Source organism: Streptomyces sp. CA-146814, assembly GCF_050942385.1.
In the GTDB taxonomy this organism is placed as follows: Bacteria; Actinomycetota; Actinomycetes; order Streptomycetales; family Streptomycetaceae; genus Streptomyces.
This window is the reverse complement of record NZ_CP192068.1, coordinates 2,844,330-2,902,000: the sequence shown is the minus strand read 5'-3', so window position 1 is coordinate 2,902,000 and position 57,671 is coordinate 2,844,330. Positions and strand designations below refer to the sequence as shown.

46 protein-coding genes and 5 pseudogenes (2 of these 51 cut by a window edge) are annotated in these 57,671 nt (G+C 69.8%); 26 read left to right on the top strand and 25 right to left on the bottom strand.

Annotated features, from left to right (window positions below; all coding sequences use genetic code 11):
* On the top strand, positions 1-710 hold the 3' portion of the coding sequence (locus ACQP09_RS12770) for a trans-aconitate 2-methyltransferase (RefSeq protein ID WP_433398517.1). The gene continues 97 nt to the left of window position 1, outside the view; the window shows 710 of its 807 coding nt (coding positions 98-807); its start codon lies off the left edge, out of view; it ends in the stop codon at positions 708-710.
* 36 nt (positions 711-746) lie between these two features.
* Entirely contained in the window at positions 747-1,130 is a 384-nt protein-coding gene (locus ACQP09_RS12765) for a VOC family protein (RefSeq protein WP_433398515.1), read from the top strand.
* A gap of 17 nt (positions 1,131-1,147) precedes the next feature.
* Here ACQP09_RS12765 and ACQP09_RS12760 read toward each other — a convergent pair whose 3' ends face one another.
* The 3 genes from ACQP09_RS12760 to ACQP09_RS12750 form a co-directional block, all read right to left on the bottom strand.
* The gene (locus ACQP09_RS12760) at positions 1,148-1,750 is read right to left on the bottom strand and encodes a Uma2 family endonuclease (RefSeq protein ID WP_433406576.1); all 603 of its coding nucleotides are present in this window, start codon (positions 1,748-1,750) and stop codon (positions 1,148-1,150) included.
* Positions 1,751-1,853: 103 nt separating this feature from the next.
* Positions 1,854-2,534, bottom strand: coding sequence for a TetR family transcriptional regulator (locus tag ACQP09_RS12755; RefSeq protein WP_432151547.1), 681 nt, complete (start codon positions 2,532-2,534; stop codon positions 1,854-1,856).
* Positions 2,531-3,523, bottom strand: coding sequence for an acyl-CoA desaturase (locus ACQP09_RS12750; protein ID WP_433398513.1), 993 nt, complete (start codon positions 3,521-3,523; stop codon positions 2,531-2,533). The genes ACQP09_RS12755 and ACQP09_RS12750 overlap by 4 nt, the downstream gene beginning before the upstream one ends.
* A 396-nt stretch (positions 3,524-3,919) precedes the next feature.
* Between ACQP09_RS12750 and ppc the strand changes: the two genes are divergently transcribed.
* Complete coding sequence (ppc, locus tag ACQP09_RS12745) at positions 3,920-6,649, top strand: phosphoenolpyruvate carboxylase (RefSeq protein ID WP_433398511.1); 2,730 nt, start codon at positions 3,920-3,922, stop codon at positions 6,647-6,649.
* Between the two features lie 28 nt (positions 6,650-6,677).
* On the opposite strand, the gene ACQP09_RS12740 is transcribed toward ppc, so the two are convergent.
* The 6 genes from ACQP09_RS12740 to ACQP09_RS12715 form a co-directional block, all read right to left on the bottom strand.
* Positions 6,678-7,169, bottom strand: coding sequence for a hypothetical protein (locus ACQP09_RS12740; RefSeq protein WP_432151544.1), 492 nt, complete (start codon positions 7,167-7,169; stop codon positions 6,678-6,680).
* 113 nt (positions 7,170-7,282) lie between these two features.
* A complete protein-coding gene (pth, locus tag ACQP09_RS12735) occupies positions 7,283-7,876 on the bottom strand; it encodes an aminoacyl-tRNA hydrolase (protein WP_433398509.1) in 594 nt (197 codons plus the stop codon).
* A gap of 133 nt (positions 7,877-8,009) precedes the next feature.
* Positions 8,010-8,603: a 50S ribosomal protein L25/general stress protein Ctc gene (locus tag ACQP09_RS12730; RefSeq protein ID WP_433398507.1), complete on the bottom strand. Its 594-nt coding sequence runs from the start codon at positions 8,601-8,603 to the stop codon at positions 8,010-8,012.
* Positions 8,604-8,808: 205 nt separating this feature from the next.
* Complete coding sequence (locus ACQP09_RS12725; protein WP_356746408.1) at positions 8,809-9,786, bottom strand: ribose-phosphate diphosphokinase; 978 nt, start codon at positions 9,784-9,786, stop codon at positions 8,809-8,811.
* 120 nt (positions 9,787-9,906) lie between these two features.
* A complete protein-coding gene (gene glmU, locus ACQP09_RS12720) occupies positions 9,907-11,355 on the bottom strand; it encodes a bifunctional UDP-N-acetylglucosamine diphosphorylase/glucosamine-1-phosphate N-acetyltransferase GlmU (protein WP_433398504.1) in 1,449 nt (482 codons plus the stop codon).
* A gap of 182 nt (positions 11,356-11,537) precedes the next feature.
* Entirely contained in the window at positions 11,538-12,422 is an 885-nt protein-coding gene (locus ACQP09_RS12715) for a hypothetical protein (protein WP_433398502.1), read from the bottom strand.
* Positions 12,423-12,578: 156 nt separating this feature from the next.
* Here ACQP09_RS12715 and ACQP09_RS12710 point away from each other — a divergent pair, with 156 nt between their 5' ends.
* On the top strand, positions 12,579-13,913 hold the full coding sequence (locus ACQP09_RS12710; protein ID WP_433398500.1) for a sensor histidine kinase: 1,335 nt from the start codon (positions 12,579-12,581) through the stop codon (positions 13,911-13,913).
* 103 nt (positions 13,914-14,016) lie between these two features.
* On the opposite strand, the gene ACQP09_RS12705 is transcribed toward ACQP09_RS12710, so the two are convergent.
* Together ACQP09_RS12705 and ACQP09_RS12700 are read right to left on the bottom strand one after the other, a co-directional pair.
* Complete coding sequence (locus tag ACQP09_RS12705; RefSeq protein ID WP_433398498.1) at positions 14,017-14,547, bottom strand: SUKH-3 domain-containing protein; 531 nt, start codon at positions 14,545-14,547, stop codon at positions 14,017-14,019.
* Between the two features lie 10 nt (positions 14,548-14,557).
* Positions 14,558-15,091: a YwqJ-related putative deaminase gene (locus ACQP09_RS12700; RefSeq protein ID WP_433398496.1), complete on the bottom strand. Its 534-nt coding sequence runs from the start codon at positions 15,089-15,091 to the stop codon at positions 14,558-14,560.
* A gap of 236 nt (positions 15,092-15,327) precedes the next feature.
* Here ACQP09_RS12700 and ACQP09_RS12695 point away from each other — a divergent pair, with 236 nt between their 5' ends.
* From ACQP09_RS12695 to ACQP09_RS12685, 3 genes are all read left to right on the top strand, one after another.
* Complete coding sequence (locus ACQP09_RS12695; RefSeq protein WP_356746402.1) at positions 15,328-16,305, top strand: SMI1/KNR4 family protein; 978 nt, start codon at positions 15,328-15,330, stop codon at positions 16,303-16,305.
* A gap of 5 nt (positions 16,306-16,310) precedes the next feature.
* The gene (locus tag ACQP09_RS12690; protein WP_433398494.1) at positions 16,311-18,851 is read left to right on the top strand and encodes an SUKH-4 family immunity protein; all 2,541 of its coding nucleotides are present in this window, start codon (positions 16,311-16,313) and stop codon (positions 18,849-18,851) included.
* Positions 18,852-19,067: 216 nt separating this feature from the next.
* Positions 19,068-19,964 (top strand): cellulose-binding protein, encoded by an 897-nt coding sequence (locus ACQP09_RS12685; RefSeq protein ID WP_433398492.1) that lies wholly within the window; start codon positions 19,068-19,070, stop codon positions 19,962-19,964.
* A 43-nt stretch (positions 19,965-20,007) separates the two neighbouring features.
* On the opposite strand, the gene ACQP09_RS12680 is transcribed toward ACQP09_RS12685, so the two are convergent.
* The 4 genes from ACQP09_RS12680 to ACQP09_RS12665 all read right to left on the bottom strand — a co-directional run bounded on the left by ACQP09_RS12680 (position 20,008) and on the right by ACQP09_RS12665 (position 22,139).
* Positions 20,008-20,394: a toxin-antitoxin system, toxin component, PIN family protein gene (locus ACQP09_RS12680; RefSeq protein ID WP_433398490.1), complete on the bottom strand. Its 387-nt coding sequence runs from the start codon at positions 20,392-20,394 to the stop codon at positions 20,008-20,010.
* Entirely contained in the window at positions 20,384-21,040 is a 657-nt protein-coding gene (locus tag ACQP09_RS12675) for a DUF433 domain-containing protein (protein WP_433398488.1), read from the bottom strand. The genes ACQP09_RS12680 and ACQP09_RS12675 overlap by 11 nt, the downstream gene beginning before the upstream one ends.
* Positions 21,041-21,142: 102 nt before the next feature.
* Positions 21,143-21,262 (bottom strand): DUF397 domain-containing protein, encoded by a 120-nt coding sequence (locus ACQP09_RS12670; protein ID WP_433406574.1) that lies wholly within the window; start codon positions 21,260-21,262, stop codon positions 21,143-21,145.
* The gene (locus ACQP09_RS12665) at positions 21,225-22,139 is read right to left on the bottom strand and encodes a helix-turn-helix domain-containing protein (RefSeq protein WP_433398486.1); all 915 of its coding nucleotides are present in this window, start codon (positions 22,137-22,139) and stop codon (positions 21,225-21,227) included. Before ACQP09_RS12665 ends, ACQP09_RS12670 begins: the two co-directional genes overlap by 38 nt.
* A 167-nt stretch (positions 22,140-22,306) precedes the next feature.
* Here ACQP09_RS12665 and ACQP09_RS12660 point away from each other — a divergent pair, with 167 nt between their 5' ends.
* Both ACQP09_RS12660 and ACQP09_RS12655 read left to right on the top strand, forming a co-directional pair.
* The gene (locus ACQP09_RS12660) at positions 22,307-22,831 is read left to right on the top strand and encodes an ATP-binding protein (RefSeq protein WP_433398484.1); all 525 of its coding nucleotides are present in this window, start codon (positions 22,307-22,309) and stop codon (positions 22,829-22,831) included.
* 165 nt (positions 22,832-22,996) lie between these two features.
* Positions 22,997-23,662, top strand: coding sequence for a DUF4232 domain-containing protein (locus ACQP09_RS12655; protein WP_433398482.1), 666 nt, complete (start codon positions 22,997-22,999; stop codon positions 23,660-23,662).
* 9 nt (positions 23,663-23,671) lie between these two features.
* On the opposite strand, the gene ACQP09_RS12650 is transcribed toward ACQP09_RS12655, so the two are convergent.
* Together ACQP09_RS12650 and ACQP09_RS12645 are read right to left on the bottom strand one after the other, a co-directional pair.
* Positions 23,672-25,549, bottom strand: coding sequence for an MFS transporter (locus ACQP09_RS12650; protein WP_433398480.1), 1,878 nt, complete (start codon positions 25,547-25,549; stop codon positions 23,672-23,674).
* 57 nt (positions 25,550-25,606) lie between these two features.
* A pseudogene (locus ACQP09_RS12645) lies at positions 25,607-26,216 on the bottom strand (histidine phosphatase family protein).
* 405 nt (positions 26,217-26,621) lie between these two features.
* Here ACQP09_RS12645 and ACQP09_RS12640 point away from each other — a divergent pair.
* The 3 genes from ACQP09_RS12640 (at position 26,622) to mfd (ending at position 34,169) form a co-directional block, all read left to right on the top strand.
* Positions 26,622-27,410, top strand: a complete 789-nt coding sequence (locus ACQP09_RS12640) for an ABC transporter ATP-binding protein (protein WP_433398478.1) — start codon at positions 26,622-26,624, stop codon at positions 27,408-27,410.
* Entirely contained in the window at positions 27,407-29,992 is a 2,586-nt protein-coding gene (locus tag ACQP09_RS12635; protein WP_433398476.1) for an ABC transporter permease, read from the top strand. Before ACQP09_RS12640 ends, ACQP09_RS12635 begins: the two co-directional genes overlap by 4 nt.
* A 643-nt stretch (positions 29,993-30,635) precedes the next feature.
* Positions 30,636-34,169, top strand: a complete 3,534-nt coding sequence (gene mfd, locus ACQP09_RS12630) for a transcription-repair coupling factor (protein WP_433398474.1) — start codon at positions 30,636-30,638, stop codon at positions 34,167-34,169.
* Positions 34,170-34,240: 71 nt separating this feature from the next.
* On the opposite strand, the gene ACQP09_RS12625 is transcribed toward mfd, so the two are convergent.
* A complete protein-coding gene (locus tag ACQP09_RS12625) occupies positions 34,241-34,633 on the bottom strand; it encodes an ATP-binding protein (protein ID WP_433398472.1) in 393 nt (130 codons plus the stop codon).
* Between the two features lie 142 nt (positions 34,634-34,775).
* Here ACQP09_RS12625 and ACQP09_RS12620 point away from each other — a divergent pair, with 142 nt between their 5' ends.
* Together ACQP09_RS12620 and ACQP09_RS12615 are read left to right on the top strand one after the other, a co-directional pair.
* Positions 34,776-35,315 (top strand): GntR family transcriptional regulator, encoded by a 540-nt coding sequence (locus ACQP09_RS12620; protein WP_433398470.1) that lies wholly within the window; start codon positions 34,776-34,778, stop codon positions 35,313-35,315.
* Positions 35,312-36,097, top strand: coding sequence for a GntR family transcriptional regulator (locus ACQP09_RS12615; protein WP_433398468.1), 786 nt, complete (start codon positions 35,312-35,314; stop codon positions 36,095-36,097). The genes ACQP09_RS12620 and ACQP09_RS12615 overlap by 4 nt, the downstream gene beginning before the upstream one ends.
* Before the next feature lie 2 nt (positions 36,098-36,099).
* Here the strand turns inward: ACQP09_RS12615 and ACQP09_RS12610 are convergent, their stop codons facing one another.
* Together ACQP09_RS12610 and ACQP09_RS12605 are read right to left on the bottom strand one after the other, a co-directional pair.
* Positions 36,100-36,441, bottom strand: coding sequence for a hypothetical protein (locus ACQP09_RS12610; protein ID WP_433398467.1), 342 nt, complete (start codon positions 36,439-36,441; stop codon positions 36,100-36,102).
* On the bottom strand, positions 36,441-36,959 hold the full coding sequence (locus ACQP09_RS12605; RefSeq protein WP_433398465.1) for a hypothetical protein: 519 nt from the start codon (positions 36,957-36,959) through the stop codon (positions 36,441-36,443). The genes ACQP09_RS12610 and ACQP09_RS12605 overlap by 1 nt, the downstream gene beginning before the upstream one ends.
* A 289-nt stretch (positions 36,960-37,248) precedes the next feature.
* Here ACQP09_RS12605 and ACQP09_RS12600 point away from each other — a divergent pair, with 289 nt between their 5' ends.
* On the top strand, positions 37,249-38,040 hold the full coding sequence (locus tag ACQP09_RS12600) for an HNH endonuclease family protein (protein ID WP_433398463.1): 792 nt from the start codon (positions 37,249-37,251) through the stop codon (positions 38,038-38,040).
* 64 nt (positions 38,041-38,104) lie between these two features.
* On the opposite strand, the gene ACQP09_RS12595 is transcribed toward ACQP09_RS12600, so the two are convergent.
* Positions 38,105-38,770 carry a hypothetical protein gene (locus tag ACQP09_RS12595; protein ID WP_433398462.1) on the bottom strand — a complete coding sequence of 222 codons (666 nt, stop codon included), beginning with the start codon at positions 38,768-38,770 and terminating at the stop codon, positions 38,105-38,107.
* 180 nt (positions 38,771-38,950) lie between these two features.
* On the opposite strand from ACQP09_RS12595, the gene ACQP09_RS12590 reads away from it, so the two are divergent.
* The 4 genes from ACQP09_RS12590 to ACQP09_RS12575 all read left to right on the top strand — a co-directional run bounded on the left by ACQP09_RS12590 (position 38,951) and on the right by ACQP09_RS12575 (position 51,798).
* A complete protein-coding gene (locus tag ACQP09_RS12590; protein ID WP_433398460.1) occupies positions 38,951-39,697 on the top strand; it encodes an N-acetyltransferase in 747 nt (248 codons plus the stop codon).
* Between the two features lie 191 nt (positions 39,698-39,888).
* Positions 39,889-40,539 (top strand): BMP family ABC transporter substrate-binding protein, encoded by a 651-nt coding sequence (locus ACQP09_RS12585; protein WP_433398458.1) that lies wholly within the window; start codon positions 39,889-39,891, stop codon positions 40,537-40,539.
* 291 nt (positions 40,540-40,830) lie between these two features.
* A complete protein-coding gene (locus ACQP09_RS12580; protein WP_433398456.1) occupies positions 40,831-51,432 on the top strand; it encodes a LamG-like jellyroll fold domain-containing protein in 10,602 nt (3,533 codons plus the stop codon).
* A 108-nt stretch (positions 51,433-51,540) separates the two neighbouring features.
* Positions 51,541-51,798 (top strand): hypothetical protein, encoded by a 258-nt coding sequence (locus ACQP09_RS12575; protein WP_433398454.1) that lies wholly within the window; start codon positions 51,541-51,543, stop codon positions 51,796-51,798.
* A 163-nt stretch (positions 51,799-51,961) separates the two neighbouring features.
* Here ACQP09_RS12575 and ACQP09_RS12570 read toward each other — a convergent pair.
* Positions 51,962-52,084 (bottom strand): annotated as a pseudogene (locus ACQP09_RS12570) (IS5/IS1182 family transposase); the annotation flags it as partial.
* Positions 52,085-52,136: 52 nt separating this feature from the next.
* Between ACQP09_RS12570 and ACQP09_RS12565 the strand changes: the two are divergent.
* The 6 genes and pseudogenes from ACQP09_RS12565 to ACQP09_RS12540 all read left to right on the top strand — a co-directional run bounded on the left by ACQP09_RS12565 (position 52,137) and on the right by ACQP09_RS12540 (position 55,192).
* On the top strand, positions 52,137-52,616 hold the full coding sequence (locus tag ACQP09_RS12565; RefSeq protein ID WP_433398452.1) for a hypothetical protein: 480 nt from the start codon (positions 52,137-52,139) through the stop codon (positions 52,614-52,616).
* A 110-nt stretch (positions 52,617-52,726) separates the two neighbouring features.
* On the top strand, positions 52,727-53,083 hold the full coding sequence (locus ACQP09_RS12560) for a DddA-like double-stranded DNA deaminase toxin (protein WP_433406573.1): 357 nt from the start codon (positions 52,727-52,729) through the stop codon (positions 53,081-53,083).
* A gap of 291 nt (positions 53,084-53,374) precedes the next feature.
* Positions 53,375-53,791, top strand: a complete 417-nt coding sequence (locus tag ACQP09_RS12555; RefSeq protein WP_433406571.1) for an Imm1 family immunity protein — start codon at positions 53,375-53,377, stop codon at positions 53,789-53,791.
* 198 nt (positions 53,792-53,989) lie between these two features.
* Positions 53,990-54,253, top strand: a pseudogene (locus ACQP09_RS12550) (IS5/IS1182 family transposase); the annotation flags it as partial.
* A gap of 58 nt (positions 54,254-54,311) precedes the next feature.
* Positions 54,312-54,755, top strand: coding sequence for a Hint domain-containing protein (locus tag ACQP09_RS12545; RefSeq protein WP_433398450.1), 444 nt, complete (start codon positions 54,312-54,314; stop codon positions 54,753-54,755).
* A 65-nt stretch (positions 54,756-54,820) separates the two neighbouring features.
* Positions 54,821-55,192, top strand: a complete 372-nt coding sequence (locus tag ACQP09_RS12540; RefSeq protein ID WP_433398448.1) for a hypothetical protein — start codon at positions 54,821-54,823, stop codon at positions 55,190-55,192.
* Positions 55,193-55,272: 80 nt separating this feature from the next.
* On the opposite strand, the pseudogene ACQP09_RS12535 reads toward ACQP09_RS12540, so the two are convergent.
* The 3 genes and pseudogenes from ACQP09_RS12535 to ACQP09_RS12525 all read right to left on the bottom strand — a co-directional run.
* Positions 55,273-56,276: pseudogene (locus ACQP09_RS12535) on the bottom strand (IS5 family transposase).
* A 53-nt stretch (positions 56,277-56,329) separates the two neighbouring features.
* Complete coding sequence (locus ACQP09_RS12530; RefSeq protein WP_433398447.1) at positions 56,330-56,584, bottom strand: hypothetical protein; 255 nt, start codon at positions 56,582-56,584, stop codon at positions 56,330-56,332.
* 150 nt (positions 56,585-56,734) lie between these two features.
* Positions 56,735-57,143: pseudogene (locus ACQP09_RS12525) on the bottom strand (transposase family protein); the annotation flags it as partial.
* A 425-nt stretch (positions 57,144-57,568) separates the two neighbouring features.
* On the opposite strand from ACQP09_RS12525, the gene ACQP09_RS12520 reads away from it, so the two are divergent.
* Positions 57,569-57,671, top strand: the 5' end (the start) of a protein-coding gene (locus ACQP09_RS12520) for a SurA N-terminal domain-containing protein (protein ID WP_433398445.1). It continues 554 nt past the right edge of the window; 103 of the gene's 657 nt are visible here — the first part of the coding sequence; the start codon lies at positions 57,569-57,571; its stop codon lies off the right edge, out of view.

Here is a 57,671-nt window from a genome sequence, read left to right as displayed (position 1 = left end):
GCGACCTCCCCGGCCACCCCGCACCCCGGATCGCCGACCTCGGCTGCGGCGCCGGCAACGTCACCGCGCTCCTCGCCGACCGCTGGCCGCAGGCCCGTATCACCGGCTACGACACCTCCCCGCAGATGCTCGCCGAGGCCGCCGCCCACGCCCGCCCGCCGCTGCTCGACTTCGCCGAGGCCGACGCCGCCACCTGGACGCCCACCGAGACGTACGGCCTGATCGTCTCCACCTCCGCGCTCCAGTGGATCCCCGGCCACGCCGCGTACTTCCCCCGCTGGATCGACGCCCTCGCCCCCGGCGGCACCTTCGCCTTCCAGGTCCCCGGCAACTTCACCGCCCCCAGCCACACCCTCCTGGCCCAGCTCCGCGACTCCGACCGCTGGCGCGCCCGCCTCCACGGCACCGGCGACCGCACGGCCTCGGTCCTGGAGCCCACGGACTACCTCACCCGCCTCCGCGACCTGGGCTGCGCGGCGGACGTCTGGGAGACCACCTACCTCCAGACCCTGCACGGCGACGACGCCGTCCTCGACTGGGTCAAGGGCACCGCCCTGCGCCCGGTCCTCACCGCGCTGGCCGACGACCCCGAGGCCCGCGACGCCTTCCTCACCGCCTACCGCGACCTGCTGCGCGAGGCGTACCCGCCGGGCCCGTACGGCACGGTCTTCCCGTTCCGCCGCATCTTCGCCGTCGCCCGCAAGCCGTAGCCCGCAAGCCGTAGACCGAGCCCGCAAGGAGAACCGATGACCGCCCCAGCCTCCGGCCTCGCCGCCGTCGACCACGTCCAGCTCGCCGCCCCGCCCGGCTCCGAGGACGCCCTGCGCGCCTTCTACGCCGACGCGCTCGGCATGACGGAGATCCCGAAGCCTCCGGTGCTCGCCGCCCGCGGCGGCTGCTGGTTCGCCGCCGGCCCCGTCCAGCTCCACCTGGGCATCGAGGAGGACTTCCACCCGGCGAGGAAGGCGCACCCGGGCCTGCGCGTGACGGGGATCGTGGAGTACGCGGCCCGCCTGGAGGCCCACGGCGTGCCCACGGAATGGGACGACAACCTCCCGGGCCACCGCCGCTTCTACGCCCACGACCCGGCGGGCAACCGCCTGGAGTTCCTGGAGCCGGACCCGGCTTGAGGCGCCCCCCGACAGCCCTACAGCTCCTTGAGCGCGTCCGCCGAGATGTCGATGTCCACGGGGAACGGCACGCCAGTCTTCAGCCGGTCGTGATGGATCCCGGTCAGCGCGTACGCCTTCGTCACCGGGTCCAGCTCGTAGACCCGTACGACGGGGTGCTGGTCGGTGCCCGTCATCTCCACCAGCCAGAAGTGCGGAATGCCGGCGGTCGCGTACTTGTGCGGCTTGGCCTCACGGTCGCGGGCCTCGGAGTCGGGAGAGACGACTTCGACGGCGAGGAGGACGTCGGCGGCCTGGTACCGGGTCACGTCCGGCCCGGTGACCGCCTCGGTCCGTACGACTGAGACATCAGGCTCCGGCCCGTTGCGCCGGTCCAGCACCACGGTCATCTCCCGACGGATCTTCACCTCCGGTGGTGCCGTACTGCGGAGTCCCGTCACCAGCAGATCGATCATCGTGCTGTGAAAGTCTCGCTGCGGACTCACGAAAACCAGGCTCCCGTCGATCAGCTCGGTGTGCGGCGGGAGATCGGGCAGCGTGAACAGATCCTCCACGGTGTATCCGTCCTGCGGGGGCACCGGCCAGCGGGAGCTGTGCGCGGTGGTCGGCTCGGCGGTCATGGTTCCTCCCATGGACGGGATTCTGTGCCCTGCCGACCACACTACGGCGGGAAATCCGCACCCGTCATCACAACGGGTTACGCGCCGGGGAAGGGTGACGGAGTCAGCTCTTCCGGTGCCCTATCAACCGAGGCTTCGCCTCCAGGTTCTCCAGCCCGTGCCAGCACAGGTTGACCAGGTGTGCCGCGACCTCCGCCTTCTTCGGCTTGCGGACGTCCAGCCACCACTGGCCGGTCAGCGCCACCATGCCCACCAGCGCCTGCGCGTACAGCGGGGCCAGCTTCGGGTCGAAGCCGCGGGCCTTGAACTCCAGGCCCAGGATGTCCTCCACCTGCGTGGCGATATCGCTGATCAGCGAGGCGAACGTGCCCGTCGACTGCGCGACCGGCGAGTCCCGGACCAGGATCCGGAAACCGTCCGTGTACGCATCGATGTAGTCCAGCAGCGCGAACGCCGCCTGCTCCAGCAGCTCGCGCGGATGGCCCGCCGTGAGCGCCCCCTGCACCATGTCCAGCAGCCGGCGCATCTCGCGGTCGACCACCACCGCGTACAGGCCCTCCTTGCCGCCGAAGTGCTCGTACACCACCGGCTTGGAGACCCCGGCGCGGGCCGCGATCTCCTCCACCGACGTGCCCTCGAACCCCTTGTCGGCGAAGAGGGCCCGGCCGATGTCCAGCAGCTGCTCGCGGCGCTCCTTGCCGGTCATCCGGACCCGCCGGGCCCGCCGGGAGGACGGAGGTCTGCTCTTCTCGCTGCTGGAGTCGGTCGCCACGTCGTCAATCATGCCGGGTCGGCCGGTACGGACGTGCGCCGGGAGTCGATCCGGGCCGCGTCCGGCCACCGCACGTCGTACGCCCAGCCCAGCTTCTCGAACCAGCGGATCAGCCGCGCGCTGGAGTCGACCTGGCCCCGCATCACCCCGTGCCGCGCGCTCGTCGGGTCCGCGTGGTGCAGGTTGTGCCACGACTCGCCGCACGACAGCACCGCCAGCCACCACACGTTCCCCGAACGGTCACGGGACTTGAAGGGACGCTTGCCGACCGCGTGGCAGATCGAGTTGATCGACCACGTCACGTGGTGCAGCAGCGCGACCCGTACCAGCGAACCCCAGAAGAACGCCGTCGCCGCACCCCACCACGACATCGTCACCAGACCGCCCACCAGCGGCGGAATCGCCAGCGAGACGATCGTGAAGGTCAGGAAGTGGCGCGAGATGGACCGGATCGCCGGGTCCTTGATCAGATCGGGGGCGTACTTCTGCTGCGGGGTCTGCTCCTCGTCGAACATCCATGCGATGTGCGCCCACCACAGGCCCTTCATCAAGGCCGGCACCGTCTCCCCGAACCGCCACGGCGAATGCGGGTCACCCTCCGCGTCCGAGAACCGGTGGTGCTTGCGGTGATCGGCCACCCACCGCACCAGCGGCCCCTCCACCGCCAGCGAACCCATCACGGCCAGCGCGATCCGCAGCGGACGCTTCGCCTTGAACGAACCGTGCGTGAAGTACCGGTGGAAACCGATCGTGATGCCGTGGCAGCCGATGAAGTACATCGCCACCATCAGCCCGACGTCCAGCCAGCTCACCCCCCAGCCCCACGCCAGCGGCACCGCCGCCAGCAGCGCCACGAACGGCACCACGATGAACGCCAGCAGCGCGAACTGCTCGATCGACCTCTTCCTGTCCCCGCCGAGCGTCGCGGGCGGAAGGGATGCGGCATCGGCGGGAGCGGAGGGCGGGCCCGTCTCGTCGAGGACATCGGGAGTGGACGGCATGGGGGGAACCTCGGAGGGTGAGGAAGCAGTACCGGACGGCCGTGGCTACGGTTCCGTAACCTACGGCTTGGTAAGTATGACAGTGACGGGCCCCACAACACGAGAGGCCGGTCCAGCCCGTCACCCGCGGTACCCCACGCCCTTCGCGGGGTAGGCCACCCCTGCCGACGGCATTCGTCCACCCCCGCCAGGGCTGCGGACACACCGGAGGCGACGACACCTATCCTGGGAGGGTCGGACAGCGCGGTCCGCACCCGCTCGTCGGGGCGTGGCGACAGCACCGCTGCCTGCCGCAGGGCCCCGTCCCCCGCCAAGCGCTCTCCCACCGCCGTCACACCGTCACCGGGAGACGCCGAAGCGACGCACCTCCTCATTCACTGCAAGGAGCCGCACACTGTGAGCAGTGCCGACCAGACCCCCGCCGCCAGCCCCGAGCTGCGCGCCGACATCCGCCGCCTCGGCGACCTCCTCGGCGAGACCCTCGTACGCCAGGAAGGCCAGGAACTCCTCGACCTCGTCGAGCGGGTACGCGCCCTGACCCGCACCGACGGCGAAGCGGCGGCCGACCTCCTCGGCGACACGGACCTGGAGACCGCCGCACAGCTTGTGCGCGCCTTCTCCACCTACTTCCACCTCGCCAACGTCACCGAGCAGGTCCACCGCGCCCACGAGATGCGCGACCGCCGCGCCGCCGAGGGCGGGCTCCTGGCCCGCACCGCCGACCGGCTCAAGGACGCCGACCCCGAGCACCTGCGCGCCACCGTCAAGAACCTCAACGTCCGGCCGGTCTTCACCGCCCACCCCACCGAGGCCGCCCGCCGCTCGGTCCTCAACAAGCTCCGCCGCATCGCCGAGCTCCTGGAGACCCCGGTCATCGAGGCCGACCGCCGCCGCCACGACCTCCGCCTCGCCGAGAACATCGACCTCATCTGGCAGACCGACGAACTCCGCGTCGTCCGCCCGGAGCCCGCCGACGAGGCCCGCAACGCCATCTACTACCTGGACGAGCTGCACGCCAACGCCGTCGGCGACGTCCTCGAAGACCTCGCCGCCGAACTGGAGCGCGTCGGCGTCGAACTCCCCGCCGGCACCCGCCCCCTCACCTTCGGCACCTGGATCGGCGGCGACCGCGACGGCAACCCCAACGTGACGCCCGCCGTCACCTGGGACGTCCTCATCCTCCAGCACGAGCACGGCATCACCGACGCACTCGAACTCATCGACTACCTGCGCGGCCTGCTCTCCAACTCCATCCGCTACACCGGAGCCACCGACGAGCTCCTCACCTCCCTCCAGGCCGACCTGGAGCGCCTCCCCGAGATCAGCCCCCGCTACAAGCGGCTGAACGCCGAGGAGCCCTACCGCCTCAAGGCCACCTGCATCCGGCAGAAGCTCGTCAACACCCGCGAGCGCCTCGCCAAGGGCACCGCCCACCGCCCCGGCTGCGACTACCTCGGCACCTCCGAGCTCCTCGCCGACCTGGCCCTCATCCAGACCTCCCTGCGCGAGCACCGCGGCGGCCTCTTCGCCGACGGCCGCATGGACCGCACCATCCGCACGCTCGCCGCGTTCGGCCTCCAGCTCGCCACCATGGACGTACGCGAACACGCCGACGCCCACCACCACGCGCTCGGCCAGCTCTTCGACCGCCTCGGCGAGGAGTCCTGGCGCTACGCCGACATGCCCCGCGACTACCGCCAGCGGCTCCTCGCCAAGGAGCTCCGCTCCCGCCGGCCCCTCGCCCCCACCCCGGCCCCGCTCGACGCGGCCGGCGAGAAGACCCTCGGCGTCTTCCACACCATCAAGGAAGCCTTCGAGCGCTTCGGCCCCGAAGTCATCGAGTCCTACATCATCTCCATGTGCCAGGGCGCCGACGACGTCTTCGCCGCCGCCGTCCTCGCCCGCGAGGCCGGACTCATCGACCTCCACGCCGGCTGGGCCAAGATCGGCATCGTCCCGCTCCTGGAGACCACCGACGAGCTCAAGGCCGCCGACGTCATCCTCGACGCGATGCTCGCCGACCCCTCCTACCGCCGCCTCGTCTCCCTCCGCGGCGACGTCCAGGAGGTCATGCTCGGCTACAGCGACTCCTCCAAGTTCGGCGGCATCACCACCAGCCAGTGGGAGATCCACCGCGCCCAGCGCCGCCTCCGCGACGTCGCCCACCGCTACGGCGTACGCCTGCGCCTCTTCCACGGCCGCGGCGGCACCGTCGGCCGCGGCGGCGGCCCCTCCCACGACGCGATCCTCGCCCAGCCGTGGGGCACGCTGGAAGGCGAGATCAAGGTGACCGAGCAGGGCGAGGTCATCTCCGACAAGTACCTCATCCCCGCTCTCGCCCGCGAAAACCTGGAACTGACCGTCGCGGCCACCCTCCAGGCCTCCGCCCTGCACACCGCACCCCGCCAGTCCGACGAGGCCCTCGCCCGCTGGGACGCGGCCATGGACACCGTCTCCGACGCCGCCCACAGCGCCTACCGCAAGCTCGTCGAAGACCCCGACCTGCCCGCCTACTTCCTCGCCTCCACCCCGGTCGACCAGCTCGCCGACCTGCACCTCGGCTCACGGCCCTCCCGCCGCCCCGGCTCCGGCGTCTCGCTCGACGGCCTCCGCGCCATCCCGTGGGTCTTCGGCTGGACCCAGTCCCGCCAGATCGTCCCCGGCTGGTTCGGTGTCGGCTCCGGCCTCAAGGCCCTGCGCGAAGCCGGACTCGACACCGTCCTCGACGAGATGCACGAGCACTGGCACTTCTTCCGGAACTTCCTCTCCAACGTGGAGATGACGCTCGCCAAGACCGACCTGCGCATCGCCCGCCACTACGTCGACACACTCGTCCCCGACGAGCTCAAGCACGTCTTCGACGCCATCGAGGCCGAGCACGCGCTCACCGTCAAGGAAGTCCTCAAGGTCACCGGCTCCACCGAACTCCTCGGCACCAGCCCGGCGCTCCAGCAGACCTTCGCCATCCGCGACGCCTACCTGGACCCGATCTCCTACCTCCAGGTCTCCCTGCTCGCCCGCCAGCGCCAGGCCGTCGAACGCGGCGAAGAACCCGACCCGCTGCTCGCGCGCGCCCTGCTGCTCACCGTCAACGGTGTCGCGGCGGGCCTGCGCAACACCGGCTGACCGTACGGAAAACCCCGGGGCGGCCCTGCTACAGCGCGACGAACGTCGCCACCAGCAGGGCCGCCCCGGCCGTTCCGACCCCCCACGCCGTACGCGGCATCCGCACCCCGCCGCCGATCACGAACCCGGCCAGCACCATCGCCCCGCCGAGCGGCATCCACGCATGCAGAAAGCCCGGCACCCCCGTGCGGACCACCGCATCGGAACCGGGCTTCACCACCACCGGAAAACGGTCGCCCTTCTCCGCCGCGACCGACCTCTCCACCACCACCCGAGCCCGCGCCGGCGACATCGCGTCCGGCTCGTACCGGCCGGTGCAGGTCTCCTCACCGCACTCCGTCACCGTCAACGTGCCGTGCTCACGCCCCTTGGCCAGCACGACATGGTGCGCGGCATCCCACGACGACCACACACCCGCGACCAGCAGCACCAAGGCCACCAGCCCCATCGCGGTCCGACGGCCGACGAGCGCCGTCCGACGGCCCACGACCGCCGCACGCTGGGAAGAGCTCCGCTTCATGGGGGCAGATCCTTGGCCAGAGCACAGCCCCCGGTCAACCTGTGGCCGAGAAACGCCCCACCAGGGACGAGAATGTCAGGAGTTGTACGCGGCGAGGGCGAACAGGCCGTAGCTCAGGAGTTGTACGCGCTCTGCGCCCGCTCCAGCCCCTCCGCCAGCAGACACTCCACCGCATCCGCCGCCCGGTCCACCAGGAACGCCAGCTCCTTGCGCTCCACCGACCCGAAATCCTTCAGCACGAAATCCGCGACCTGCATCCGCCCCGGCGGCCGCCCGATCCCGAACCGCACCCGGTGATAATCCGGACCCATCGACTTCGTCATCGACTTCAGCCCGTTGTGCCCGTTGTCCCCGCCGCCCAGCTTCAGCCGCAACGCCCCGTAATCGACGTCCAACTCGTCATGGACCGCCACGACATGATCTGTCGGCACCTTGTAGAAGTCCCGCAGCGCCGTCACCGGACCACCGGACAGATTCATGTACGACATCGGTTTCACCAGCACCACCCGCCGGCTCCCCGGACCCGGCGGACCGATCCGCCCCTCCACCACCTGCGCCTGCGCCTTCTGCGCCCGCTTGAACTTCCCGCCGATCCGCGTCGCCAGCAGATCGGCCACCATGAACCCGACGTTGTGCCGGTTCGCCGCGTACTCGGGGCCGGGGTTGCCGAGGCCCACGATGAGCCAGGGGTCGGTGGCGTCGGGCATCAGCGCTCGGTCTCCTCGTACAGGCACGGGTGATGGCAGGCGAACGGGGCGGCGGCTCCCCGGAAGGGAACCACCACCCCGTCGGTCAAGCAGGTGGAACAGATGAAGCAGGTGGAACGGTGAGGGGTGAGGCTCAGGCCTCGGCACCCTCGGTCTCGGCGGCGGCCTCGTCGGCGGACGGCTCCTCGGCCTGCGCGGCGACGACCTGGATCACGATGGCGTCCTCGTCACCGGCGAGCACGGAGCCCTTCGGCAGCGGAACGTCCTTGGCGATGATCGAGTCACCGGCGTCCAGGCCCGCGACGGACACCGTCACGGACTCGGGGATGTGGGTGGCCTCGGCCTCGACGAGCAGCGTGTTCTGCACGAACTCCAGCAGGTTGGCGCCCGGCGCCAGGTCGCCCTCGACGTGCACCGCGATCTCGACCTCGACCTTCTCGCCGCGCTTCACGGTCAGCAGGTCGACGTGCTCGATGGTGCCCTTGAGGGGGTGACGCTGCACGGCCTTCGGGATGACCAGCGCGTCCTTGCCGTCGATCTCCAGACCGATCAGCACGTTGGCCGTACGCAGCGCCAGCAGCAGCTCGTGACCCGGCAGCGTGATGTGGACCGACTCGGCGCCGTGGCCGTAGACGACACCGGGAACCTGGTTGGCACGACGGATACGGCGGGCGGCGCCCTTGCCGAACTCGGTACGGACCTCGGTGGCGAGCTTGATCTCAGCCATGGTTGCACTCCTCGTCAGATGGGTGAGCCGTCAGGAGACGGAACACGAACGGTCACCCGGCCCACGACAGGCCTGCTACGAAGAGCGCGCCGATAACGGACCGCCGTACACACAGGTACGGCCTCCCTCGCCGAGCAACTCGCTGAGTCTACCCGGCGGGAAGGCCGTACCCCAAAGTGGATCAACAGGGACCGTCGTGGGACGGTCAGCCCTGCTCCTCGAAGAGGCTCGTCACCGAACCGTCCTCGAACACCTCACGCACCGCACGCGCGATCGTCGGCGCGATCGACAGCACCGTGATCTTGTCCAGCTCCAGCTCACCCGGGGTCGGCAGCGTGTCCGTGAACACGAACTCGCTCACCTTCGAGTTCTTCAGCCGGTCCGCCGCCGGACCCGACAGCACACCGTGCGTCGCCGTCACGATGACGTCCTCCGCACCGTGCGCGAACAGCGCGTCCGCGGCCGCGCAGATCGTGCCACCCGTGTCGATCATGTCGTCGACCAGCACGCAGACCCGGCCCTCGACGTTACCCACGACCTCGTGGACGCTGACCTGGTTCGGCACGTCCTTGTCACGGCGCTTGTGCACGATCGCCAGCGGCGCGTCCAGCCGGTCGCACCAGCGGTCGGCGACCCGAACCCGGCCCGCGTCCGGCGACACGATCGTCAGCTTCGAACGGTCGACCTTCGCACCCACGTAGTCCGCCAGGATCGGCAGCGCGAACAGGTGGTCCACCGGACCGTCGAAGAAGCCCTGGATCTGGTCCGTGTGCAGATCGACCGTGAGAATCCGGTCCGCACCGGCCGTCGCCATCAGATCCGCCACCATGCGCGCCGAGATCGGCTCACGGCCCTTGTGCTTCTTGTCCTGACGGGCGTACCCGTAGAACGGCACGATCACCGTGATGGAACGGGCCGACGCGCGCTTCAGCGCGTCCAGCATGATCAGCTGCTCCATGATCCACTTGTTGATCGGAGCCGTGTGGCTCTGGATCAGGAAGCAGTCCGCGCCACGTGCCGACTCCTGGAAGCGCACGTAGATCTCACCGTTGGCGAAATCGAAGGCCTTCGTCGGCACGAGACCGACACCCAGCTGGTGTGCGACCTCCTCGGCCAGCTCGGGGTGGGCGCGGCCGGAGAAGAGCATCAGCTTCTTCTCGCCGGTCGTCTTGATCCCGGTCACAGCACAGTCTCCTCAGACGTGTATCTGGCGCCGCACGCATAGGTCCCGATGTGCAACGAGCCAGCCGAAATGGGGTGAGCATCTATCACGGTACGCCGTCACCGGCGCACCTGTTTCCGGTCAGCTTTCGCCGTCGGCTCCCGGCGAGGACGCCTGAGCAGCCTGAGCGGCGGCGCTGCCCGGACGCTTCCGGGCCACCCAGCCCTCGATATTCCGCTGCTGGCCCCGCGCCACGGCGAGCGAACCGGAAGGGACGTCCTTCGTGATGACCGACCCGGCGGCGGTGTAGACCCCGTCCCCGACCGTGACCGGTGCCACAAACATATTGTCCGAACCGGTACGGCAGTGAGAACCGATCGTCGTGTGGTGCTTGGCCACCCCGTCGTAGTTCACGAAGACGCTGGCCGCACCGATGTTGGTGTGGTCACCGATCGTCGCGTCACCGACGTAGCTGAGATGCGGGACCTTGGTCCCCTCCCCGATCGTGGCGTTCTTCATCTCGACGTACGTTCCGGCCTTGGCCTTGACCCCCAGCCGCGTCCCGGGCCGCAGATACGCGAACGGCCCCACCAGCGCTCCCGCACCGATCTCGGCCGAGTCCGTCACCGAGTTGTCCACCCGCGCACCGGCGTGCACGACGGTGTCCTTGAGCCGCGAGTTCGGCCCGACCTCGGAGTCCTCCGCGAGGTGGGTGCTACCGAGCAGCTGCGTCCCGGGATGCACGACGGCATCACGCTCGTACGTCACGCTCGCCTCGATCAGCGTCGACGCCGGGTCCACCACCGTCACGCCCGCGAGCATCGCCCGCTCCAGCAGCCGCTCGTTCAGCAGGCGACGGGCCTCGGCGAGCTGGAGCCGGTTGTTGATGCCGAGGATCTCGCGGTGGTCACCCGCCACGGACGCCCCGACCCGGTGGCCGGCCTCACGCAGGATCGAGAGCACATCGGTGAGGTACTCCTCGCCCTGGCTGTTGTCGGTGCGCACCTTGCCCAGCGCGTCGGCCAGCAGCGAGCCGTCGAACGCGAACACCCCGGAGTTGATCTCCAGGATCGCCCGCTGCTCGTCGGTGGCGTCCTTGTGCTCGACGATCTCGGTGACCGCGCCGGAGGCGGCGTCGCGCACGATGCGCCCGTAACCGGTGGAGTCCGGGACCTCGGCGGTCAGGACGGTGACCGCGTTGGCGTCGGCGGCGTGGGTGGCGGCGAGCGCGCCGAGCGTCTCGCCGGAGAGCAGCGGGGTGTCGCCGCAGACGACGATCACGGTGCCGTCGACGGTTCCGCCGAGCTCTTCGAGCCCCATCCGGACGGCGTGCCCGGTCCCGTTCTGCTCGGCCTGGAAGGCGGTGCGCACGGGTTCGTCACCGGCGTTCAGGTGCGCGGTGACCTGCTCACTGGCGTGCCCGACGACCACGACGAGATGCTGGGGATCCAGCTCCCGGGCGGCGGCGACGACATGTCCGACGAGCGAGCGCCCGGAGATCTCGTGCAGGACCTTGGGGGTCTTCGACTTCATACGGGTGCCCTCACCCGCTGCGAGGACGACGACGGCTGCCGGGCTGGTTGCGCTCACGGATGTGCCCTTCGGCTTCAGGTGGTGGTCATCCGCAGGATACCGGGGGCGTTTCGCCGGGGAATGGGGGCGGGCCCCGACCGGTGTGGTCGGGGCCCGCGTGCCGAAGCTCCCCCACCAGGATTTGAACCTGGACATACGAGACCAAAACTCGCAGTGCTGCCTGATTACACCATGGGGGATCAATTCCGACTAAACCGGACATCGTGTCGGCTCGCCGGACTGGCACCCAACACTATGCCGTACCAGGAGCCTTCGATGCGACGGTACAGCTCGGCGCTTTGCAGGACGCGTACGGCAAGGCAGCCGTGGTAGTTCTCGCCGACGTTTTTACGGTTCGTCTTCGGTATGTGCTTCTTGATCGATGTTTTGCCGAACGCCGCGGTTCTGGCGCCGGTGAGGTCGGCCCAGAACCGCTCGGCTCCCGCGACATCCGCCGTCTCGTGGATGAGGACATGGAAGCGGAGGCGGTCGTCGTCCACCCTCAGGAGGCGGAGCCAGTCCAGGAAGACCTCGATCATGCCGGGGTCGCTGTTGACGAAGGTGACGCGCTCCTGGGTGCGGTATGGCTTGGACTTGGTGCCTTCCGCCCAGTAGAGGCCGACGCCCAGCAGGAAGAGCTCGCGGTCGGTCATGGCGCCGACCTCGTCCGAGGCCTTCTGCTTCTGCGCCTGGCGCTCGGCGTCCCGCCGCTGGAGCGTGGCCTCCCAGCCGCGCCGCCCGATGGCGGAGGACTCTTCCCGGGTGCGCCGACGCTCCGGCTTCGGCAGATCCCGTACCCACAGCGAGACCGAACTCGCCGAGCACCCCAGCTCCACCTGGATCTGGTCGTACGTCATGCCCTGGAGACGCAGTTCCCTGGCTTTCGCCCGTACGTCGTCCTTGGCGTTGGGCCGCTTCGTCCACTCGGGGGCGGGCTCTCCCTGCAGGAGGCGGTTGAGGAGGTCGTTGTTGTCGACGTGGAGGCGGTCGCGGATCTGGCGGCGGCTGAGGCCCTCCCGCCGCAGCGCCACCGCCTGGGCACGGAGGCCCTCGAAGTCGGCGTACTTGCTTGTGGTTTCCGTCATACGGTGATCGTCGTCCGGAATGCGAACGTCCGGGTCGAATGCGCGGTCGATTCGCCATTTCGGGCGATCGGCGTGCGTTTCGTGCACGTTCGAACGCGGAACGTGCTGTTGCCGGTCACCGGAAAAGGGGATGCGTCCGCCCGTAGGCTGGATGCCATGACCGCAACGGGGGCAGACCAGGAGGCGGCGGGATCGACCACCCGCGGCTACTGGTGGTGGGAGCGGCGGCGCAGTGTCGCCCTGGACGTGGGACTGGCGCTGGTATCCGCGCTGGAGTGTGGCCTGGAGGGGGTGGAGTTCGCCCGGAACACCGGGGTGCCGGTGCCGGTGGGCTTGGTGTTCGGGCTGTTGGCGGGCTCGGTGCTGCTGGTACGCCGGCGGTGGCCGATCGCCGTGGTGCTCGTGACGATCGCGATGACGCCGGCCGAGATGGGCTTCCTGATGGCCCTGGTGGGCCTGTACACGCTGGCCGCGTCCGAGGTGCCGCGCCGGATCACCGTCGTGCTGGCGGGGATGGCGCTGGTGGGGACGTTCATCGTCACCTACGTGCGGTTGCGGCAGAGCGTGGCGGAGCAGGCGGACTTCGGTCCCGGCGACTGGTACGTACCGCTGGTGTCGGTGTTCATGGCGGTGGGGCTGACGGCACCCGCCGTGCTGTTCGGTCTCTACATAGGGGCGCGGCGCCGTCTGATGGAGAGCCTGCGGGAGCGGGCGGATTCGCTGGAGCGGGAGTTGTCGCTGCTGGCGGACCGGGCGGAGGAGCGGGCCGAGTGGGCGCGTACGGAGGAGCGGACCCGGATCGCGCGGGAGATGCATGACGTGGTGGCCCACCGGGTGAGCCTGATGGTGGTGCACGCCGCGGCGCTTCAGGCCGTTGCCCCGAAGGACCCGGCGAAGGCGGTGCGGAACGCGGCGCTGGTGGGGGAGATGGGGCGGCAGGCGCTGACGGAGCTGCGGGAGATGCTCGGGGTGCTGCGGAGCGGGGACGCGTTGGTGGCGCCGGCCGCCGGGGATGGCGGTGCTGTTCCGTTGGCGTCGGTGGCACAGGCGGCTGCGGCGGTCGCTGCGGCGGCGTCGGAGGACGGGCCCCGGCTGAGCGAGCTGGAGGCGCTGGTGGCGCAGTCGCGGCAGGCGGGAATGGTGGTGGAGCTGTCGGTGGACGGTGAGCTGCGTCCGTACGCGCCGGAGGTCGAGCAGACGGCGTTCCGGGTGGTGCAGGAGGCCCTGACGAACGTGCACAAGCATGCGGCGGGGGCGAAGACGTGGGTGCGGTTGGCGCACCGGGGTTCCGAGGTCGCGATGCAGGTGGAGAACGGTCCGTCGGACGCGGCGGTGGCGGATGCGGGGCTGCCGAGCGGGGGGAACGGGTTGGTGGGGATGCGGGAGCGGGTGCTGGGGCTGGGGGGCGTGTTCGTGTCCGGCCCTACGGACGCGGGCGGCTTCCGGGTGTCGGCGGTGCTCCCGGACACCTCCAGCCCGTCCGGCGTTTGAGGACGGAACCCTTGCTGGGGGGAGCGGCAACCCCTCCGTGTCCGGGGACGTGAAGGCGCTGGTTCGTCCCGAGCGACGGTTCCGTCCTCGAACGCCGGACGGGCTAGACGGGGCTCGACGTCAGGCGCATCGGCTGCGCCCCCGTGATCAGCGTGGCCAGCGCCTCGTCGATGTCCTTGCCCAGGAACCAGTCCCCCGTGTGGTCGATGCTGTACACCCGCCCCTCCGTGTCGATCGCGAGGACCGCCTGCTCCTCGCCCTCCGCCCCCAGCGGCGCCACCTCGGTCTCCAGGGCGCGGCCCAGGTCGCCGAGCGTCCGGGCGAGGTGCAGTCCGTGCAGCGGGTCGACGCGGACGGCGGCGGGCGCGATCTGCCGGCCCGGTGCGGTCGCGGTGATGTGGAGGGCGCCGAACTCCGCCCAGGCCTCCACCGCCGCCGGGAACACCGCGTGCCGGTGCCCGGCGGGCGAGGTGTGGGCGCGCAGGGCGTCGGCCCACTCCTCGGCCTGCCGGATGTCCCAGCGCCCGGGCTGCCACCCGGCTTCGCGGAGGGCGGCGTCGACGGCGACGGGAAAGCGGGTGGAGTTGTGCTGCTGCTGCGGAAGGTGCGCAAGGTGCGGGTGCTGGTCGTGCATGGGTGGGCGGTCAGCCCTTCTCGGCGGTGGTCGCGGCGCCGGTGGTGGTGAGGTCGACGGGGCGTACGCCGAAGTGGGAGAGGAGCGCCGAACAGGATCGGCACGGTGGCGCGTAGCTGCCGTGGAGCGGGTCGCCGTCCTCGCGGATGCGGCGGGCGGTGAGCCGGGAGTGTTTGAGCGCGCGGCGGGCTTCCCCGTTGGTCAGGGGTTTTCGCTGGGCGCGTTTGGAGCGGCCGCTCTCGGCGGCGGTGAGCTGGCGGGAGAGCAGTATGGCCTCGGGGCAGCGGCCGGTGAAGCGTTCGCGCTGGCCGCTGGTGAGGGTGTCGAGGAAGTCCTGGACGAGCGGGTGCAGGACCGGCGGCTGGTCGCCTTTGCCGGCGGTGCAGGTGAGCGTCTCTCCGCGTACGGAAAGGGCGGCGGCCACGGCGGGGAGGATCCCGTCGCGGCGGTGGAGCAGGTGGGGCGTGTGGCTGGTTTCGGTGCTGCTCCAGTTGAGTCGCGGGTCCCCTGAGGTTCCGTTTGTGACTGTTTGTGCTGAATGCATGGTGCGGTCGTCCCTCCCTGCAATCCCCCGAGTTGCGGGGACAGCCTGCCAAATGTGCGGGGTGGTGGGGAAGCTGGGTGGGGGAAACGTGTGCGCGTGTCGCCGGAAGGTGCTAGAACGTCGCCTCACCGTCACGCGGATGTGACCGTTGGTGACGGAACCGGCGGGGCGGGAGCCCCTGTTGCCCCACCGCTTAGGCTGTGCGGAACCACCAGACGCAGCAGGGGGCAACCGCCATGACGACAGGTCGGCTCGGGCAGCAAGCCGCGCCACCGAACGCGGCCTATGCCGGTCAGGTCGTGCACTTCCCGGACCCGGTCCGGGCGTCCCGCCACCCCAGGGGTGTGCGCGTGGACGGCAGCGGCCATCCGGATTTCTCGCCGTACGCGCGGGCCGCCGCCGAGATCGCCGATCCGCCGCAGGGGTTTGGTGTCGACGAGCTGCGGCTGACGGATTACGTGTCGGCGAACGCGGCGATGGCGGCGGCCGGCCATGAGCTGTGGGACACGATTCCCACGGTGGCGACGCCGCACGGCTGGACCTGGCACCACGTGGCGGGCGGCCGGCGGATGGAGCTGGTGCCGGTCGAGGTGAAGGCGCTGCTGCGTCACCACGGCGGTCTGGCGACGACCGAGGTGGACCAGGACCGGCGCGGTACGCGGCCGTTGCAGGAGACGCGTCCGGCGCATTTCCGGCTGCCCAAGGGTGCGGTCGCGGTGAGCGAGCAGCAGATCCAGGGCGTCGAGGAGGATCTCGGTTACCGGCTGCCGGGCGCCTACCGCTCGTTCCTCAAAGCGGCGGGCGGTTCGGCTCCTGTCGGGGCCGCGCTGGACGCCGAGTTGGGGCTGCTGGTGGACCAGCCGTTCTTCACGGTGCGTGACGAGGCGGCCGTCAACGACCTGGTGTACGTGAACAAGTGTCTGCGGGACCACTTCACGAAGGACTACCTGGGTGTCGGTTTCGTCCAGGGCGGGATCCTGGCCGTGAAGGTGCGCGGGCAGGACGTCGGTTCGGTGTGGTTCTGCCCGTACGACGATGCCCGGGACCAGGACGGCTGGAGCGTGCAGGAGCGCGTGGAGCGGCTGTTGCTGCCGTGCGGTGCGGACTTCGACGCCTTCCTCCAGCGGCTCGCGGGCAATCCGCCGGAGCTGGAGACGGTGGCGAACCTGATGGTGGACGGCGGCTTCGCGCGCGCCGTCCCGGTGGAGGGGTGAGCGCGGTGGTGACTTTCGCGCAGGCGCAGGAGCGGGCGGACGAGTGGGTCAACGGTGACGTGCCCGCGTACCAGCACCGAGAGGTCCGGGTCCGTGAGTTCGAGCTGGGTTTCGTGGTGTGGGCCGAGGACCGCGCGGAGGGCCCGGTCTCGGACGGTGGCCGTCAGCGGCTGGTCATCGCCCGGGACAGCGGCGAGGCGACGTTGTGGCCGGGGCTGCCGGTGGGTGAGGTGATCCGGCGGTACGAGGAGGAGTACGGGACTCCGGCGGGCGCGCCGGACCCTGCCCCGGAGCCGCCGCAGCGGGTGGACCTGAACCAGACGTCGTTCCTGCTGACGCCGCCGGAGTGGCTCCAGGAGGCGGCGGACAAGCTGGGCATCCCGGACCACCGGGCGGAGCGCCGGGCGGCTGCGGAGGAGGCGGACGCGGAGGCTTCGGCTGCTGCTTCCGCGCCGGACCAGGCGTCCGGCGAAACGCCCGTACCCACCTCCGTACGCACTCCCGTGGACGAGCCCGCCGACGCCACCCCTTCCTGGCCCGCGGCGGACGGCAGCGCAGGCGGCGGTACGGGTGCGGCGGCCTACGAGCCCACCGCCAACGACGGCGTGCCCGCCGACGCGACCCCGTGGGCCGGTACGGACACCAACTCCTCCGACTCCGACGACGGGGCCGTTCCGCTGCCCGCGACGGTGTTCGCGCCGCCGCTGTCCGGGACGGACGACGAGGAGGCCCCGCCGCCGGTGGTGCCGGCCGAGGCGCCGACCGCGCTGATGTCCGGCGGCAGCCAGCTGCCGCGTACGCAGGTGGCTCCCACGCTCAAGCCCGCCGAGCAGGGCTCCTCGGACGCCGGTGACATCGCGGACGCGGCCACCAGCAAGGCCGTGGTGCCGCCGCGCGGTTCGCGTGGGGCCGGTCCGACGACCCCGCCGCCGCCCGGTGCGCCCGGCATCCCCGGCGTACGCCCCGGCGCGACGCCCCCGCCGTCCGGCCCGGGTGCGCCCGGCGCTCCGGCGGGCGGGTACATCCCGACGCAGCTCGTCTCCCAGCTCGGCCCGCCCGGCGCCACCCCGCCGGGTCCGCCCGGCCCGCCCGGTCCTCCCGGACCTCCGCCGGGTTCCACGCCGCCTCCCGGCGGTGTCCACCACGCGGCGACGATGCTCGCCGACGGCAGCAGCCTCGGTGCGGGCGTCCCGACCCCGGGCGCGCCCCGCCCGCCGGGCCCTCCCGGCACCCCGGGCGCCCCGCTGCCCCCGGGCCCGCCCGGCGTCCCCGGCGCCCCGCAGCCGCCCGGCCCCCCCGGACCTCCGCCCGGCTCCACACCGCCTCCCGGCGGCGTGCACCACGCCGAGACGATGTTCGCGAACTCCGGCCCGATCCCGGTCCCGGGTCCGCCCGGTCCTCCGGGACCTCCGCCCGGCGCTCCGCAGGCCGCCGCGCCCGGTCCCGTACCGCAGGCGCCTCAGCCGGGAGGCCAGGGAGGCCCAGGCGGCCCGGGGGGCCCGGGTGGTCCGGGAGGCCCGCACACTCCGCCGCCGCCCCCGGCGTACGGCTATCCGCAGCAGCCCACCGGTCTGCCGACCGTCGGCCCCGGCTACCAGGCGGTGCTGCGGTTCCGCGCGCCGGACGGCAGTGAGCAGCAGCTGATCCGGCGTTCGGCGCCGGGCACTCCGCACCCGGAGTGGCAGATGCTGCACGAGCTGCGGGCGATGAACGTCGCCCCGCAGCAGGTCATCGAGCTGCACACGGAGCTGGAGTCCTGCGAGCTGCCGGGCGGGTACTGCGCGCGGATGATCCGGGAGACCTGGCCGCAGGTGCGGATCACCAGCGTCGCTCCGTACGGCACCGATCACGCGAGCCGGCAGCAGGGCATGCTCCATCTGCTGACGCACCAGGGTGAGCTGCACCAGGTGGCGGACGGTCCGGCGCGGCCGGCGCCGGTGCGGGCGCCGCTGCCGCAGCTGCCGCCCGCGCCCGCGCTGCCGCCGGAGGCGGTGGCCGAGGAGCTGCTGCAGGCGTTCGGTCCGCAGGGGATCCTGCGGTTCGACCAGCGGGCGGTGTCGCGTCAGGGTGTGCCGGAGATCGTGGCGCGGACCCTCGTGTGGGCCGGTCTGCCGGCCGATTTCGGGCCGTTCTTCTGGGCGCAGCCGGGTCAGCCGGTGGTGCCGACGCTGGGCGAGCTGGCGGCGCAGCGGCAGGTGCAGGCGGCGCCGGACGCGGGGTCGTACCTGGTGATGGGTACGGACTTCGGGCGCGCGATCTGTGTCCAGTACGGGACGGCGAACATCGTGGCCGTGCCGGTGGAGGCGGGTCCGGGCGGTCAGCCGGTTCCGCCGCAGTTCGTCAACACGGGGCTGCCGGAGTTCGTGCGTTCGATGGCGCTGCTGGGCCGGATGTGGCGGCTCCGGTTCGGGCTGACCCCGGAGCAGGCGGGCCGGTGGACCGTCGATTTCCAGGCACAGCTGGTGGCGCTGGATCCGGCGGCGCTGGCGTCGCCGGAGAGCTGGTGGTCGGTGCTGCTGGAGCAGATGTGGGACGGTCTGCTCTGATCCGTACCTTTGGCTGAGACACGTTGTCGACCCACCCGGTCCGGGACGGATCGGGTGGGTCGTGGCGTACCGGGCGTGTGACGCCGGTCGCTTTCCGTCCGGAAAGCACCTGATCGATTCCGACTTCCGGCCCCAATTGCCGCATCCTTGACGTATCGCGGGGAGACCCGTGTGCGTCCGCGTGCCCGTGTGCAGGTTGGAGAGGGGCTTCAGGCTATGAGTGCTGGACCGGTGTCCGCGTTCGACGTCGTCGGCGTGCGGGGGCGTGGTTACCGTCCGGAGCAGGTGGACCGCGCGGTGGCGGAGCGGAGCGCCGAGCGGGACAGGGCGCTCGCGGAGGTCGTACGGCTGGAGCGGCAGGCGCAGGAGCTGGCGGCCGGGACGGCCCGGCTGGCGGAGATCGTGGCGGGGCTGCCCGAGCAGGATTACGCGGAGCTGGGCGAGCGGGCGCAGCACCTGCTGGCGCTCGCCGGGGAGCAGGCCGAGGCGCTGCGGGCGGACGCGGAGGCGGCGGGCCAGGAGCTGGCGGACGCGGCCGACGCCGAGGCCCACGCACTGGCGGACGCGGCACGTGAGGCGGCCGATGCGGTACGGGCCGCTGCCGTGGCGGCGGCGGAGGAGCGGGTCGCGGAGGCGGTCCGGGAGGCGGAGTCCGTGCTCGCGGCGGCCCGCAAGGAGGCCGGCGAGGCGCGCGGCGCGGCCGAGGAGGCGATGGCGCAGACCCGGAACCGCACGGCGAGCGTGCTGGCCCACCAGGACCAGGAGCACACGGAGCGCCACCAGGCCGCCGAGGCCGAGATCGCCACGGCGGAGGCCGCGTCGGAGGCCCGCCACCAGGAGCTGACCGAGCGCGCGGAGACCCTCCTCGCGGAGGCGTCCCGCACCCTGTCGGAGGCCCGGGAGGCGGCCCGCCACGGCCAGGAGGACGCGGAGGCGCGAGCGGCGGAGATCCTCTCGGAGGCCCGGGTGCGCGAGGAGCGGATCGTACGGGAGACGGAGCGCGTGCTGCGCGAGCACGAGGAGGGCCGCGAGGAGGTCCAGGCCCACATGGCCCACGTCCGCAGCTCACTGGCGGCGCTGACGGGGCGGGTGACGGCGGGGCCGGAGGCCTGAGCGGTCCGGAGGCCTGAGTTCGCGTTGCGGGCCGTTCGTGGGCCTACGGCCAGGTGCGTTCGACGTGGTCGTGCCGCACGGCGTAGGCGGACGGGCCGCCCTTGGCGATCGCCTGATGGATCGCTGTGCGGTGGGTGTCGAGCCGTTCGACCATCTGGATGCTGGGCAGCTGCTGGTTGTCGAGGTAGAAGAAGACGGCCTTGTGGTCCAGGACGGGCTGAATCTCGGCGTCACGGGTCTTGATGCGGCCGTCCTTGGACAGGGGGACCCATGCCCGGCGGAGACCGTGGTCGATCCACTCCTCGTCCGCGATGCGCTGTCCGTCCTCCGGAAACGCGTCTCCGATGTGGTGGACGATCCATCCGCGTTCCCGCAGCCCGTCGGCTACGCGGCGCCCGAGGTTGCGGTCGAGGAAGAATTCAGGCGGCAAGCTTCACCACGGCTTCGCAGAGAGCGCCCACCTGCTCCGGGGTCATATCGAAGTCGTACGCGATGTCCTCGACGGTCTCGCCGGCTTCCCACAGGTCCGTGATGGCCTGGACCGGGACACGATTGGCCGCGACCACGGGCAGCCCGCGCCCGAAGCGCGGATCGATCACGACGGGCACGGCCTCCCCGTACTGACTCAGCTGGAGACTGGAGGGGAAGTCGTCGTCCGCCTCCCAGGTCAGGTAGCGGAGGTACTGGGCCACGACCTCCTGGATCGGGGCCTGGCCGTCCCTGGCCCGGCGCAGGTCGCCGAGGCCGTGCTCGACGAAGATGTCCACGCCGTCCGTGGCGATGCGCTTCGAGACGAGACCGTACGGGGTGTCGAAGGCCTTTCGTACGGCTGCTGCCGCCTCCCTGATCTCGCTCATCCGCAGGCCGAGGGTGCGCAGGGAGCGCAGGACGTGGGCTTCGGCCACCGCGATGAAGGGGAGGGACGGCTGCCTCCTGCGCGTGGGTTCGATCGCGTGGACCAACGGGGCTCCGGCGGCCTTTCCGTTCAGCCAGCTCGTGAGCGTCGAGTACGGGATCTCCAGGTAGGAGGAGGTCTCGGTGGGCGTCAGGAGCCCGTCCGTAAATCTGTCGACCATGATCCACCTCCCGTAGACGATTCCGCATCGTTGCACACCAGCCTGCCAGCGCCCGGCTGCGGACACCTCCCCGGGCCGGTGTGCCCCGGCCCGGGGTGATGGTCAGCGGGTGACGATTCCGCCGATGAACGTCGACCAGGCGGCAGTGGTGAGAACGAGGGCCGGACCGCCGGGGTTCTTGCTGTCACGGACGGGGACGACGCCGGAGAAGCCGTCCGCCACCTGCACGCAGTTGCCGCCCTCCTGATTGCTGTAGCTGCTGCTGCGCCAGGCGGCGGCGGTCAGGTCGGGACGGGACGCGGCTTGCACGGTAATCGGCCTCCAGCACGGAACGGATCAGTTCGAGCGACATCAGCGGCGGGAGCGCCATCGCCCTGAGTTGATCGTAGGTCAGAACGAACCGTTCGACCTCGTCCGGTTCCTCGGTCAGCTGACCGCTGTGCGCGCCTTCCGTGTAGGCCACTTCGGAGCCGTCCGGCATGACGAGCACGGTGAGGGAGCCGCCCAGCGAACCGTGCTCGCCCTGGTCGAACGGCAGCACCTGGAGGGTGATGTTGGGCTCCTCGGCCAGCTGGAGCAGCTTCTCCAACTGGCCGCGCATCACCGTCTTTCCACCGACCGGCCGCCGCAGCACGGCCTCGTCGAGGATGATCCACAGATCTGGCCGGTCCGGACCGGTGAGCCGCTTCTGGCGGTCGAGCCGGGCCGTGACACGTTCCTCCAGATGCTCGGCGTCCCGCAGCGAGTAGCCGACGCTCAGCAACGCCCGCGCGTAATCCGGGGTTTGCAGCAGGCCCGGCACGGCGTGTGAGGCGTACTCGCGAATCACCCTGGCGCGCGCCGAGTAGGCGATGAAGGCCTGCGACCAGTCCGGGAACGCCTCGCGGTGCACGAACGGCAACAGGTCGATCAGCAGGTCGTCCGCCACCAGTTCGCGGTCCAGGTTCCGCGTCAGCTCCAGTGTCGGTTTCGCGCCGGTCGCTCGCTCGATCTGGTTGATGCGGCTGCCCACCACGTGCGTGAGGACGCCCACTTCGGTCTGGGTGAGTCCGGCCGCCTCGCGGAGCTTGCGCACGCGAGTGCCGAAGAGGGCGGCCATCGAGGCCTGCGGGTCAATTGCTTTGGCCACGGCGTTACTTCCGTTCCTTACGGCCTGCGAGGTAAGGCGCTGTCACCTTCCGAGGCTAGGGCGGACGCCCGACTCTTGAGTACGGAACGTCACGGAACCCGCTCGTGTGGGTGACGTGAGGAGCGTCGAGCGAGCGGATGACCGGAATGAGCGGCAAGAGGACGACGACGGCGACGGAGACCGACGGGCGACAGGAGGACCCGCTGACCCCGCGCGGCTTCGGGCTGAACGGCAACGGGTACGGCTCGCTGTCCCGGCAGTTCCCGTCCACGCCGCAGGGCGCGCAGGAGGCGCGGCACGCCGCGGTACGGCAGTTGGGGCAGTGGGGGTTCGGGCCGATGGCGGATGTCTCGTGCAACGTGGCGCTGGTGGTGGCGGAGCTGGCCGCCAACGCGGTGCGGCACGGGAGCCTGCCGGGACGGGAGTTCGCGGTGCGGGTGGACTACGAGGGGGCCGCGAGCCGGTTCCGTATCGAGGTCTCGGACGCGCGGCTCGGCCGGACGCCCGAGGAGGCGGTGCTGCCGCCGGCCGACCGGGAGACGGGGCGCGGGCTGTTCCTGGTGGAGTGCCTGGCGTCGCGGTGGGGTTGGGAGCCCCGTGATCCGATCGGGAAGATCGTGTGGGCGGAGGTGGCGGCTCCGGAGCGGCCCAGCGGTCTGTGAGGCGCCGGGCCGTGAAGAAGCGGCGTGCGGCGCGAGCGGTAAGCGGTTTCGGGAACGTGGCGGAGGGCAGGCGCGGTTGAACCGCGGGAGGGCCTGACCACCCACTACCGCCGTACAAGGGGTGAATGGATGGCGGGGCTCCCATGACATTCGAGGAGCGCATTCATGCGAACGAGCAGGATCGCCGTCACTGCCGCAGCCGTCGTCGCGGGACTCTCCCTGTCCGCGTGCGGAGGCGGGGACAGCCCCACGAACGCCTCGTCCTCCTCCAGCTCCACCCCTGCCGGGGAACAGACGGAATCCGCTCCCGCCGGGCAGCCGGAGGGCGAATCCACCGGGACCGGATCGCCGGAGCAGGCGCCGGACGAGGGCTCGGCGGGCCAGGAGTCCACCGGCACCGCTGCGAAGCCGGAGCGGTGCCACACGGACGACCTCACGATCACGGCGAGCGACGCGACCATCGGCGGAGACACGACCAGTACCGTCGCCGTCAAGCTGCTGAACAAGTCCGACCGTGAGTGCTCCATCAAGGGGTTCGCGGGGGTGAACCTGTTGTCGAGCGAGGGCGCGATCCCCGCGACGCGCAGGGACCAGAAGGACGACGGGACCGTGCTGAAGAGCGGTGAACCCACCTACTTCGGCATCTTCTACAAGGCGAACGCATCCGGTGGTTCCGGCGTCAGGATCAAGGGACTTGTGGTCACACCCCCGGACGAGAAGAAGTCCGTGACCCTCAAGTGGCCGGGTGAGCCGTCGCTTCCGGTCACCGACAGCCCGGAGCCCTCAGTGGAGATCGGCCCGATGGGCAGCGTCGGACAGGGCCAGGGGTGACCGCCTGAGTCAGGCGGCGGGGTCCTGCTTGCCGTCCTTCTCGGCGGTCACCGGCTCGGTGCCGTCCTTCTCGTTGGTGACCGGCCCGGTGGTGACCGACTCGGTGGTCACCGTTTCGGTGGTGGCCGTCTCGGCGATGACCGGGAAGCGGCGCGGCGCGAGGACGACGAGGGCGAGCAGGGCCAGGGCCGCCGCACCGGCCGCGCCGATGTAGACGTAGTCCACTGCCGCGTCCACCGCCCGCCGCAGGTGGTCCGTGGCCGCCGCCGACAGCGCGCCGGGATCCTCCAGCGTACGGGCGACCGCGTCCAGGTCGTCGGGGAGGCCGGGTGCGGGGGCGTCGAGGAGGCGGGCGGCCAGCACGCTGTTCGCCACCGCGCCGAAGACCGCCGCGCCGACGCTCTGGCCGACCTGGCGGCAGAAGAGGACGGACGCCGTCGTCGTACCGCGCTCCGCCCACCCCACCGTCGACTGCACGCCCACGATCAGGGGCAGTTGGAAGAGGCCGAGGGCCGCGCCGAGGAGCAGCATGATCAGGGCGGGCTGCCAGGGTTCGCCGGGGTAGGGGAGCAGGGGGAAGGCCAGCAGGATCAGCAGGGCGGCGCTCATGCCGATGATCGCGGTGAGGCGGAAGCCGATGCGGTTGTAGACCCGGTCGGAGAGGGCCGCCGAGACCGGCCAGCTCAGGGTCATGACGGAGAGCACGAACCCGGCGGCGATCGGGCCGAGGCCGAGGACCGACTGCGCGTACGTCGGGAGGAAGACGGTCGGTGCGACCATCAGGAGCCCCATCGCGCCCAGCGCCAGGTTGACCGAGGCGATGGTGCGGCGGCGCCAGACCCAGCCCGGGATGATCGGTTCGGCCGCGCGCCGCTCGATGACGACGGTCAGGGCCGCCAGCGCCGCGCTCGCCGCGAACAGGCCGAGCGAGGGCGCCGAGAGCCACGGCCAGGCGACTCCGCCCTGCACGAGCGCGGTGAGCAGCAGCGCACCGGTCGCGAAGACGGCGAGCGCGCCCGCCCAGTCGATACGGGGGCGGGTCGTCGGGCGCGGACGTGCGGGCTCGTGGAGGTGGCGGACGACCAGCCAGAGGGCGATCGCGCCGACCGGGAGGTTGATGAGGAAGATCCACCGCCAGTCGGCGTACCCGGCGAGCAGCCCGCCGACCACCGGACCGGCCACGGCCGAGGTGGCCCAGACGGTGGACAGCTTGGCCTGGATGCGCGGGCGTTCCTTGAGCGGGTAGAGGTCGGCGGCGATGGTCTGGACGGTGCCCTGGAGAGCGCCGCCGCCGAGGCCCTGGACGATGCGGAAGGCGATGAGCGCGCCCATGTTCCAGGCGGCGGCGCAGAGCAGCGAGCCGACGAGGAAGAGGATGATCCCGGCGATCAGGACCGGCTTGCGACCGAAGGTGTCGGAGAGCTTGCCGTACACCGGGAGCGTGACGGTGACGGCGAGCAGGTAGCCGGAGAAGAGCCAGGAGAAGACGGTGAACCCGCCGAGGTCGCCGACGATCTGCGGTACGGCGGTGGAGACGATGGTGCCGTCGATGGCGGCCAGCGCCATGCCGAGCATGAGGGCCGCGACGACGGGGCGGCGGCCGCGGGGGGTGGTGAGGGCGGCGGGTGCGCCCGGCTCGGGCGTTCCGTGCGTGCTGCGCCTACCGCCCGCGCCGCCCGCGCCGTTTCCGGCCTCCGTGCCGCCTGCCCCGTTCCTGGCCTCCGTGCCACCTATGCCGTCCGTGCCGTCCGCGCCGCTCCTGGCCTCCGTGCCATCTGTGCCGCCCGTGCCGCTCCTGGCCTCGCAACCGTCCGTACCGTCCCTGGCCTCCGTACCGCCCACCGGTTTTCCTTCCCTATGCACGTATCTCCCGGGGCACTGTCTCATCCCGGGCGGTGGCGTGGGGGCGTTCGGGCGGGGTCGTGGCTGTGGGAGCGGCCGGGTTCAGAGGTGCGGCACGGGTGGGAGGCCGGTCCAGCGCAGGTCGGCGGGGAGGTGGCGCATGTCGTTGGCCAGGAGGACGGAGGCGGGGCGGTCGGGCGGGTACCGGATGACGGTCAGGGCCGCGTTGGCGTGGTTGAGGCCGAGCCAGCGCCACTCGGGGGCGTACATGGCGTCCCGTACGAGCCAGGCGACCAGGAAGTTGTGGGTGACGACCAGTTCGTGCCGGTCCTCCTCGCCGTCGACCGGTCCGGTGAACCGCTCCCGTGCCCGGCGGGCCAGCGCGGGGCCGTGCTGCCGCTCCGCCTCGCCGGCTCCTTCGACGAAGCGGAGGAAGAAGTCGGCGTACTCCGGCGGGAGTTCGTCCCGGGTCGGCAGGTGGGGCACGTAGTCGCCGGCGAGTTCGGAGCGGGATGTCCGTCAGCTGGTCGCCGATCAGGCGCGCGGTCTCCTCGGCCCGGGGGAGCGGGCCGTGGTGGACGGCCGTGAAGGGGACGTCCGCGAGGCGGCGGCCGAGCAGGGTGGCCTGGCGGCGGCCGTTCTCCGTCAGTCCGCTCTCGTCGGGTGTCGCCTCGCCGTGGCGGACGAGGTGGAGGTAGCGGGTGGCGGTCATGCCCTGGTCCCTCCGGGTGCGCCGGTGATCTTGTTCTGGGTGGACGCGCCGCCTCCGGTCGTGGTTCCCGGAGGAGGACCCTGACACCGCCTCCCTCCGGAGGACGACTCCCCCTAGGGGACACCCCCTCATAGTGGCCAGGGCCCCTTCCTCCCGGCGGAGGACGTGGACCGTGAGGGCCTTTCCTTAACCTGTTCTTACGTCGCACCTGCGGCCCGCAGCAGGGGGGAAGGTGGGGAAAACCCCACCTCAAGACTGCGCTGGGCACCATCGCGCCGGACAGCTTGCTGAACCCAGACTTGGAACGTACTCGACGACCGACGACGTCCAGTCACCCACCGGCATAGACACCCAGTCATCAACCGGCATAGACACCCAGTCATCAACGGCTATAGGAGACATACCGTGACAACGGCTGTAAGCATTCCCAGGCACGGGGGCACTGGAGGGCGTACGGCCGTCGCGGCGCGAGCGCGGCAGGTCGTCAAGGCGTACGGCAGCGGGGAGACCCGGGTCGTCGCGCTCGACCATGTCGATGTGGACATCGCCCGCGGGCAGTTCACTGCGATCATGGGCCCGTCCGGCTCCGGCAAGTCGACGCTGATGCACTGCCTGGCCGGTCTCGACACGGTGACGTCGGGCGAGATCTTCCTCGACGAGACCGAGATCACCAAGCTCAAGGACAAGAAGCTCACCCAGCTCCGGCGCGACCGGATCGGCTTCATCTTCCAGGCGTTCAACCTGCTCCCGACGCTCAACGCGCTGGAGAACATCACGCTGCCGATGGACATCGCGGGCCGCAAGCCGGACGCCGGCTGGCTCCAGCAGGTCGTGGAGACCGTCGGGCTCGCCGACCGTCTCAAGCACCGCCCCACCCAGCTCTCCGGCGGCCAGCAGCAGCGCGTCGCGGTCGCCAGGGCGCTCGCCGCCCGGCCGGAGATCATCTTCGGTGACGAGCCGACCGGGAACCTGGACTCCCGGGCCGGCGCCGAAGTCCTCTCCTTCCTCCGGAAGTCGGTCGACGAGCTGGGCCAGACCATCGTCATGGTCACCCACGATCCCGTCGCCGCCTCCTACGCGGACCGGGTGCTCTACCTCGCCGACGGCTCCATCGTCGACGAGATGAACAACCCGACCGCCGAACAGGTCCTCGACCGCATGAAGGACTTCGACGCACGCGGGCGGACGTCATGACCGTCTGGAAGACCTCGATGCGCAACTTCTTCGCGCACAAGGGCCGGATGGCCCTCTCCGCGGTGGCGGTGCTGCTCTCCGTGGCGTTCGTCTGCGGCACGCTCGTCTTCACCGACACGATGAACACCACCTTCGACAAGCTCTTCACCGTCTCCTCCCCGGACGTCACGGTCGGCCCGAAGGAGGCCGAGGAGAACGACGAGCAGCCCATCGACGGCAAGCCCGCCTCGCTGCCCGCCTCGCTCGTCCAGCAGGTCGAGAAGGCCGACGGCGTGAAGCGGGCCGAGGGCGCCGCCTTCTCCATGGCGGTCACCGTCGTCGACAGCAAGAACAAGAACATGGGCTCCGAGACCGGCGCCCCCACCATCGCGAGCAACTGGACGCAGAACGACCTGCGGTCGATGGAGATCACCTCCGGACACGCACCCCGTGGCCCCACCGAGGTGATGGTCGACGCCGACACCGCGAAGAAGCACAAGCTCGAGCTCGGCGACGAGCTGCGCACCATCACCGCCACCGGTGACATCAAGGCGAAGATCAGCGGCATCGCGTCCCTCACCGTCACCAACCCGGGCGCGGCCATCGTCTACCTCGACACCGCCACCGCCCAGACCCGCCTGCTCGGCGGCCCCGACGTCTTCACCCAGATCCTGGTGACCGCCGAGGACGGCGTCAGCGACACCCAGCTCAAGAAGAGCGTGGCCGCCGCGCTCGACGGCTCCGCCGCGTACAAGCTCCAGACCCAGGAGGAGGCCGCCGAGGCCAACAAGAACGAGATGGGCGCCTTCCTGGACGTCATGAAGTACGCGATGCTCGGCTTCGCCGGGATCGCCTTGCTCGTCGGCATCTTCCTCATCGTCAACACCTTCTCGATGCTGGTCGCCCAGCGGACCCGCGAGATCGGCCTGATGCGGGCCATCGGCTCCAGCCGCAAGCAGGTCAACCGGTCCGTGCTGCTGGAGGCGGTCCTCCTCGGCATCGTCGGCTCGGTCCTCGGTGTCGCCGCCGGTATCGGGCTCGCCGTCGGGCTGATGAAGCTGATGAGCGCCGTGGGCATGGAGCTCTCCACCAGGGACCTCACCGTCGCCTGGACGACGCCCGCCATCGGCCTCGCGCTCGGTGTCGTGGTCACCGTCCTCGCCGCGTACATCCCGGCCCGCCGGGCCGGCAAGGTCTCCCCGATGGCCGCCCTCCGCGACGCCGGAACCCCTGCCGACGGCAGCTCCGGCTGGGTCAGGGCCGGGATCGGCCTGGTCCTCACCGGGGCCGGCGCCGCCGCTCTGTGGGCAACGACGCAGGCCGACAAGGCCACCGAGGGCTCGGGGCTCCTCGCCGTCGGTGTGCTGCTGACCCTGATCGGCTTCATCGTGATCGGCCCGCTGCTGGCCGGTGTCGTCGTCCGGGCCCTCAGCGTGGTCGTCCTGCGGCTCTTCGGCCCGGTCGGCCGGCTGGCCGAGCGCAACGCGCTGCGCAACCCGCGGCGTACGGGAGCGACCGGCGCGGCCCTGATGATCGGGCTCGCCCTGGTGGCCTGCCTCTCCGTCGTCGGGTCCTCCATGGTGGCCTCGGCCACCGAGGAGCTCGACAAGTCGGTCGGCGCGGACTTCATCGTCCAGGACAGCGGTACGGGCCGGCCGATCGTGCCCCAGGCCGCCGAGGCGCTGCACGCCGTGCCCGGCCTGGAGCACCTGACGGACTACACCTATCTCAAGGCGAAGATCACCGCTCCGAACGGCAGGACGGCCGACGAGGGCATCACCGCCACCGACCCGACGTACCAGCAGGACGTCCGCCGCACAGCCCTCTCCGGCGACCTCGCGAAGGCGTACGACAAGAACGCCATGTCGGTCGGTGAGGACTACGCCGAGAAGCACGGGGTCAAGGTCGGGGACACGCTCACCGTGGCGTTCACGTCCGGCCAGAGCGCGAAGCTGAAGGTCGCGGCCATCACCTCCGACGACACCAACATCGACCGCGGCGCGATGTACACCAACATGACCACGGCCACCTCCTACATCCCCGCCGACCGGATGCCGCAGAACGTGGCGATGTTCGGCAAGGCCGAGGAGGGCAAGGAGAAAGAGGCGTACGCGGCCCTCAAGAGCGCGCTCGTCGAGTACCCGGTCTACAAGGTGCAGAACCAGGCCGACTTCAAGGAGGACCTGAAGAACCAGATCGGTCAGCTCCTCAACATCGTCTACGGTCTGCTCGCCCTCGCGATCATCGTCGCGGTGCTCGGAGTGGTGAACACCCTCGCGCTCTCCGTGGTCGAACGGACCCGGGAGATCGGCCTGATGCGGGCCATCGGCCTCTCCCGCCGCCAGCTCCGCCGCATGATCCGGCTGGAGTCCGTGGTCATCGCCCTCTTCGGTGCGCTGCTCGGCCTGGGGCTCGGGATGGGCTGGGGGACGGCGGCGCAGAAGCTGCTGGCCCTGGAGGGTCTGGAGGTCCTGGAGATCCCGTGGCCGACGATCCTCACGGTGTTCGCCTGCTCGGCGCTGGTCGGACTCTTCGCCGCACTCGTCCCGGCCTTCCGGGCGGGCCGGATGAACGTCCTCAACGCCATCGCGACGGACGGCTGAGGCACCACGCGACGAGCCTCCGGCTCCGGTGCGGGCTCCTGAACACCCCTCTGGGTGACCGGTGTTCACCGCAGGATGACCGGCAGGTCCCGGGGCGTTCCTCCAAACGCCCCGGGGCCGAACCCGTTCTCCACCCCGTTCCCCGACAGGGCCCGCCGGTCACGGCGGGCCCTGTCAGCCTGTTGCACGGGTTGTTGCACGGGCGGCCCCACCCGGAGCCGCGCCGCTCGCCCCGCACCGCCGCCGCCCGCACCGCCGGAACGGCTCTCGCCACCGCCACCTCCTCGCCCGCCCATGTACGCCCCCCGATACCCGATACCTGGCGTCCGTCTGGGGCCGTGCGCCGCCGGGGGGCCTGCGGGGCCGGACGGGTACCACCGGCTACCGCCAGTAACCGCCGCGGTGCCCGAACGGGCACCGCGTAAAAAACTCCCCAGCCGACCGGCCCGGTGCACCGCCACACCCCTCGATCGAGACGCTCCGGGAGTGTCCGTCACCGGCCGGTGCGGAAGCGGCTGTCACCGCCGGGTCGTAGTCTGGAACCCCCGGCTCGTCCCACGTGTCGGGCTCTTCGCGTTGCCCCCTGGCAGCAGCCGGCTGCCGGCAACACCTGAAAAACCTCATGACCCGGACGGATGCCCTTATGAGCCTGCACGGTCTGCTGGATGTCGTGGTCACGGACCCGGCGATCGCCGAGGCGGTGAAGGCCGCCGCCGACGGCCACCGCATGCACGTCGACCTGGTCGGTCCGCCCGGCGCCCGGCCGTTCGCCGTGGCCGCGCTGGCCCGGCAGACCGGCCGGACCGTGCTGGCCGTCACCGCGACGGGCCGGGAGGCCGAGGACCTGGCCGCCGCGCTGCGGACGCTGCTGCCGCCGGACACGGTGGCGGAGTTCCCGTCCTGGGAGACCCTGCCGCACGAGCGCCTCTCGCCGCGCTCGGACACCGTCGGCCGCCGCCTCGCCGTGCTGCGGCGGCTGGTGCACCCGCGCGAGGACGACCCGGAGACGGGCCCGGTCTCGGTGGTCGTCGCGCCGATCCGCTCGGTGCTCCAGCCGCAGGTCAAGGGGCTCGGCGAGCTGGAGCCGGTGGCCCTGACGAGCGGGCAGAGCGCGGACCTGGGGGAGGTGGTGGACGCGCTGGCGGCCGCCGCCTACGCGCGGGTGGAGCTGGTGGAGAAGCGGGGCGAGTTCGCCGTACGCGGAGGGATCCTGGACGTCTTCCCGCCGACCGAGGAGCACCCCCTTCGGGTGGAGTTCTGGGGCGACGACGTGGAGGAGATCCGGTACTTCAAGATCGCCGACCAGCGGTCCCTGGAGGTCGCCGCGCACGGTCTGTGGGCGCCGCCCTGCCGTGAGCTGCTACTGACCGACGAGGTACGGGAGCGGGCGGCTGCCCTCGCCGAGGCGCACCCGGAGCTGGGCGAGCTGCTCGGCAAGATCGCGGAGGGCATCGCGGTCGAGGGCATGGAGTCGCTGGCCCCGGTTCTGGTCGACGACATGGAGCTGCTGATCGACGTGCTGCCGAAGGGGTCGATGGCGCTGGTCTGCGACCCGGAGCGGGTCCGGACCCGGGCGTCCGACCTGGTCGCGACGAGCCAGGAGTTCCTCCAGGCGTCGTGGGCGGCGACGGCGGGCGGCGGCGAGGCCCCGATCGACGTGGGCGCGGCCTCGCTGCGGAGCATCGCGGACGTCCGGGACCGGGCCCGTGAGCTGGGGATGATGTGGTGGTCGACCTCCCCGTTCGCGGCCGACGACGCGGAGCACGACGAGGACACGCTCAAGCTGTCGATGCACGCCCCGGAGGCGTACCGGGGGGACACCGCCCGGGCGCTCGCCGACACCAAGGGGTGGCTGGCCGACGGCTGGCGCACGGTGTACGTCACCGAGGGCCAGGGCCTCGCCACGCGTACGGTCGAGGTGCTGGGCGGCGAAGGCATCGCGGCCCGCTTCGTCCCCGACCTCACCGAGATCGCCCCGTCCGTCGTCCACGTCTCCTGCGGGGCGATCGACCAGGGGTTCGTCGACCCGGCGCTCAAGCTGGCGGTGCTCACCGAGACCGACCTGACCGGCCAGCGCACCGCCACCAAGGACCTGGGCCGGATGCCGGCCCGCCGCAGGAAGACCATCGACCCGCTGACGCTGGAGGCGGGCGACTACATCGTCCACGAGCAGCACGGTGTCGGCCGGTACGTGGAGATGGTGCAGCGCACGGTCCAGGGCGCGACCCGCGAGTACCTGCTCGTCGAGTACGCCCCTGCCAAGCGCGGCCAGCCCGGCGACCGGCTCTACATCCCGACCGACCAGCTGGAGCAGGTCACCAAGTACGTCGGCGGTGAGGCCCCGACCCTGCACCGGCTCGGCGGCGCCGACTGGACGAAGACGAAGCAGCGGGCGAAGAAGGCGGTCAAGGAGATCGCCGCCGACCTGATCAAGCTGTACTCGGCCCGGATGGCCGCCCCCGGCCACTCCTTCGCCCCCGACACCCCGTGGCAGCGGGAGCTGGAGGACGCGTTCCCGTACGCGGAGACGCCGGACCAGCTCTCCACGATCGCCGAGGTCAAGGAGGACATGGAGAAGACGGTCCCGATGGACCGGCTGATCTGCGGTGACGTGGGCTACGGCAAGACGGAGATCGCGGTCCGGGCGGCGTTCAAGGCGGTGCAGGACGGCAAGCAGGTGGCGGTCCTGGTCCCCACGACTCTCCTGGTCCAGCAGCACTACGGCACGTTCACCGAGCGGTACTCCCAATTCCCGGTCAACGTCAAGGCGTTGAGCCGCTTCCAATCGGATGCGGAGTCCAAGGCGACCCTCGCGGGCCTGAAGGACGGCGCGGTCGACCTGGTCATCGGCACGCACCGCCTCTTCTCCTCCGAGACGAAGTTCAAGGACCTCGGCCTGGTCATCGTGGACGAGGAGCAGCGGTTCGGCGTCGAGCACAAGGAGCAGCTGAAGAAGCTCCGCGCCAACGTCGACGTGCTCACCATGTCCGCGACGCCCATCCCCCGTACGCTCGAAATGGCGGTCACCGGCATTCGCGAGATGTCCACGATCACCACCCCGCCGGAGGAGCGCCACCCGGTGCTGACCTTCGTCGGCCCGTACGAGGAGAAGCAGATCGGCGCGGCGATCCGCCGTGAACTCCTGCGTGAGGGACAGGTCTTCTACATCCACAACCGGGTCGAGTCCATCGACCGGGCCGCCGCCCGCCTCCGCGAGATCGTCCCGGAGGCGCGGATCGCCACGGCCCACGGCCAGATGTCCGAACAGGCCCTGGAACAGGTGGTGGTGGACTTCTGGGAGAAGAAGTTCGACGTCCTGGTCTCCACGACGATCGTGGAATCCGGCATCGACATCTCCAACGCCAACACGCTGATCGTGGAGCGCGGCGACAACTTCGGCCTCTCCCAACTCCACCAGCTGCGCGGCCGGGTGGGCCGAGGCCGCGACCGGGGCTACGCCTACTTCCTCTACCCGCCGGAGAAGCCCCTGACCGAGACGGCCCACGAGCGCCTGGCGACGATCGCCCAGCACACGGAGATGGGCGCGGGCATGTACGTGGCGATGAAGGACCTGGAGATCCGCGGCGCGGGCAACCTCCTCGGCGGTGAGCAGTCCGGCCACATCGCGGGCGTCGGCTTCGACCTGTACATCCGCATGGTCGGCGAGGCGGTCGCCGACTACCGGGCCCAGATGGACGGCGCGGTGGAGGAGGAGCCCCCGCTGGAGGTCAAGATCGAGCTCCCGGTCGACGCGCACGTCCCGCACGACTACGCCCCCGGCGAGCGCCTGCGCCTCCAGGCGTACCGCGCGATCGCCCAGGCCACCTCGGAGGACGACATCCGAGCGGTCCGCGAGGAGCTGACCGACCGCTACGGCCCGCTGCCCGAACCGGTCGAGAACCTCCTCCTGGTGGCCGGCCTGCGCATGCTGGCCCGCGCCTGCGGAGTCGGCGAGATCGTCCTCCAGGGCTCCAACATTCGCTTCGCCCCGGTGGAGTTGCGCGAGTCCCAGGAACTCCGCCTGAAGCGCCTCCACCCGAAGACGGTCATCAAGCCCACGGCCCACCAGATCCTGGTCCCGCGCCCGACGACGGGCAAGATCGGCGGCAAGCCGGTGGTGGGCCGCGAACTGCTGTCGTGGACGGGCGAGTTCCTGACGACGATCCTGGGTTCGTAACGCCCGGTTTCGCGAACGATCGGGCCCCGCCGGGCTGACCGGCGGGGCCCGAGGCGTTTCGCCGGGCGGGGTCAAGGCGCGGAGAGCCGTTTGAACGCGGCCCACACCGTCTTGCCCACGACATGGTGGTCGACGCCGAAGTCCGCGGCGAGTTCACCGACGAGGAACAGCTCGCGCCCTGAGTAACTGCTCTCGTCCGCGTGCTGAATCTCCGGCTGCCCGTCGCCGCTGTCCCGGACCTCCAGCCGTACGAGGTCGTCCGTCAGGTTGCGCCGGACGGCGAATTCCCGTCCTGGTGGGACGCCGTGGAGCAGGGCGTTGGTCGCCAGCTCCGAGGCGCAGAGCTCTATGTCGTCGATCAGGTCCGTGAGCTGCCACTCCCTGAGGACATGGACGACGAAATCGCGTGAGGCACCGACGGAAGTGCGCCGTCGGGGGAAGCGCCGTAACTGCGAAGAGGACACGGTGGTTCACCGCCCTGCTCGTGGGTCGCAACGAGACGGCTATACTGCTATTCGCGAAAGGCAGCAAGATACCCTTTGGGGTGTTCGACGGAGTCGCCTACCGTGTGCACCGGCAAGGTCCGTCGTCGCGAAGGAGGAGGCCATGGGCGAGGGCGAAGTGATCAGCGCGTCCACTCGCTACCTGACGACGGCGGAGGGTGGAGGCGACGTCTGGAGTGCCGAGGCGGCGTCGGCGGGGCGACGGGGCACGCAGAAGATCGTGAGTGCCGGTGAAGTCGCCGCTCCGGAGCGGGTGGCGGGCCTGCTCGCGGTGGAACCCGGCGGACAGGTCGTCGCACGGCGGCGGATCATGTATCTCGACGGTGAACCCTGCGAGTTGACCGACACCTACTACCCCGTGGAGATCGCGCAAGGCACAGGACTGGCCGGCACGGCGAAGATCCGAGGAGGAGCCGTCCGGCTGCTCGCCGAACTCGGCCACATCGGTGTCCGGGCGCAGGAGGACGTGGCCGCTCGCATGCCGTCCGAGAGCGAACGGGCTGAGCTGGCCCTGAAGGCCGACGAGCCGGTCCTCGAACTGACCCGGCTCACCCTGGACGCGCACGACCGGCCGATCCAGGTCGATGTGATGGTCATGCCTCCCCGGGGCCAGAAGCTGCGGTACGAGATCAGGATCGGATGACGATGCACGGACCGGAGACAGAAGAGGCGGACGGCCGCCCGCTGCACGAGCGGATCGCTGCCGATCTGCGAGACGACATCATGTCCGGCGAGCTGGCTCCGGGCGACAGCCTTCCCTCCACCGCACAGCTGAAGGAGCGTTTCGGGGCGGCGAACGCGACGATCCAGAAGGCCGTGCAGCGCCTCAAGAGTGAGCGCCTCGTGGTCGGCCGGGCGGGCGCATCGGTGACCGTACGCGAGCATCGCCAGCGCACGATACGGCCCGCCGCGTACATGGCCCCGTCCCCGTCGGGAGAGTCGTACCGCTGGCTGACGGAGGCGACGAGCTCCGGCACACGCGCCCGCAGCACGCTCCTGGACGTCACGGAGGCCGAGCCGCCGACGGATGTCATGGTCGCGCTCGCGCTCCAGCCGGGCGGCACAGCGATCCTTCGCCACCAACTGCTGTCGATCGACGACGAGCCCGCAGAACTCGTCTCTTCGTACTACCCGCTGGACATCGCCGAAGGCACGGCCATCACCGAACGCCGCCGCATCCCGGGAGGCACGCCCACACTCCTGGCCTCGCTCGGCCACCCGCCCCGGCTCAGCGTCGACCGCGTCTCGGCCCGCGTAGCGACGCCGGGGCAGTACCGACTGCTCCGGCTCCCCGGGGACCTCCCGGTCCTACGGACCCTGCGGGTGGTGCTCAGCGACGACGACCGGCCCATTGAGGCCACGGTGATGGTCAAAGCGGGGCACCTGTACGAGGTGCAGTACGAGTTCACGCCCGAAACCGGCTGAGGTCACCGCCCAGGGGACAGGGCCACCGTGATCTCCTCGTGCAGCCCCAGCGGCAACCGGGTGCCCCACCGGTCCGCCGCCTCGGCCGCCAGCTCGCGGCTCCAGCGCCAGCTGTTCGCGGCCGCTGTGCGGAGGTCGTCAGGGGTCAGGGAAGCGGTCGTCGTGGCGTACCGCTCGATGTCCGTCGGCGGCAGGTCCGCCTCCAGGGCGCGGCTCGGGGTGAGCCAGTGGACGGTCGAGCCGCGCAGCAGGCGGCAGAGCTTCAGCTGGAGCGGGGCGATGACGGCGTGCAGCAGGTTGTGGGCGCGGGCTCTCTCGCCACGGGCCTGGAGGTGGGCCAGCATCAGGGTCCAGTTGGCCAGTTGGCCAGTTCGTCGGTGAGCTGCTGGGCGGTGGCCACCGGCTCCGGCGGGCTGAAGGCGGCCAACTCGCGGGCGGCGGCGGTGAGGTGACCGGTGCGCTCGAGGAGGACGGCGGCCTCGGGGCGCGGCAGGTGGACCTGGCCGCGCCAGGTGGCGATCTCCGCGATGCCGCCGCCGGTCGGCTCCACGTGGAACTCGCCGCGCATCAGGTCGTCGAAGACCACGGCGAGGATGCCGTACATGTTCGTGTACGCCAGCTTCAGCGGAGCCAGCTGCTCCACGAACTCCCGCCCCTCGAAGGCGTCGACGTCCTCCTCCCGTACGTACAGGCAGGCGTCCAGGTCCGAGTGGGCGTCGGCTTCACCGAGCGTCCAGGAGCCGTAGAGGAGGACACCGTCGATCCGGAGGTCGGCCCGGGCCGCCGAGCGCAGCAGCTCGATGCGGCGGTTCAGGGCCTCGGCGGGGAGAGGCGTGCGAGGGGTGGGGCGGGCGTGCGGCATGGCCGGGTCTCCTGAGTGAGGATGTGGGCGTACGAGCGAGGGCCGGCGGTCGCCGCCGGGCTGCCTCCGGTCCCGCTGCGGGACCTCGTTCGTCGCTCAGGAAACGCCCATGGGGGCGGCCCAGGGGGTCGTCCCGTCACCCGTCGCGGCGGTTTTCCGGAGTGAAGACCAGGCCTGTGAGGACCCGGAGCCGGAGCGGGCTGAAGCCGAGTCATGAAAGCCCCGCCGACGGGGAAGACGCCCATAGGATTCTCGGCGTTCGGCTTTCTCCCCGTCAGGATGGCTTCACGTGATATCTCCCCGTACGTACCGAGCAGCGGCCCTGCCCGCCCTCAGCGCCCTCGTCGTGCTCGCTCTGGCCGGCTGCGACCCCGACGATCTCGCGGCGGAGAGCGGCGGCAGTGCGAGTGGCGGTGCGAACGGTGGCGGGGCGCAGTCCGCCGCGGGGTTCGGGGTCAGTCCGCTGGACAACCCCGACGGTACGAAGCCGGGGCTGGCGCCCCTCACCAGCGACGCCGACCGGGCCGCCGCGCGCAAGGTCATCGAGAAGGTCGCCACCAAGGGGCGCGGCCCGAAGACCGGCTACGAGCGGAGCAAGTTCGGGTCCGCGTGGAAGGACGGGATCGACGGCATCCCGCTCGCCCGGAACGGCTGCGACACCCGTAACGACCTTCTCGCCCGGGACGGCAAGGACATCGAGCACCGGTCGGGATCCAACTGTGTCGTCGTCTCGTTGAAGCTCAAGGACCCCTACACCGGCAAGTCCATCGACTGGCGCAAGCAGCGGGCGACCGAGGTGCAGATCGACCATGTGATGCCGCTGTCCTACAACTGGCAGATGGGCGCCGCCCGCTGGAACGAGACCAAGCGGCAGCAGATCGCCAACGACCCGCTCAACCTCCTCCCGGTGGACGGCCCGGCCAACAACGCCAAGCGCGACTCCGGCCCGGCCGCCTGGCTGCCGCCGTACAAGCCGGTCCGCTGCTCGTACGCGGTGCGGTTCGCGCAGGTCTCGCTGAAGTACGACCTCCCCGTCACCGCCCCGGACAAGCAGGCCATGCTCGCCCAGTGCGGAGGCTGAGCCGTCGTTCGGTGGGGCCACCGGCCGTGGCCGTGACCGTGGCCCCACCGGCCCTTCGCGGCTCCTAGACCTTGCCGCCGCAGATCACGTTGTACGGACGGCCCATCGCCATCATCAGCTGCATCGGCTCCGTCGTCGCCGCCGGGCACTCCTCCTTCTCCTCGACGAGGGCCAGCACCTTGAAGGCGTCGGACCCGGCCGAGGCGCAGGCGATCTCCTTGGCGGTCGACGTGATGCAGTCGCCCTTCACCAGCTGGCCGCCGCCGGCGCCCGCGTCGCCGGGGTGGTCGCCGGTCAGGTTCCGGCCGCAGACGGTGTTGGTGGGGATGCCGCTGCTCTTCTTGTCGTCGCCGGAGCCGAAGACCCGGGAGACCTGGATGATCAGGTCCGTTCCGGCCGGGCACTGGATCGCGTTGGGCATGATGCTCGCGCTCTGGATCTCCAGCGCCTTGAAGGTCGCCCCGGCGTCGTCGCAGTCGAACGCGCGGTAGCCGTCCGGCTTGTTCTCCGGGTCCGGCCCGCCGCAGTCACCGACCTCCCAGGAACCGCCCTTGCCGTCCGAGGCGGAGGAGGGCGACGAGGAGGCGGAGGACGACGAGGAGGAGTCCTTGTCGCCGAAGACCTTGGACGCGCCGTAGGCCAGCCCGAGAATCACCGCGAGCACCAGCAGGCTCTGCAGACACCCGGCTCCTCTCCGGGGGCGGGACGGCGTACTGCCTGGCTGGGTCATGGTGCTGCTCCTCCTGGCGTCGCGTACGGGGACGAAGTCACGGGTGGGGACGCGGCATGGACACTTCACGGTTCCCGGGGCGGAGGCCCCTGCGGACCGCCGCCCGAGGTCCGTCCCCGCCGACGCTCGTACGCGTAAATCCCCTGGTCACAGGTGGTGTGGCCTGCCTAAGGTCGGCCCATGGAACTGCACATCACCACGCTCGCCGAACGCCCCGAACTCGCCGGGGCGCTCGACCGGATGCCGGACACCTGGCCGGAGTTCGTCCTGGAGGACATCGTCGGCTGGGCGAACTTCCCGCGGATCGCCGTCGAGTTCCCGGAGTTCGTCCTGGTCGCCACCGACCCGGACGGCAACGTGGTCGCCCGCGCCTACAGCGTCCCCTTCGAGCTGAACGCCCCCGGCCGCGGCAAGCTCCCCGTCGGCGGCTGGGACCGGACGCTGCTGTGGGCGCTCTCCGATCTGCGGCGGGGCCGGACCCCCGACACCGTCAGCGCGATCGAGATCACCGTGGCCACCGGCCACCAGGGCCAGGGGATCTCGGGCCGGATGCTGGCCGCGATGCGGGAGAACGCGGGACGGCTCGGCTTCGGCGAGGTCGTCGCCCCGGTCCGGCCGAGCGGCAAGCACCTGCGGGCCGGCCTGCCGATGGAGGAGTACGCCCGGCTCACCCGCCCCGAGGACGGACTGCCCGAGGACCCATGGCTGCGGGTCCACGTCCGGGCGGGCGGGGTCGTGGACTCGGTCGCCACGGCGTCGATGACGGTGAGCGGTTCGCTCGCCCAGTGGCGGGAGTGGACCGGGCTGCCGTTCGACACGGACGGTCCGGTGGAGGTGCCGGGAGCCCTCGTCCCGGTGCACTGCGCGGCCGCGCACGGGTACGCGGTCTACGTCGAACCCAACGTGTGGGTGCGCCACCGGGTGTGAGGAGCGGCGCGCACGGTGGCCGGTGCCGACCCACCGTGCCCGCGCCGACCCACCGTGCCCCCAGCCAGGCCCGGCGGCGGCAGGAGATACCGTACGAGCGATCTCATCGTGCCCGTACGGGCCGTTCCGCCCTGGAGAGACCCGCAGTGAAGAACCCACGTACCCCCGACACCCCCCGCACGTCGAAGCCCGTGCGCACGCGACGCGCATGGAGAAACGGTTCGGCGAAGAGCGCCCCCGGCGCGGGCCGCAGCGTGTCCCTGGTGGTGCGCCCCGCCCTCACCGCCGCGTGGCGTGCGGTGCGCTCCCGGCGGGGCCGCTGGGTGACGGGCGGCACGGTGGTGGCGCTGGCCGCCGTCGTGGGCGCCGTCGTCCTCCTGGGCGAGGAGTCCGGTCCGCCGGACCCGCGCGCCCGCGAGTACCGGGACGTCAACTCCTGCCTCCTGACCGGGGAGCAGGGCATCATCGCCGGCACGCCCGCGGCACCGGTGTGGGCGGGGATGCAGAAGGCGTCCCTGGAGACCCGTACCCGCGCGACCTACGTCCCCGTCATGGGCGAGCAGTCGGCGCAGAACGCCCTGCCGCACCTGAACTCGCTGCTCCAGCGCCAGTGCGATGTGGTGGTGGCCGTGGGGGAGAGCCAGGTGGAGGTGGCGCGCAGCGAAGCGGGAAACCACCGGGCGATCCGCTTCGTCGTGGTGGGCGGACCCGGGGCGGCCGAGCCCGACGGCAAGGCGGCGCAGGGCACTCCGGGGAATGTGACGGTCGTCGCGGAGACCGGAGGCGGACTGGAGGATCGGATTGCCCGGATCATTCAGAAAGCTGTCCCTATGGGCAAGTAGCCGGAATGTGACATTCCGGCAAAAGGTGACGTTAGTCACTGAGTTGGCAATCGAAAACGTAATTTTTCTGTTCGGATCTCGTGCACCCTTATGAAGATCTTGTAAGCGGAGCATAAGTAGAGGGCAGCGCAGATGCGTTCTCGGTGGGTTCGAACGGCCCGAATATTCCCGTCCGGCCCGCGAGGGCGCGCACGGCTCAGACGGACAGCCCTGTTCATCCTCGTCGCCTTCTCCCTGACCCTCACCACGGAGACGGCCGCTGCCACCGGGGCCACGCTGCCCCGGCTCTCCATGCCCCAGATGTCCCTGGCCGGGCTCTGGAAGTGGTCGGGCACCTCCCCGCTCGACGTGCCCGAACAGCAAGGGGGCACCGCCGACGGCAAGAGCCACACCGCCTCCGCCGCCGACACCTCCGCCGAGGGCGACGCCGGCCGCGAGCCCGGCAAGGGCCGCGGTGAACTCGACCCGTACGAGCGGCCGGCGCCGGACACCGACAAGGCGACGACCGAGCCGGTCACCGGCACCGACGAGAGCTTCGACGAGAAGACCAGCGAGCGGGACGCCAAGAGGTCCACCGAGACCACGGACCACTACGTCAACGCCGATGGCTCCACCACGGTCCGCCACTACCCCGGCCGTACCAACTTCCGCGCGAAGGACGGCACCTGGGAGCCGATCGACACGACGCTCACCGAGGCCGAGGACGGCCGGCTGGAGCAGACCGCCAACTCCCTGAAGGTCGGATTCGGCCCGGACGCCGCCGACCAGGCCCTCGCCTCCGTCGACTTCGGCGCCGGCCGCTCCCTCGCCTACGCGCTGCAGGGCGCCCGAGCGGCATCGCCGGTCGTGGGCGACGACGGCAAGGTCACCTACCCGGACGTCCTCCCCGGCACCGACCTGCTGCTCGCCCCGCTCGCCGACGGCTTCAAGGAACACCTCGTCCTGCACTCCAAGGACGCCGCCAACTCCTGGGTGTTCCCCCTCGACCTCAAGGGTCTGACCCCGCGCATCACCGCCGACGGCGACGTGGAGTTCACGGACGGAGACGGCGAGGTCACCGCGACCATCCCGCACGCCTTCATGACCGACGCCAAGATCGACGAGCGGTCCGGCGACCCGACGCTCTCGCAGGCCGTCGACTACGAACTCACCACCGTCGACGGCAAGCCCGCGCTGCGGATGACCGCCGACCGCGCGTGGCTCGACGACCCCGCCCGCGTCTACCCCGTCATGGTCGACCCGACCATCGCCGCCAGCAACTCCACGTACGCCCAGAACACCATCCCCGGCAACCACTCCTCCGAGGCCGAGATCAAGGTCGGGTCGTACGACTCCGGCACCAACCGGGCCCTCTCCTTCCTCCAGTTCTCCTCCCTGGGCACCACCCTCAAGGGCCAGCGGGTCACCGCCGCCACCCTCAACCTGCACGCCCTGTGGTCCTCGACCTGCACCGCGACGCCGTTCTCCGTGCACCCGATCGCCGCGTCCTGGACGCCTGCCGGGGTCACGAAGTACCCCGGCCCGGCCATCAGCCCGGCCATCGGCGGTGCCACCGTCGCCCCCGGCGCCTCCTGCTCCAACACCAGCGGCAGCAGCAGCGTCGGCGTGAAGATGCCGGTCAAGCTCTCCACCGGCTGGTTCGACGCGGTCGCCACCGGCAGCCCCAACTACGGGCTCGCGGTCACCGCACCGGTCAACGACGGTCTGCACTGGAAGAAGTTCCACTCCGACAACGCGACCACGGCCGGCTTCCGCCCGGCGCTCGACCTCACCTACACGGCCAACAAGAAGCCGCAGGTCAACGCCCAGTACCCGCCGACGAACCACCAGGCGCCCACGCTGCGCCCCGAGCTGTTCGTCTACGCCAGCGACGCCGACAAGTGGCCGATGGCCAAGCTCAGCTACGCCTTCGAGGTGTACGACGCCGACAGCGACAGCACCACCCCCGTCGCCACCTCCGGCGTGATCACCAAGGGCAGCTGGAAGGTCCCCGCGGGCAAGCTCAAGTGGAGCAAGGACTACGCCTGGTTCGTCAGCGTCTCCGACGGCTACGACTCGGTGATGTACTCGGCCAGCAGCTTCTCCACCACCGTCCCGCAGCCGCCGGTCACCTCGGGCCTCGCCCAGAACACCGACGGCCACGACTTCGACCCCAGCGACGGCAACTACACCACCAGCGACACCGACGCCGAGATCGAGGTCGTCGGCCCCTCGCTGTCCGTCGAGCGCTCGTACAACAGCCGTGACCCCCGGAGCGACGGTGCCTTCGGCGCCGGCTGGTCCACCGCCATGGACATGAAGGCCGTCGAGGTCAAGGACGGCACCGGCGCACTCTCCAGCGTCATCATCACCTACCCCGGCGGTGAGCAGGTCGCCTTCGGCCGCAACAGCGACGGCACCTTCGTCCCGCCGATGGGCCGCTACGCCCGGCTCGCCGCGGCCACCAGCGGCGGCGGCTACACGCTGACCGACAAGGACTTCACCACCTACGCCTTCCAGCAGGCCACCGGCCAGGCCGGTTCCTTCGCGATATCCGGCATCAAGGACTACGCGGGCCGCTCGGAGACCTTCACCTACGCCTCCGGCCGGCTGTCCAAGGTCACCAACGTGACGTCCGCCCGGTCTCTGACCTTCGCCTGGTCCACACCCGCCGGGGCCACCGCCCCGCACGTCTCCACCGTGACCACGGACCCGGCCACCCCCGGTGACGCGAACTCCGCCCAGAAGTGGACCTACGGGTACAACGGCGACCAGCTCACCAAGGTCTGCCCGCCCGCCGACGCCACCAAGTGCACCACGTACGGCTACACCACGGGCAACCACTACCGCACGACCGTCCTCGACACCTCCCCGTACGCCTACTGGCGGCTCGGAGAAGCAGCCGGACAGACCGTCGCCAAGGACTCCGTCGACCTCAACCAGGGCAAGTACAACGGCCAGTTCCGCAACGTGACCCTGGGTGCCGTCGGCCCGCTGGCGGGCTCCACGCAGAAGGCCGCCACCTTCAACGGCACCACGTCCTACGTGGAGATGCCCAGCGCCCCCGGCGCCACCCCCTCGTACGCGTCCGTCTCCCTGTGGTTCAAGACCACCAAGGCGGGCGGTGTCCTCTTCTACTACGGTGACAAGCCGCTCAGCGGCACCGACCCGGTCGGCACCACCACCAAGAACACTCCCGCGGTGTACGTCGGCATGGACGGCAAGCTGCGCGGCTGCCTGGCCATGTCCCCCGGCTGCATGAGCACCATCGCCTCCAGCGCCACCGTCACCGACGGCAAGTGGCACCAGGCGGTCCTCACCGGAGCGGGCAACACCCAGACCCTGTACCTCGACGGTGTCAGCCAGGGCAGCCTGGCCGGCACCATCAACGACTGGGAGCAGCCCTACATCTCGCTCGGCGCCGGCGTGAACACCGACGGCTGGCCCAGCATGAACCCGAACGACAAGCTCGGGCACTTCACCGGCCAGCTCGCCGAGGTCGCCATCTACTCCGACGCCCTCCAGCCGTCGGTCATCACCGCCCAGTACCAGGCCGCCACCCGGCCCGCCGGACTCCTCAACAAGATCACCTCGCCGGGTGGCAGGGTCCAGTCCTCCGTCACCTACGGCACCACCGACGACCTGGTCCTCGACGCCACCGACAGCGACGGCGGCACCTGGAAGCTCAACCCCGCCACCGTCACCGGCTCCTCCCAGGTCTACCGCTCCGCCGTGATGGGTTCCGCACCCACCGGCTACTGGCGCCTGGGCGACACCCAGGGCGCACCGCAGGCCGCCAACGAGATCCACACCGGATTCGGCACCTACAACAGCGTCACCCAGGGCACCGCCGGACCCTTCGGCGCCGGTGACTCCACAGCGGTCACGTTCAACGGCACCTCCTCCTACGCGGAGATCCCCTACGGCCCCTGGCACGGCAAGCTGGACCGCGCGGTCGAACTCTGGTTCAAGACCGCCAAGCCCGGTGTCCTGATGGCCGACCAGCAGCGCACCCCCGACGACCCGGCCGGCGTCGGCGGCAGCTGGACCCCGACCCTGTACGTCGGCAGCGACGGAAAGCTGCGCGGCCACTGGTGGAGCGTCTCCGGTTCCGGCAGCGTGGACTTCGGCTCGAAGGCCGCGGTCAACGACAACAAGTGGCACCACGCGGTGCTCTCCGCGAGCGGCACCAAGCAGACCCTGTACGTCGACGGCGTCAAGCAGGCCGACTTCACCGGCGCCGCCAAGGACCAGTCCAACACCCGGACCTTCCTCGGCGCGGGCTTCGCCAAGGGCTGGTTCAACTCGCCCGGCGACGTCAGCTACTTCACCGGCGCGATGGCCGACGTCTCGGTCCACTCCGCACCGCTGAGCGCCGACGACGTCGAGCGCCACTGGTCGGCGTACAAGGCGTCCTCCGGCATCGCCCCGGTCCGCACGGTCAAGCTGACCGACCCGACCGACAAGACCCTGACCTACGTGTACGACGCGGAGATGGGCAACCGTCTGCTCGCCGCCGTCGATACCAACGGCAAGCGCACGACGTACGGATACGACACCGGCGGCTTCCTGCGCACGGTCACCGACGCCAACGGCAACCGCAGCATCACCGGCCACGACGTCCGCGGCAACGCGGTCTCCACGACCACCTGCCAGGACACGGCCAAGGACAGGTGCGCCACCGAGTACTACAGCTACTACCCGGACGCGACCACGGCCTTCCCGCCGATGGACCCGCGTAACGACCTGCCGCTCACCGAGCGCGACGGCCGCTCCTCCGGGCCCACCGACAACACCTACCTCACCAGCTACACCTACGACACCGGGGGCAACCTCACCTCGGTGACCAGCCCGCCGGTGCCGGGCTTCCCGCAGGGCCGTACCGCCACGACCACGTACACCACCGCCGCCACCCCGGCGGCCGACGGCGGCACCGCTCCCGCCGGCCTCGTCTCCGACGTGGTGACCCCGGGCGCCAAGAGGACCACGTACACCTACAACAAGAACGGCGATCTCGCCGAGACCACGGACGCCAACGGCGCCCGGCTGAAGCAGGTCTACGACGCCCTCGGCCGCCAGACGGCGAGCACGGAGATATCCGACGCCCACCCGGCCGGACTCACCACCCGCTACACCTACGACAAGAACGACCAGGTCGTCACCGAGACCAGCCCCGCCGTCACCAACCGGGTCACCGGCGCGGTCCACACCGCACGGACCACCACGGTCTACGACGCCGACGGCAACGTCCTGGAGCAGACCGTCGCCGACACCACCGGTGGTGACGCGCCGCGCACCACCAAGGTGACCTACGACGCGTACAACCGGATGGCCGACCGCACCGATCCCGGCGGTGCCACCACCGCCTTCGCGTACGACGTCTACGGCAACAAGATCCGTGAGACCGACGCCGAAGGCAACGTCAACACCTACACCTTCGACGCCGAGGGCCGTCCCCTCACCACCAACCTGCTCAACTACACGGGCGACCCGGCCGACCCGATCGCGCCCACCACCCTCGTCCAGGAGTCCCGCGCCTACGACCCGGCGGGCCGCCTCGCCTCGCTCACCGACGCGATGGGCTGGGTGACCGCCTACACCTACACCGACGACGGGCTCTCGGCCACCGTGGTCCGCAAGGACCCGCAGACCGGTGCCTCGTTCACCGAGCAGGCCAACACCTACGACGCGGTCGGCAACCTGACCAAGCAGGTCACCAACGACGGCCGGACCACCACCACGTTCACCGTGGACGCGGCCGACCGGGTCACCTCCAGCGTGCTGGACCCCGGCGGCCTGGCCCACGCCACCACCGTCACCTACGACCCCGACGACAATGTCGTCAGCGAGAGCGACTTCGACCCGGCGACCGGCCGGACCAGCACCTCCGACACCACCTACGACGACCTGGGCAACGTCACCGGCAACACCCTGCACGACGGCACCACCGCCCCGGTCGGCCGCTGGAAGCTGAACGAGACCGGCGGCACGGCAGCCAAGGACTCCTCCGGCGGAACCCGTGACGCGGTCTTCGGCAGCGGGGTCACCCGCTCCACCGAGCGCGGCGGCTCGGCCGTCTTCGACGGCACCGCCAACGCCTACGGCACCACGGCGGCACCGGTGGTCAACACCACCGGCAGCCTCACCGTCTCCGCCTGGGTCAAGCTGGACTCCACCGCGGCCAACCGGACCTTCGTGGCCCAGAACGGCAAGAACGCGAGCGGCTTCCAGCTCTACTACTCCACCGCCCACGGCTGGACCTTCAACCGCCACGCCACCGACACCACCGGCCCGGTGATCGCCCGCGTCACCTCCGGCACCGCCGCGGTCAGCGCCGGCACCTGGACCCACCTCGCCGGTGTCTACGACAAGGAGGCCGGCCAGCTGCGGCTGTACGTCAACGGCACCGCCGTCGGCACCCCGGCCGCCTTCAACGCCCCGTGGGACGCCAACGGCCCCCTCCAGATCGGGCGCCTCTGGTACAACGGCGGCTACCGGGAGCACCACCTGGGCGCGCTCTCCGACGTCCAGCTGTACAGCGAGGCGCTGACCGCCTCCCAGGTGTCCGCCGTGCGCGGCGGCACGCTGCCCGCCGCGGGCAGCGAGGTGCGCACCGCCACATGGAAGCTCGACCAGCGCGGACTGCCGGTGTCCTCCACCGACCCCAACGGTGACACCACCGACTACGGGTACGACGAGGCCGGCCAGCAGACCACGGTCACCGAGCCGGCCGTCCGGTCCGAGCAGAACGGCGGCACCCCGGTCACCATCCGGCCCGTGTCGATGACCGGCTACAACACCTACGGCGAGCCGACGGAGTCCTCGGACCCGCGGGGCAACGTCGTGGTGACGGCGTACGACGCCGAGGGCCAGGAGTCCTCGACGAAGCTGCCCGACTACACCCCGCCCGGCGGGGGCGCGCCCATCACCGCGACCGCGTGGAACGAGTACAACAGGCTCGGCCAGGTCACCGCCGAAGTGGACCCGCTGGGCAACCGCACCACCTACACCTACACCCAGCTCGGCGACCTCGCCTCGGTCACCGAACCGGGCGGCGACACCACCCGCTTCGCGTACACCCCCAACGGCGAACAGCTGTCGGCGACCCGGCCGGGCGGTGCCCGCGAGGAGACCACCTGGGACTACCTCGGGCGTCCGCTGACCAGCACCGACATCGTGCGCCAGCCCACCCAGCGGGCGGTCACGGCGATCAACGAGTACAACGCTCCGGGCGGCGAGCTGTCCCGGACCGTGAGCCCCACGGGGGTCAGCGAGTCGTACACGTACGACGCCCTGGGCGAGACGACCTCGGTCACCGACAGCGCCGGGAACGTCTCCCGCTTCACCTACGACATGGACGGCCGGTCCCTGACGTCCACCGGTCCGGACGGCACCAGCACCCGCAACACCTACGACGGCTTCGGCCAGCTGACCGCCACCAGCGACATGTCGGCGGACGGCGCGGTGATCCGCACCAGCCGCGCGACCTACGACCGGGCGGGCAACCCCCGTACGGTCACCGACTACCGCGGCAACACCGTCACCCTCACGACCGACGCGACCGGCCAGATCTCCCAGGCCGTCCAGCCCGTCTCCGAGACCGAGTCGATCACCACGACCTTCGGCTACGACGCGGCGGGCAACCGCACGCGCTTCACCGACGGCCGCGGGAACCCCTTCATCACCACGTACAACAACTGGGGCCTGCCCGAGTCGGAGATCGAGCCCGCCACCCCGGCCCACCCGGACCCGGCGGACCGCACCTTCACGATGGTCTACGACGGCAACGGGCGACCCAGTCAGTCCCGTTCGCCCGGCAACGTGGTCCTGCACAACACGTACGACAGCAAGGGACGGCTCACCAAGCAGACCGGCAGCGGCGCGGAGGCGGCGACCGCCGACCACAGCTACACCTACGACTCCGAGGACCGGATCACTTCGGTCGCCGGCGTGGAAGAGGACCGCAACACCTTCACGTACGACGACCGCGGCCTCCTGCTGAGCGCCAAGGGCCCCTCCGGCGACTCCTCCTTCAGCTACGACGCCGACGGAGCGATCACCTCGCGCACCGACGCCTCCGGCACCTCCACCTACGGCTACGACACGGCCGGCCGGCTCAAGACCGCCAAGGACGCCTCGACCGGCACGTCCCTGACGTACGGCTACGACGTCAACAGCAACGTGACGTCGGTGGACTACGGGCAGGGCAAGTCCCGGCGGGCCTTCTCCTACGACTCCCTGGAGCGCCTCACCTCCGACCGGCTGACCTCGCCGACCGGAAAGCTGCTGGCATCGACCGCCTACGGCTACGACGTCAACGGCAACGAGATCTCCAAGACCACCACGGGGGTGGCGGGAGCCTCGTCGAACACCTACACCTACGACCGGGCGAACCGGATCTCCTCCTGGAGCAACGGCTCGGCCACCGAGCAGTACGGCTACGACGCGTCCGGCAACCGCACCCGGATCGCCGGCGACACCTACACCTACGACGCCCGCAACCGGCTCACCTCCGACGGCCACAACACCTACGGGTACACGGCCCGCGGCACGCTGAGCGTGCTCACCGACGAGGCCGGGCAGCAGACGTCGATCAAGGCGGACGCCTTCAACCGGATCATCGAGGAAGGCAACCGGAAGTACACGTACGACGGCCTGGACCGGGTGCTCACGGCCCGGGACGAGGACGGCGCACAGACCGCCTTCGCCTACAGCGGCGCGGGCAACGACGTCGCCTCGGATGGCTACACCACCTACAGCCGCAACGCGGACGGCTCGGTGCTGGGCATGAAGTCGGCGCTGTCGTCGGTCCTGGTCCTGACCGACCTGCACGACGATGTGGTGGGGCAGTTCACGGAGTCCGGTGAGGCCCTGACCGGCTCGACGACCTACTCGCCGTTCGGCAAGGTCCTTCAGTCGCAGACCATGGTCGGCCAGCTCGGCTACCAGTCGGGCTGGACGGACCCGGCGACCGCCAAGGTCAATATGGCCGCGCGCTGGTATTCACCGGAGACGGGCCAGTTCAACAGCCGGGACACGGTCTCGCTGAATCCGCTGCCCAATTCGGTGAGCGCTAACCGGTACGCGTACGCGAACCAGAACCCGCTGACCGCGACCGACCCGACCGGCCACTGGCCCAGCTTCGTCGACAAGGCCATCAAGAAGGTCACCAAGAAGGTCAAGAAGGTCGCGAAGACGGCCTGGAAGAAGACCAAGGCGACGGTCAAGAAGGTCGCGAAGGTCGTCAAGAAGGCCGCGAAGGTCGTCAAGAAGGTCTACAAGAAGGTCGTCAAGAAGGCGAAGCGGGTGGTCCGTAAGGCCGTCCACTACGTCGCCGACAAGGTCTACAAGGCCAAGAAATACGTCAAACGTACGTACAAGGCCGTCAAAAAGGTCGCCCATAAGGTCACCAAAACCGTCAAGCGGAAGGTGAAGGCGGCGACCAAGGTCGTCAAACACGTGGCCAAGAAGGTGGTGAAACAGGCGAAGAAGGTCGGCAAGGCCGTGAAGAAGGCGGCCAAGGCGACATCGAACTTCGTCAAACAGCACGCGGGGACGATCGTGTCGGTCGCGGTGGGTGTCGCGGTCTTCGCGGGCTGCACGGCCGCCACCGGCGGTGTGGGTGTCGTCGGGTGCGGCATGCTTGCGGGAGCCGCGGCGAACGCGGTCGGCTACGCGATGAGCGACGGCCCGAAGTCACTGGGCGGCTTCGCCGCCGCGGTCGGTGTGGGTGCCCTGACCGGCGCCCTGGGCGGCGCGGCGGGCGGTGCCGCGGTAGGCGCTGTCAGCCGTCTCCTGGCGGGTGTCGGTGGCCGTACGGCCACAGGCGCGGCGATGGGTGCCGCGGGTGGCGCGGCGGAAGGTGTCGTGGGCTACGGCGTCTCCTGCGCGGCGCAGCGGTCCTGCACGGCGAGCGGCGCGGCGACGGCGATGGTGGTCGGCGCGGCGACGGGCGGCGTCGGCGGCGCGGCGGCGAGCCGCTTCGGCCCGAAGGCGGACCCGCAGCCCCAGGCGAACTCCCAGCCGGCCTCGCCCCGCCCTGGAGGCGGCGGCTGCCGGGTGAAGACCCCGCACAGCTTCACCGGTCTGACCGGCGTCCTGATGGCGAACGGCACGGTGAAGCCGATCTCCGAGGTGAAGGCCGGGGACATGGTCCTGACGGCGGAGCCGGGCAAGAAGGAGAAGGAGAAGCACAAGGTCAAGGAAGTGATCGTCACCAAGACCGACCGGGACTACGTCGATGTCGTCGTGAAGACGGACGCCGGCCCCAAGACGATCGAGACGACCAAGCACCACCAGTTCTACGAGATCATCCGCAACTCCTGGACCCAGGCGGGCGACCTCAAGCCCGGCCAGGAACTCCAGGACGGCAAGGGCGAGCCGGCCCGCATCCTCGACGTCACCGCGTACACGGCGGAGCGGACGACGTACGACCTGAGCGTCGAGGGGCTGCACACGTACCATGTGGTGGCTGGGCTTCTGCCGGTACTGGTCCACAACATCGATCTGGGTGCGCTCAATGCTTGTCCGACCTCAGCGAACACGCACACAGCGTCGGTGACTGTGCACGATAGCGGTGGAAGAGTTCTGCATGACTACGACATTCGAAGTGGTGCGCAGACGCCTGCGGAGCGGGCTATGGGGCGTGGGGGAGAGACGCTCAGCCACACCGAGAATCGGGCAGCCCGCATGGCGGGTGGGGTTTCGAGTTACGGAACGAAGTTGGTCAAGGGCGACGAATTCTTCCTGGAGAAACCAGTGCCGGTGGACGGATATGTGGTCATCAATGGAACTCGATCACCGTGTTCGAGCTGCATGGGTGCTATGAGGCGCGGCGCCCAAGACACTGGGTCCACATTCGTCTACATCTGGGAGCAGGCCGGACGACCAGCTTGGTGGAGTGTCTCGGGATAACGGGCCGCTAAATGCCGAATCAGAATGTAGGGGAGAGCAATGCCGCAAGATGAGCGCGTGGATCCTGTCCAGATCTTCGCTCGGGTTGGAGGGGTAAGCTACCGCTCCATGGATGCCAACAGGGCCTTTGAGGTGTGGGTTCACCTGGCCCGATCGGCAGGGTGGGACGTCGTTGAGCTTCCTCCCGACGGGAAGGCGGATGACCCGGAAGACCTAGGTGCCGTGATGGTGGAAGGCATTAAGTACCGGATTCACTACAGCCCCCGCGTGCGTCGGCTCCTGGCTGATGACTCAACCGGGCACTTGTCTTACAAGGATGCTCTCGGCTTTGCCGCATGGGCTGAGCCGGAACTCTCCGCCGATTAGTTGGACGGATCACACGATTCGACTGGTTCTCATCAGCCATGCCAGGTGTGAGAGTAGACCGTATTCGATAGCAGGAGCCCCGCGGAACAACGGTTCCGCGGGGCTCCTGGCCGCTCTGGAGACGGTAGTTGACGGCGACGGGCGTGGTCGTAAGTGACCCTTTCTATCGTTGGCCTGAGCTGGCCAGTTGCAGGGCAAGGACGGCTTGGACGAGGGCGGTGACGCGGGTGGTGAAGCACCGGAGTTTGCGGAGTAGTCGCCAGGACTTGAGGATGACCATGGCTTGCATGAAGTGGGCGCAAGGCCTTTAGAACTCCTGACGAGCGGGAAAGGATGTCGTGAACAACCTGTCATGGTCTGACGATATCTTCACCTGCGGTGACCTTCCGCAGGAGAATTCTGAAGAAACAGCGGAAGAGGGGGCTCGGCTCTGGGAACGCTACGTTCATCTGGCCGACAATGTTGTTGGCGACGAGGGAATCGCAGGTGTCGTTGCCTTGATTCGATCGTTTAGGGTTGAGGAGGACTTTGAGGCATATCAGTCTTCAATCTCTGCCCTTCAGAGGTTTCCTCGGGAGGTTTTCGGGGCCGGGGTTGCTGAATCGGCAAGAATTCTCGTTGGAATTCCGGAGTGCTGGAGTGGGAATATCCTTCTTCTGGTTGTCCGCCTGGGAGAGGAATCAATTCGTGCGTTTAACGACACGTTTGCGAGTCTGACCCCAGAGTCCAGAGATCCGCTTGAGCGGCTCATTGATTTTCACGAATCAAATGAATGGCTGGCAGAGGGCGACGAAAAGGGTAAGTTGATCTTGTCGTAAACTTCCGGTGAAAAGGTTTGTGAGCCCTCTCACTCTTGTGTACTCGTAGGTAGAGGGGGTGTTTACCTCTCTGATGCGCCACTGGGCGTCGGCTGATTACTTGCTTGAAGATGATTCTGCGGCCTGGCTACGTCGATGTCGTCGTGAAGACGGACGCCGGTCCCAAGACGATCGAGAATGGGTCATTCGTGCACGTGAGGGACGCGCTCAGAAAATCTGGCGTGCCACACGACGCTGCAGGTGGGTTCGCAGCCGCCTCTCATGTAGAGACCAAGGCCGCTTTGGCCATGAGAAGCAATGGCGTTCAGAGGGCGACAGTCGTGATAAATAATGCTGACGGGGTTTGTTCTGGCCCCTATTCGTGCATGACTGGGGTATCTGCAATTCTTCCGAAAGGGTCCAGTCTGACGTCCATGTGGCGCACCGAAGAGGGCTGGCACGGCGTAACCATGCTGGGCGGCGGTTAATCTCAAGTGGTGTGATATCTGACCGGCCCCGCCTGGGTGTAGAATCCTCCAGGCGGGGCCGGTCTGGTTTGAGTCATTCCACATCGCCTCATCTGCGAACGTTGGAGGGTATCAGTGATTCTGACTATTTTCACTGGCGGTACGACATATCATGCGGTATCGGGAGATGCTCTTAGACGCCTTATCGGAGAGTTGGTAAACGGCGGACCCGACCGAGGGGCGGATGCGGTCGGACAGCCAAAGGTCGGCATTCTTGCAAAGTTTGTTCTATTGGCGCCGCATAGAGATCCGATGAAATCGGATCGGTATTTTGACAGCTATCTCCAGCTGTCGATAAATCCGCTTACAGAATATGGGGCACTGAAGTGGCAAGTTCCCGAGGATTCTGCAATTCGAGTGGATCCGGAGATTGCGAGGAGTGTGTGGATCTCTAAGAATCCAGAACCGCCGGTGTTGGACCAAAATGTTGTTGCCGACCTGCACAATTGGAAGCTTTTTAAGCCCCGAAATACGCTGCCAGTATCTGAAATTCGTGCGGCCGTCGAGGAATTTTGCGAACTAAGAAGCGGTCAGAGGCCTACGGCGGTGTGTTGGGATCGTGATGACTTTGGCGTGCACCACTCTCTGAGTGGGCAGCCGGATGTGACACCTTCTTACTGTGAGGATCCATGGTGCAGAGACTTGGGTACGCGGCACCCATTGCACTGATGAGGGTTTTCGGTTACGTTTCGTGCAAGATGGGATATCCCGTTCAGTAAGACGACATTTGTTGCGATAGTCAATTTAAGGATTCGGTCGGGTGTGGCTGGTGTGGTAGCAGAAGCGCCTGACGGCAGTAATTAACGTCCTTGCTGTCAAATTGCTGGATAGTTACAGCGGCTAACACAATGAGAACGAGATGGATTGGTCCTGTTGGCCGAGCTGAACGCGGCGGCCCGTCTCGACTGGTCGCGTGCGATGGTGGACTCCAGTCATGTGCGGGCCATATAAAGGTGGAGCCGGACGGGACCGAGTCCGGTTGACCGTGGCCGAGCCGGATCGAAACACCATCTGATCACCGACGGACACGGCACACGGCTCGCCGTGATTCCCGCCGGCGGCAACCGCCGCGGCGTCACCCCGCTCATGCCGCGGCGCGGCGGCGAGCCGCTTCGGCCCGAAGGCGGACCCGCAGCCCCAGGCGAACTCCCAGCCGGCCTCGCCCCGCCCTGGAGGCGGCGGCTGCCGGGTGAAGACCCCGCACAGCTTCACCGGTCTGACCGGTGTCCTGATGGCGAACGGCACGGTGAAGCCGATCTCCGAGGTGAAGGCCGGGGACATGGTCCTGACGGCGGAGCCGGGCAAGAAGGAGAAGGAGAAGCACAAGGTCAAGGAAGTGATCGTCACCAAGACCGACCGGGACTACGTCGATGTCGTCGTGAAGACGGACGCCGGTCCCAAGACGATCGAGACGACCAAGCACCACCAGTTCTACGAGATCATCCGCAACTCCTGGACCCAGGCGGGCGACCTCAAGCCCGGCCAGGAACTCCAGGACGGCAAGGGCGAGCCGGCCCGCATCCTCGACGTCACCGCGTACACGGCGGAGTGGACGACGTACGACCTGAGCGTCGAGGGGCTGCACACGTACCATGTGCTGGCGGGGCTTGCACCGGTTCTTGTACATAGCTGAGCCTTTTCCAACCTCAGTCTGACGGTGCCGGGCTGAGTGTCGGGGCCGGGTGATAGACACCTGCCATGGCGCAGTTCTTGGTACTTGTTGACGGTGAGGCGGGCGGATGGCAAGTCGACCGGGAAGCGCTGACTGCGGCGATCCGGGCTCGGTGGTCAGGTGTTGAGGTCGACTCGACACACCGAAGTGAGGTACGAAGCATCTGCTGGTACTTCGAGACGGAGAACGGCTCGGGCGAGGCTTATCTGCATCAGGATGGGACCTGCCTGTACCTGGACGCCTGGCAAGAAGAAGCTGCGTGGTTGGCGGTCGTTTTCCGCAGGCTCGCTCCGGCGGACCTCGATCTGATCTTCTGCGACGAGGGCTACAACTTCGACGTCCGGCTCAGGACCGAGGCCACTGACGCCGAGCTGACTGCTCTGATGGGCAACCTCTGAATTGGCGCAGCTCTTGCCTCGGTACGTCGAAGTCTTTCAACCTGGCGGTCAAGGTGCCTAGGGCCTGTATCTGGTCGTGATCAAGGGTTGATTCGCGTGAGGTCGTTGATCCAGATCATGGAGGCGCGCAGGTGCAGGCCGGCGAGGTAGCTCTGCGGGGTCTTGTCGTAGCGGGTGGCGATGCCGCGCCAGGCTTTCAGCTTGTTAATCAGGCGCTCGACGGTGTTCCTCTCCTTGTAGAGGGCGGTGTTATGACCGACGGGCCGACCGCCTCTGCGGCCCTTCTTCACTCGGTGGGCGGCTTGGTCCTTCTTCTCCGGGATGACTGCCTTGATCTGGCGTCGTCGCAGGTAGGCGCGGTTGCCGCGGGACGAGTACGCCTTGTCACCGGCGACCGCGTCCGGCCGGGTGCGGGGGCGGCCGACCGGTCCGGGGACGCGCACCTTCTTCAGCACGGGGATGAACTGCGGGCTGTCGGCGGCCTGTCCGGCGGTCAGGATGAGCGCGAGCGGGCGGCACTTGCGGTCGGCGGCGATGTGGACCTTGCTGGTCTGTCCGCCGCGCGAGCGCCCGAGCAGGGCCGCTTTCAGTCGGAGTCGGTGTCGTCTTCGCCGGTGGCGTCGCTCTTGCCGCCCCGGATTGCTGCCGCCGGATCGTCCGTCTTGTCCTTGCTCATCGCCCCCTTTGACGGGGCCTTCCCCTCCTCGGCGGCGACCTTCTCCAGGGCACTGAGCACCTCCTCGCCGAGCTGCATCCCGGCGGCGTCGTGATGGGCGCGGGCGATGGTGGAATCCACGCTGACCAGCGACAAGTCCACCTCACCGCGCCTCGCAGCCTCCGCTATCAGACCCTCCAGCAGGGCCTCGAAGACGCCGGCGTCCCGCCACTGCCTAAAGCGGTTGTGGACAGTGGGCCAGGCACCGAACTCGGTCGGCATCTCCCGCCACTGCCCACCTGTCCTGAAGCGCCAGATCACGCCCTCGAATTGCTGTCGCAGCCGCTCGGGATACGGGCCGTACGCGCCGATCGGCAGGTACGGCTCGACGAACTCCCATGCCTCGTCCGTCAGTTGCACCCGCGTCATGCATAACGATCTACCAGATCACGCCACGGGACGTGGGCGAGTCCCACAATTCATCACGACCGCCGCAGCAGCGCCGTGAACCGCTTCTCCACGTCCCCGGCCGGGCCGATCGGACGCAGGTCCGGGTCAAGGAGGACGAGGAGGTCCCAGGCTTCCGTCCACGGGATCCCGAAAGCCTTGTCAAGGGCCAGCAGCAGACGCAGCGGGGTGAGAGTGAAGCCCTCGTTGTCTCTGAGCGCCTCGATCATCGCAAGCAGACCGGCACCATCGGCCGCCAGCCTACGAATGTCTTCTGTTGCCTCGTCCACTGCTGTTCCCGCCGTCCGTTCCAGAGGGTGTCCCCCTCCAAGCCATGCACAGACGATCTACCAGATCGCGCCACGAGACGTGGGTGCTCCCACAGATTGATCACGACCAGATACAGGCCCTAGTTGAGCTGACCGTGAGCCTTTCCAACCTCACGCTGACACGAGGTGAAGGCCAAGAACGGCCTGGACGATCGCGGGGATGCGGTTGGTGCTGCAGCGGAGCTTCCGCAGAAGGCGCCGACCCTTCGGAGTGGCCGTGGCCTGCTCGCCGAGGCAGCGGATCTTGGCATGCATGCTGTCGTGCCGACGCTGCCACTGCTTGAGGCGACGGCCTCGGAACGGGACGCGTACGGTGTGGCCGGCTCCCTGGTACGCCTTGTCCGCCCAGCACTTCAGCTCGGATGCGGCAAGCGCGTGGATGACCCCGTGGGTCCGTGCGGCGGGTGAGGTCGTGGACGGATCCGGGTACGGCGTGGGGCGCCCACGGCAGCCGTCCGGAGGGATCGGTGAGAACCTGCACGTTCATGCCGTGGCGCTTGTGTTTCCCGGAGTTGTACGGGGATCCAACACGGGTCTGGCCCATGCTGCATGAGCAAGAACCGGGCGCTGCGACATCCGGCCGCCCGCGTCATCGACCAGTGTCGTTCTCACTCGGGGAGGGAGACGAACCCGGTAACGCAGGCCCTCCACCTCAACGACGGCGCAGTCGCCCGCATCGGGCAGCCCCTGCTGGCGGTTCGGGGACCACACGGCGGGCCGGGCCCAGTTCCAAGCCCTGCTGTACGACGTGGAGCGCACCTACGGGCCGCACCCTCCGCTCCCCGCCGACCTCCGCGGCGGCTGAGCCCGAGAGGCCGGTCGCCCCACATCCCCAACTCCTCCCGAATCGTTGGTCGAATCAGTGGCACCGATCACATCCACTGCCTACCATCGATCACCGCAAGGCTTGTGCACCGATGCACAAACTCTCCACGGGAGGCTCCTTTGCACCGCCGTCGTCGCACCGCGCTCGCCGTCTCCGCCGCTACGCTCCTCGCGGCCCCACTCCTGGCCGCCTGCGGCAACGAGGCCCACCCCGGTGCCGCCG

What these genes read in the sequence shown, in the direction of transcription:
- ACQP09_RS12685 (WP_433398492.1), top strand. Translation starts at nt 19,068, where the DNA reads ATGAGTGCTGGACCGGTGTCCGCGTTCGACGTCGTCGGCGTGCGGGGG.
- pth (WP_433398509.1), bottom strand. Translation starts at nt 7,876, where the DNA reads ATGCCCGACGCCACCGACCCCTGGCTCATCGTGGGCCTCGGCAACCCC.
- ACQP09_RS12620 (WP_433398470.1), top strand. Translation starts at nt 34,776, where the DNA reads ATGGGCGAGGGCGAAGTGATCAGCGCGTCCACTCGCTACCTGACGACG.
- ACQP09_RS12615 (WP_433398468.1), top strand. Translation starts at nt 35,312, where the DNA reads ATGACGATGCACGGACCGGAGACAGAAGAGGCGGACGGCCGCCCGCTG.
- ACQP09_RS12660 (WP_433398484.1), top strand. Translation starts at nt 22,307, where the DNA reads ATGACCGGAATGAGCGGCAAGAGGACGACGACGGCGACGGAGACCGAC.
- ACQP09_RS12710 (WP_433398500.1), top strand. Translation starts at nt 12,579, where the DNA reads ATGACCGCAACGGGGGCAGACCAGGAGGCGGCGGGATCGACCACCCGC.
- ACQP09_RS12695 (WP_356746402.1), top strand. Translation starts at nt 15,328, where the DNA reads ATGACGACAGGTCGGCTCGGGCAGCAAGCCGCGCCACCGAACGCGGCC.
- ACQP09_RS12610 (WP_433398467.1), bottom strand. Translation starts at nt 36,441, where the DNA reads ATGCTGGCCCACCTCCAGGCCCGTGGCGAGAGAGCCCGCGCCCACAAC.
- ACQP09_RS12700 (WP_433398496.1), bottom strand. Translation starts at nt 15,091, where the DNA reads ATGCATTCAGCACAAACAGTCACAAACGGAACCTCAGGGGACCCGCGA.
- ACQP09_RS12635 (WP_433398476.1), top strand. Translation starts at nt 27,407, where the DNA reads ATGACCGTCTGGAAGACCTCGATGCGCAACTTCTTCGCGCACAAGGGC.
- ACQP09_RS12590 (WP_433398460.1), top strand. Translation starts at nt 38,951, where the DNA reads ATGGAACTGCACATCACCACGCTCGCCGAACGCCCCGAACTCGCCGGG.
- mfd (WP_433398474.1), top strand. Translation starts at nt 30,636, where the DNA reads ATGAGCCTGCACGGTCTGCTGGATGTCGTGGTCACGGACCCGGCGATC.
- ACQP09_RS12665 (WP_433398486.1), bottom strand. Translation starts at nt 22,139, where the DNA reads ATGGCCGCCCTCTTCGGCACTCGCGTGCGCAAGCTCCGCGAGGCGGCC.
- ACQP09_RS12655 (WP_433398482.1), top strand. Translation starts at nt 22,997, where the DNA reads ATGCGAACGAGCAGGATCGCCGTCACTGCCGCAGCCGTCGTCGCGGGA.
- ACQP09_RS12560 (WP_433406573.1), top strand. Translation starts at nt 52,727, where the DNA reads ATGATTCTGCGGCCTGGCTACGTCGATGTCGTCGTGAAGACGGACGCC.
- ACQP09_RS12555 (WP_433406571.1), top strand. Translation starts at nt 53,375, where the DNA reads ATGAAATCGGATCGGTATTTTGACAGCTATCTCCAGCTGTCGATAAAT.
- ACQP09_RS12755 (WP_432151547.1), bottom strand. Translation starts at nt 2,534, where the DNA reads ATGATTGACGACGTGGCGACCGACTCCAGCAGCGAGAAGAGCAGACCT.
- ACQP09_RS12650 (WP_433398480.1), bottom strand. Translation starts at nt 25,549, where the DNA reads ATGAGACAGTGCCCCGGGAGATACGTGCATAGGGAAGGAAAACCGGTG.
- ACQP09_RS12705 (WP_433398498.1), bottom strand. Translation starts at nt 14,547, where the DNA reads ATGCACGACCAGCACCCGCACCTTGCGCACCTTCCGCAGCAGCAGCAC.
- ACQP09_RS12760 (WP_433406576.1), bottom strand. Translation starts at nt 1,750, where the DNA reads ATGACCGCCGAGCCGACCACCGCGCACAGCTCCCGCTGGCCGGTGCCC.
- ACQP09_RS12605 (WP_433398465.1), bottom strand. Translation starts at nt 36,959, where the DNA reads ATGCCGCACGCCCGCCCCACCCCTCGCACGCCTCTCCCCGCCGAGGCC.
- ACQP09_RS12765 (WP_433398515.1), top strand. Translation starts at nt 747, where the DNA reads ATGACCGCCCCAGCCTCCGGCCTCGCCGCCGTCGACCACGTCCAGCTC.
- ACQP09_RS12750 (WP_433398513.1), bottom strand. Translation starts at nt 3,523, where the DNA reads ATGCCGTCCACTCCCGATGTCCTCGACGAGACGGGCCCGCCCTCCGCT.
- ACQP09_RS12675 (WP_433398488.1), bottom strand. Translation starts at nt 21,040, where the DNA reads ATGGTCGACAGATTTACGGACGGGCTCCTGACGCCCACCGAGACCTCC.
- ACQP09_RS12595 (WP_433398462.1), bottom strand. Translation starts at nt 38,770, where the DNA reads ATGACCCAGCCAGGCAGTACGCCGTCCCGCCCCCGGAGAGGAGCCGGG.
- ACQP09_RS12580 (WP_433398456.1), top strand. Translation starts at nt 40,831, where the DNA reads ATGCCCCAGATGTCCCTGGCCGGGCTCTGGAAGTGGTCGGGCACCTCC.
- ACQP09_RS12540 (WP_433398448.1), top strand. Translation starts at nt 54,821, where the DNA reads ATGGCGCAGTTCTTGGTACTTGTTGACGGTGAGGCGGGCGGATGGCAA.
- ACQP09_RS12575 (WP_433398454.1), top strand. Translation starts at nt 51,541, where the DNA reads ATGGATGCCAACAGGGCCTTTGAGGTGTGGGTTCACCTGGCCCGATCG.
- ACQP09_RS12715 (WP_433398502.1), bottom strand. Translation starts at nt 12,422, where the DNA reads ATGACGGAAACCACAAGCAAGTACGCCGACTTCGAGGGCCTCCGTGCC.
- ACQP09_RS12740 (WP_432151544.1), bottom strand. Translation starts at nt 7,169, where the DNA reads ATGAAGCGGAGCTCTTCCCAGCGTGCGGCGGTCGTGGGCCGTCGGACG.
- ACQP09_RS12730 (WP_433398507.1), bottom strand. Translation starts at nt 8,603, where the DNA reads ATGGCTGAGATCAAGCTCGCCACCGAGGTCCGTACCGAGTTCGGCAAG.